This window comes from Georgenia muralis (genome assembly GCF_003814705.1).
GTDB lineage: Bacteria > Actinomycetota > Actinomycetes > Actinomycetales > Actinomycetaceae > Georgenia > Georgenia muralis.
In genome coordinates this window covers 2,561,470-2,618,340 of record NZ_RKRA01000001.1, presented here as the reverse complement: position 1 = coordinate 2,618,340, position 56,871 = coordinate 2,561,470, and the positions used below count along the sequence as shown (strand labels likewise).

General features: G+C 73.9%; 54 protein-coding genes (2 of these 54 cut by a window edge). 8 read left to right on the top strand and 46 right to left on the bottom strand.

From position 1 onward, the window contains the following. Positions 1-589: the 3' portion of a GNAT family N-acetyltransferase gene (locus EDD32_RS11800; protein ID WP_123917717.1), read on the top strand. 158 nt of this gene lie to the left of the window's left edge; only the last 589 of its 747 coding nucleotides appear in the window; its start codon lies beyond the left edge, outside the window; the stop codon is at positions 587-589. Positions 590-596: 7 nt separating this feature from the next. Here the strand turns inward: EDD32_RS11800 and EDD32_RS11795 are convergent, their stop codons facing one another. The 3 genes from EDD32_RS11795 to EDD32_RS11785 form a co-directional block, all read right to left on the bottom strand. Next, on the bottom strand, positions 597-2,303 hold the full coding sequence (locus tag EDD32_RS11795; RefSeq protein WP_246006105.1) for a BCCT family transporter: 1,707 nt from the start codon (positions 2,301-2,303) through the stop codon (positions 597-599). An 89-nt stretch (positions 2,304-2,392) separates the two neighbouring features. Beyond that, positions 2,393-3,154 carry a 4-hydroxy-tetrahydrodipicolinate reductase gene (gene dapB, locus EDD32_RS11790; protein ID WP_123917715.1) on the bottom strand — a complete coding sequence of 254 codons (762 nt, stop codon included), beginning with the start codon at positions 3,152-3,154 and terminating at the stop codon, positions 2,393-2,395. A 99-nt stretch (positions 3,155-3,253) separates the two neighbouring features. Next, positions 3,254-5,617, bottom strand: a complete 2,364-nt coding sequence (locus EDD32_RS11785; protein WP_123917713.1) for a glycoside hydrolase family 3 protein — start codon at positions 5,615-5,617, stop codon at positions 3,254-3,256. Positions 5,618-5,788: 171 nt separating this feature from the next. Here EDD32_RS11785 and EDD32_RS11780 point away from each other — a divergent pair, with 171 nt between their 5' ends. After that, entirely contained in the window at positions 5,789-6,418 is a 630-nt protein-coding gene (locus EDD32_RS11780; protein WP_123917711.1) for an alpha/beta hydrolase family protein, read from the top strand. A 12-nt stretch (positions 6,419-6,430) separates the two neighbouring features. Here EDD32_RS11780 and EDD32_RS11775 read toward each other — a convergent pair whose 3' ends face one another. The 11 genes from EDD32_RS11775 to rimP form a co-directional block, all read right to left on the bottom strand. Beyond that, entirely contained in the window at positions 6,431-7,849 is a 1,419-nt protein-coding gene (locus EDD32_RS11775) for a M16 family metallopeptidase (RefSeq protein WP_123917709.1), read from the bottom strand. Between the two features lie 3 nt (positions 7,850-7,852). Then, positions 7,853-10,195: a polyribonucleotide nucleotidyltransferase gene (locus EDD32_RS11770; RefSeq protein WP_123917707.1), complete on the bottom strand. Its 2,343-nt coding sequence runs from the start codon at positions 10,193-10,195 to the stop codon at positions 7,853-7,855. Between the two features lie 216 nt (positions 10,196-10,411). Continuing rightward, entirely contained in the window at positions 10,412-10,681 is a 270-nt protein-coding gene (gene rpsO, locus EDD32_RS11765; protein ID WP_123917705.1) for a 30S ribosomal protein S15, read from the bottom strand. A 201-nt stretch (positions 10,682-10,882) separates the two neighbouring features. Next, positions 10,883-11,881 carry a bifunctional riboflavin kinase/FAD synthetase gene (locus tag EDD32_RS11760; protein ID WP_123917703.1) on the bottom strand — a complete coding sequence of 333 codons (999 nt, stop codon included), beginning with the start codon at positions 11,879-11,881 and terminating at the stop codon, positions 10,883-10,885. Between the two features lie 67 nt (positions 11,882-11,948). Next, positions 11,949-12,137 carry a hypothetical protein gene (locus tag EDD32_RS11755; protein WP_123917701.1) on the bottom strand — a complete coding sequence of 63 codons (189 nt, stop codon included), beginning with the start codon at positions 12,135-12,137 and terminating at the stop codon, positions 11,949-11,951. 100 nt (positions 12,138-12,237) lie between these two features. Beyond that, entirely contained in the window at positions 12,238-13,224 is a 987-nt protein-coding gene (gene truB / locus EDD32_RS11750; protein WP_123917699.1) for a tRNA pseudouridine(55) synthase TruB, read from the bottom strand. After that, on the bottom strand, positions 13,221-13,769 hold the full coding sequence (gene rbfA / locus EDD32_RS11745) for a 30S ribosome-binding factor RbfA (protein ID WP_123917697.1): 549 nt from the start codon (positions 13,767-13,769) through the stop codon (positions 13,221-13,223). The genes truB and rbfA overlap by 4 nt, the downstream gene beginning before the upstream one ends. 82 nt (positions 13,770-13,851) lie before the next feature. Continuing rightward, positions 13,852-16,806, bottom strand: a complete 2,955-nt coding sequence (infB, locus tag EDD32_RS11740) for a translation initiation factor IF-2 (RefSeq protein WP_123917695.1) — start codon at positions 16,804-16,806, stop codon at positions 13,852-13,854. A 70-nt stretch (positions 16,807-16,876) separates the two neighbouring features. Beyond that, positions 16,877-17,248: a YlxR family protein gene (locus EDD32_RS11735; protein ID WP_123917693.1), complete on the bottom strand. Its 372-nt coding sequence runs from the start codon at positions 17,246-17,248 to the stop codon at positions 16,877-16,879. Between the two features lie 32 nt (positions 17,249-17,280). After that, positions 17,281-18,312: a transcription termination factor NusA gene (nusA, locus tag EDD32_RS11730; RefSeq protein ID WP_123917691.1), complete on the bottom strand. Its 1,032-nt coding sequence runs from the start codon at positions 18,310-18,312 to the stop codon at positions 17,281-17,283. Positions 18,313-18,321: 9 nt separating this feature from the next. Continuing rightward, positions 18,322-18,807, bottom strand: coding sequence for a ribosome maturation factor RimP (gene rimP, locus EDD32_RS11725; protein WP_123917689.1), 486 nt, complete (start codon positions 18,805-18,807; stop codon positions 18,322-18,324). A 115-nt stretch (positions 18,808-18,922) separates the two neighbouring features. Here rimP and EDD32_RS11720 point away from each other — a divergent pair, with 115 nt between their 5' ends. Together EDD32_RS11720 and EDD32_RS11715 are read left to right on the top strand one after the other, a co-directional pair. Next, a complete protein-coding gene (locus EDD32_RS11720) occupies positions 18,923-19,909 on the top strand; it encodes a DUF4439 domain-containing protein (protein ID WP_123917687.1) in 987 nt (328 codons plus the stop codon). 488 nt (positions 19,910-20,397) lie between these two features. Then, positions 20,398-21,123: an endonuclease domain-containing protein gene (locus EDD32_RS11715; protein ID WP_123917685.1), complete on the top strand. Its 726-nt coding sequence runs from the start codon at positions 20,398-20,400 to the stop codon at positions 21,121-21,123. 291 nt (positions 21,124-21,414) lie between these two features. Here EDD32_RS11715 and EDD32_RS11710 read toward each other — a convergent pair whose 3' ends face one another. Further along, a complete protein-coding gene (locus EDD32_RS11710; RefSeq protein WP_447926014.1) occupies positions 21,415-23,217 on the bottom strand; it encodes a proline--tRNA ligase in 1,803 nt (600 codons plus the stop codon). Positions 23,218-23,316: 99 nt separating this feature from the next. On the opposite strand from EDD32_RS11710, the gene EDD32_RS11705 reads away from it, so the two are divergent. Further along, positions 23,317-24,183: a DNA-formamidopyrimidine glycosylase family protein gene (locus tag EDD32_RS11705; RefSeq protein WP_123917681.1), complete on the top strand. Its 867-nt coding sequence runs from the start codon at positions 23,317-23,319 to the stop codon at positions 24,181-24,183. Here EDD32_RS11705 and EDD32_RS11700 read toward each other — a convergent pair. The 11 genes from EDD32_RS11700 to rpsB form a co-directional block, all read right to left on the bottom strand. After that, a complete protein-coding gene (locus tag EDD32_RS11700) occupies positions 24,180-25,043 on the bottom strand; it encodes a GNAT family N-acetyltransferase (protein ID WP_123917679.1) in 864 nt (287 codons plus the stop codon). The two genes, EDD32_RS11705 and EDD32_RS11700, sit on opposite strands and share 4 nt — an antisense overlap. 5 nt (positions 25,044-25,048) lie before the next feature. Next, entirely contained in the window at positions 25,049-26,215 is a 1,167-nt protein-coding gene (ispG, locus tag EDD32_RS11695) for a flavodoxin-dependent (E)-4-hydroxy-3-methylbut-2-enyl-diphosphate synthase (RefSeq protein WP_123917677.1), read from the bottom strand. Between the two features lie 243 nt (positions 26,216-26,458). Beyond that, positions 26,459-27,766, bottom strand: coding sequence for a M50 family metallopeptidase (locus EDD32_RS11685; protein WP_123917673.1), 1,308 nt, complete (start codon positions 27,764-27,766; stop codon positions 26,459-26,461). Between the two features lie 139 nt (positions 27,767-27,905). Continuing rightward, entirely contained in the window at positions 27,906-29,150 is a 1,245-nt protein-coding gene (gene dxr / locus EDD32_RS11680) for a 1-deoxy-D-xylulose-5-phosphate reductoisomerase (RefSeq protein ID WP_123917671.1), read from the bottom strand. Positions 29,151-29,155: 5 nt separating this feature from the next. Continuing rightward, positions 29,156-29,743, bottom strand: coding sequence for a DivIVA domain-containing protein (locus EDD32_RS11675; protein WP_123917669.1), 588 nt, complete (start codon positions 29,741-29,743; stop codon positions 29,156-29,158). After that, entirely contained in the window at positions 29,740-30,915 is a 1,176-nt protein-coding gene (gene rlmN, locus EDD32_RS11670) for a dual-specificity RNA methyltransferase RlmN (RefSeq protein ID WP_123917667.1), read from the bottom strand. The genes EDD32_RS11675 and rlmN overlap by 4 nt, the downstream gene beginning before the upstream one ends. A 15-nt stretch (positions 30,916-30,930) precedes the next feature. Continuing rightward, positions 30,931-31,896, bottom strand: a complete 966-nt coding sequence (locus EDD32_RS11665) for a phosphatidate cytidylyltransferase (protein WP_123917665.1) — start codon at positions 31,894-31,896, stop codon at positions 30,931-30,933. Then, complete coding sequence (gene frr / locus EDD32_RS11660) at positions 31,896-32,453, bottom strand: ribosome recycling factor (protein ID WP_123917663.1); 558 nt, start codon at positions 32,451-32,453, stop codon at positions 31,896-31,898. The genes EDD32_RS11665 and frr overlap by 1 nt, the downstream gene beginning before the upstream one ends. Then, complete coding sequence (gene pyrH, locus EDD32_RS11655) at positions 32,450-33,214, bottom strand: UMP kinase (protein WP_211338807.1); 765 nt, start codon at positions 33,212-33,214, stop codon at positions 32,450-32,452. Before pyrH ends, frr begins: the two co-directional genes overlap by 4 nt. Positions 33,215-33,317: 103 nt before the next feature. Beyond that, on the bottom strand, positions 33,318-34,157 hold the full coding sequence (gene tsf, locus EDD32_RS11650) for a translation elongation factor Ts (protein WP_123917661.1): 840 nt from the start codon (positions 34,155-34,157) through the stop codon (positions 33,318-33,320). Positions 34,158-34,188: 31 nt separating this feature from the next. Beyond that, complete coding sequence (rpsB, locus tag EDD32_RS11645; protein WP_123917659.1) at positions 34,189-35,202, bottom strand: 30S ribosomal protein S2; 1,014 nt, start codon at positions 35,200-35,202, stop codon at positions 34,189-34,191. A gap of 399 nt (positions 35,203-35,601) precedes the next feature. Between rpsB and EDD32_RS11640 the strand changes: the two genes are divergently transcribed. Then, positions 35,602-36,312, top strand: coding sequence for a M23 family metallopeptidase (locus EDD32_RS11640; RefSeq protein WP_211338806.1), 711 nt, complete (start codon positions 35,602-35,604; stop codon positions 36,310-36,312). A gap of 2 nt (positions 36,313-36,314) precedes the next feature. Here the strand turns inward: EDD32_RS11640 and EDD32_RS11635 are convergent, their stop codons facing one another. The 12 genes from EDD32_RS11635 to rpsP all read right to left on the bottom strand — a co-directional run bounded on the left by EDD32_RS11635 (position 36,315) and on the right by rpsP (position 46,023). Next, positions 36,315-37,232 carry a tyrosine recombinase XerC gene (locus tag EDD32_RS11635; RefSeq protein ID WP_123917657.1) on the bottom strand — a complete coding sequence of 306 codons (918 nt, stop codon included), beginning with the start codon at positions 37,230-37,232 and terminating at the stop codon, positions 36,315-36,317. Positions 37,233-37,259: 27 nt separating this feature from the next. Further along, positions 37,260-38,402 (bottom strand): DNA-processing protein DprA, encoded by a 1,143-nt coding sequence (gene dprA / locus EDD32_RS11630; protein ID WP_123917655.1) that lies wholly within the window; start codon positions 38,400-38,402, stop codon positions 37,260-37,262. Next, a complete protein-coding gene (locus EDD32_RS11625; RefSeq protein WP_123917653.1) occupies positions 38,395-39,939 on the bottom strand; it encodes a YifB family Mg chelatase-like AAA ATPase in 1,545 nt (514 codons plus the stop codon). The genes dprA and EDD32_RS11625 overlap by 8 nt, the downstream gene beginning before the upstream one ends. Then, the gene (locus EDD32_RS11620; protein ID WP_123917651.1) at positions 39,940-40,302 is read right to left on the bottom strand and encodes a YraN family protein; all 363 of its coding nucleotides are present in this window, start codon (positions 40,300-40,302) and stop codon (positions 39,940-39,942) included. It abuts the gene before it with no gap. 202 nt (positions 40,303-40,504) lie between these two features. After that, the gene (locus tag EDD32_RS11615; protein WP_123917649.1) at positions 40,505-40,807 is read right to left on the bottom strand and encodes a DUF2469 domain-containing protein; all 303 of its coding nucleotides are present in this window, start codon (positions 40,805-40,807) and stop codon (positions 40,505-40,507) included. Further along, positions 40,804-41,751 (bottom strand): ribonuclease HII, encoded by a 948-nt coding sequence (locus EDD32_RS11610; protein ID WP_342771403.1) that lies wholly within the window; start codon positions 41,749-41,751, stop codon positions 40,804-40,806. Before EDD32_RS11610 ends, EDD32_RS11615 begins: the two co-directional genes overlap by 4 nt. 38 nt (positions 41,752-41,789) lie before the next feature. Then, a complete protein-coding gene (gene lepB / locus EDD32_RS11605) occupies positions 41,790-42,584 on the bottom strand; it encodes a signal peptidase I (protein ID WP_246006104.1) in 795 nt (264 codons plus the stop codon). Between the two features lie 128 nt (positions 42,585-42,712). Further along, entirely contained in the window at positions 42,713-43,069 is a 357-nt protein-coding gene (gene rplS / locus EDD32_RS11600; RefSeq protein ID WP_123917647.1) for a 50S ribosomal protein L19, read from the bottom strand. A 173-nt stretch (positions 43,070-43,242) separates the two neighbouring features. Next, the gene (gene trmD, locus EDD32_RS20125; RefSeq protein ID WP_123917645.1) at positions 43,243-44,664 is read right to left on the bottom strand and encodes a tRNA (guanosine(37)-N1)-methyltransferase TrmD; all 1,422 of its coding nucleotides are present in this window, start codon (positions 44,662-44,664) and stop codon (positions 43,243-43,245) included. Between the two features lies 1 nt (position 44,665). Further along, positions 44,666-45,256 carry a ribosome maturation factor RimM gene (gene rimM / locus EDD32_RS11590; RefSeq protein WP_123917643.1) on the bottom strand — a complete coding sequence of 197 codons (591 nt, stop codon included), beginning with the start codon at positions 45,254-45,256 and terminating at the stop codon, positions 44,666-44,668. Between the two features lie 72 nt (positions 45,257-45,328). Further along, entirely contained in the window at positions 45,329-45,568 is a 240-nt protein-coding gene (locus EDD32_RS11585; RefSeq protein ID WP_123917641.1) for an RNA-binding protein, read from the bottom strand. 5 nt (positions 45,569-45,573) lie between these two features. After that, positions 45,574-46,023 (bottom strand): 30S ribosomal protein S16, encoded by a 450-nt coding sequence (rpsP, locus tag EDD32_RS11580; RefSeq protein ID WP_123917639.1) that lies wholly within the window; start codon positions 46,021-46,023, stop codon positions 45,574-45,576. A 379-nt stretch (positions 46,024-46,402) separates the two neighbouring features. On the opposite strand from rpsP, the gene EDD32_RS11575 reads away from it, so the two are divergent. Next, positions 46,403-47,725 (top strand): S8 family serine peptidase, encoded by a 1,323-nt coding sequence (locus tag EDD32_RS11575; RefSeq protein ID WP_123917637.1) that lies wholly within the window; start codon positions 46,403-46,405, stop codon positions 47,723-47,725. A 195-nt stretch (positions 47,726-47,920) separates the two neighbouring features. On the opposite strand, the gene EDD32_RS11570 is transcribed toward EDD32_RS11575, so the two are convergent. Both EDD32_RS11570 and EDD32_RS11565 read right to left on the bottom strand, forming a co-directional pair. Further along, positions 47,921-49,015, bottom strand: a complete 1,095-nt coding sequence (locus EDD32_RS11570; RefSeq protein ID WP_123917635.1) for an amidohydrolase family protein — start codon at positions 49,013-49,015, stop codon at positions 47,921-47,923. A 175-nt stretch (positions 49,016-49,190) separates the two neighbouring features. Further along, positions 49,191-49,601: an endonuclease domain-containing protein gene (locus tag EDD32_RS11565; protein WP_123917633.1), complete on the bottom strand. Its 411-nt coding sequence runs from the start codon at positions 49,599-49,601 to the stop codon at positions 49,191-49,193. Between the two features lie 478 nt (positions 49,602-50,079). Between EDD32_RS11565 and EDD32_RS11560 the strand changes: the two genes are divergently transcribed. Beyond that, a complete protein-coding gene (locus tag EDD32_RS11560; RefSeq protein WP_123916160.1) occupies positions 50,080-51,327 on the top strand; it encodes an IS256 family transposase in 1,248 nt (415 codons plus the stop codon). A 419-nt stretch (positions 51,328-51,746) separates the two neighbouring features. On the opposite strand, the gene EDD32_RS11555 is transcribed toward EDD32_RS11560, so the two are convergent. The 6 genes from EDD32_RS11555 to EDD32_RS11530 form a co-directional block, all read right to left on the bottom strand. Further along, positions 51,747-52,592, bottom strand: coding sequence for a DDE-type integrase/transposase/recombinase (locus EDD32_RS11555; RefSeq protein WP_123917631.1), 846 nt, complete (start codon positions 52,590-52,592; stop codon positions 51,747-51,749). Further along, positions 52,540-52,941 carry a helix-turn-helix domain-containing protein gene (locus EDD32_RS11550; protein WP_123917629.1) on the bottom strand — a complete coding sequence of 134 codons (402 nt, stop codon included), beginning with the start codon at positions 52,939-52,941 and terminating at the stop codon, positions 52,540-52,542. The genes EDD32_RS11555 and EDD32_RS11550 overlap by 53 nt, the downstream gene beginning before the upstream one ends. Positions 52,942-53,139: 198 nt before the next feature. Beyond that, positions 53,140-54,702, bottom strand: a complete 1,563-nt coding sequence (ffh, locus tag EDD32_RS11545) for a signal recognition particle protein (protein WP_123917627.1) — start codon at positions 54,700-54,702, stop codon at positions 53,140-53,142. 42 nt (positions 54,703-54,744) lie between these two features. Beyond that, positions 54,745-56,478 carry a [protein-PII] uridylyltransferase family protein gene (locus EDD32_RS11540; protein WP_246006103.1) on the bottom strand — a complete coding sequence of 578 codons (1,734 nt, stop codon included), beginning with the start codon at positions 56,476-56,478 and terminating at the stop codon, positions 54,745-54,747. Positions 56,479-56,504: 26 nt separating this feature from the next. Continuing rightward, positions 56,505-56,843, bottom strand: coding sequence for a P-II family nitrogen regulator (locus tag EDD32_RS11535; protein WP_123917623.1), 339 nt, complete (start codon positions 56,841-56,843; stop codon positions 56,505-56,507). Beyond that, positions 56,840-56,871 carry the 3' end of an ammonium transporter gene (locus tag EDD32_RS11530; protein WP_123917621.1) on the bottom strand. 1,285 nt of this gene lie beyond the right edge of the window, so only the last 32 of its 1,317 coding nucleotides appear in the window; its start codon lies off the right edge, out of view — the gene reads right to left on this strand; it ends in the stop codon at positions 56,840-56,842. The genes EDD32_RS11535 and EDD32_RS11530 overlap by 4 nt, the downstream gene beginning before the upstream one ends.

Genomic DNA, 56,871 nt, shown 5'->3' with positions numbered 1-56,871 from the left:
CGCCAGGACCCTGCGCGCCACCCTGGCCGCCGGGACCGGGGCCGACCTGCCCGCCGACGTCGCCGGGGCGGTCGACCCGGAGGCCCTCGCCGCGGCGTGGTCGGCGGCGATCGTCTCACCGCCCACCCGCGCGCACCGCGTGCTCACCGCCCTGGCCGGCGGGCAGGTGGTGGGCTTCGCCGCGTTCGCGCCCGCGACCGACCCGGTCGAGGTCACGCCCGCGCGGGACGCCGAGGCCGTCGCCGACGACGCAACGGCCGGCACCGACGCCCCGGCCGGCACCGACGCCCCGGCCGACACCGACGCCCCGACCGACACCGACGCCCCGACCGGGGCGGTCGCGGAGATCCTCGCGCTCGAGGTCCCGGCCGCCCACGCCCGTCGCGGTCACGGCTCGCGTCTCCTCGCCGCCTGCGCCGACCTCCTGCGCGACCAGGGGACGGCGCGGGTGCAGGTGTGGGCGGTCGAGGGTGACGAGTCGCGGGCGCGGTTCCTCGCCGAGGCCGGGTTCGCCCCGGCGGGCCTGCGCCGCCGCCTGCAGGTCGGCGCCGCCGAGCTCGTCGAGACCTGCTGGTACGCCGACCTGTGACGCTCCCTCAGCGCGACGGTGACTGGTGGAGCGGGTCCGCCTCGCCGGTGGCCGGGTGGACGGGCGCGGCCAGGGAGGTCCCGGTGTCCGGACGGCGCAGGGCGGCGCCCTCCTCGGCCCGTCGGGCGGCCTCCTCCGGCGGGAGCACCCGTCGCCACCGCTTGGTCCGCAGCAGCGGCGCCTCGCCGGCGTCCTCGCGCAACGCCGCCAGCAGCGTGTAGATCATGAGGTAGCCCATGACGAAGAACGGCAGCCCGACGACGATGATGACCTGCTGCAGGGCCGTGAGGCCCCCCGCGCCCGTGGCGCCGAGCAGGGTGGCGGCGACCGCGCCGACGGCGAGCGCCCAGAAGACCCGCTGACGCGTCGGCGCCGGGTCCTCGTGCCCGTTGGCGATGGTGTCCATGACCAGGGCGGCCGAGTCGACCGACGTCGTGAAGAAGACGACGACGAGGAGGATCGCGACGACGGAGAGGACCGTCGCGAAGGGGAACTGCTCGAGGAAGACGAACATCGCCGTGGCGACGTCGCCGTCCTCGACCACCGGCCCGACCAGGGTGCCGGGGGCGTTGCGCTCGATGTCGAAGGAGGCCCAGCCGAAGATGCCGAACCAGGCGACCGAGAACAGCACGGGAGCGGCGAGCACGCCTCCGACGAACTCCCGGATCGTGCGGCCGCGGGAGATCCGCGCGACGAAGATGCCCACGAACGGCGACCAGGAGATGGTCCACGCCCAGTAGAAGACGGTCCAGCCGCTCTGCCAGCCGCTGTCGTTGATCGTGTCGTTCCACAGCGAGAGCTCGGGCAGCGCGCCGAGGTAGCTGCCGAAGGACTCCAGCGTCCCCTTGAGGAGCAGGAGCGTGGGGCCGGTGACGAGGACGAAGAACAGCAGCCCGACGGCCACGACGATGTTGAGGTTGGACAGCCGCTTGATGCCCTTGTCCAGGCCCAGCGCCACCGAGACGATCGCGATCGACGTCACCGCGACGATGATGAGGATCTGCACGAGCCGGGACTCGTCGAGCCCGACGAGGGTCGCCAGGCCGGAGTTGATCTGCATGGTGCCCAGGCCGACCGAGACGGCCACGCCGAACATCGTGCCGACGATGGCGACGACGTCGATCGCCCGGCCGACCGGCCCGTGGATCCGCTCCCCCAGGATCGGGTGGAAGATCGAGCTCACCCGCGGCGGGAGGTTCCGCTTGTACATGAAGTACGCGAACGCCAGTCCGGGCAGGGCGAAGATCACCCAGGTGTGCAGCCCGAAGTGGTAGAGGGTGAAGTTCATCGCCTCGACGAACGCCGCCGCCGAGCCGGGTTCGACGTCCTGACGCGGCGGGTTCGCGAAGTGGTTCATGGGCTCGGCCACCGCCCAGAACATGAGGATGGTGCCGATGCCGGCGGCGAAGAGCATGCCGAACCACGTGGGTCCGGAGTGGTCGGGCGTCTCGTTCTCCGGGCCCAGCTTCACGCGCCCGTACCGGCTGGCGGCCATGTAGAGCAGGAACACGAGGAACGTGGTCACGCCGAGGATGTAGAACCAGCCGAGGTTGGCCAGGAGCCACCCGGACGCCGCCGCGAAGGCGGCGTCGACCTGGTCCGTGAAGGCGATGGTCGCGACGACGAAGGTGAGGACCACCGCCGCCGCGCCGAAGAAGATCCGGGGGCTCGTCCGGAGCCCGAGGCGGTCGTGGAGACGGGTCGCGGCGTTCACAGGGATACCTCGCGGGGTCTGGGCGGGACCACCACACGGTAGTTCGCTCCCCCGCCGCCCGCGACCGCAGGCGGCGGGGGGCGACGTGGCTACAGGTCGAGGACCTGCTCCAGCCCCACGGTCAGACCGGGCCGGTGGACGACCTCGCGGACCGCCAGCAGGACGCCCGGCATGAAGCTGGACCGGTCGAAGGAGTCGGTGCGGATCGTCAGCTGTTCGCCCGGGTTGCCGAGGAGGACCTCCTCGTGCGCCACGAGGCCGCGCAGCCGCACCGCGTGGACGTGGACGCCGTCGACGACGGCGCCGCGCGCCCCGTCGAGCTGCTTCTCGGTCGCGTCCGGGACGGGCCCCAGACCGGCCCGGGTCCTCGCCTCGGCGATGTGCCGGGCCGTGGTCAGGGCGGTCCCCGACGGGGCGTCGACCTTGTCGGGGTGGTGCAGCTCGACGACCTCCGCCGACTCGAAGAACCGGGCGGCCTGCCGGGCGAAGCTCATGGCGAGCACCGCGGAGAGGGCGAAGTTGGGGGCGATCAGGACCCCGAGCCCGTCCGGGCGCCCGGCGTTGACCTTCTCGAGGTGGTCCCGGACCCGGCCGAGCGACTCCTCCGTCCAGCCGGTCGTGCCGACGACGACGTGCAGGCCCGCGTCGAGGAGTGCGTGGACGTTGGCCTCGGTGACGGCCGGGACGGTGAAGTCGACGGCCACCCGCGCCCGCCCGGACAGCGCGGCGAGGTCGTCACCGACGTCGGCGCGCACCGTGAGGTCGAGGTCCGGGGCCGCGTCGACGGCCGAGCAGACCGTCCGGCCCATGCGCCCGGCGGCGCCCACCACTGCCACAGCGAGAGAGGTCATGGCGTCGAAGCGTAGTCGCACGGCGAGCCCCCACCCGGCTCGGGTGGGGGCTCGCCGTCGATCACCTACCGCCGGCCCGGACGGCCGGCGTCGTGCGGGTCAGCTGTCGTACGTGAGGCCGAAGCCGTACGGGAACAGGGCCCCGTCCGCCGTCTCCTCGTACCCGGGCAGGTCGCTGTACTGCTCCTCCACGGCCAGCCGGGAGGCCGGCAGCGCGAAGGGCAGCCGACCCTGCGGCGCGAACTCGCCGGACAGGACGTCCAGGAGTGCACGGTCGGTGGACCCGAAGTTCGCGAGGATGGCGCCGGCGTCCCGCAGGCCGGAGGCCTCGTCCAGCACGTACGGCTGACGGAAGTAGACGTCCAGCACGACGTTCTCGGCACCGACCTCGTCCATGACCGCCTGGATGGTGTCCAGCGAGGGCGTGATCGTCCAGGACTGCGCCTCGGCCATGCCGGTGAAGTCGAGAATGCTCGACTCCCACGGGTAGGAGCCACCGAAGCGCAGGCCGTTGTCCGTGCATGAGGAGGCGCCGTAGGCGACGCACGCGTCCGCGGCACCGTAGGGGCTCTGCCCGTCCAGCCCCAGGGCGCCGTCCCAGACGATCGGGCTGAGGTCGTCCTCGTTCAGGCCCGTGGCGGGGTCGTTGCTGCGGTAGGCGCCGGTGCCCGTGTTGTTCACGGTGACGGAGATGACGGCGGCGTCGCTGCCCTCGGCGCTCGGCCGGTCCGCGGGGTCGGCCGTGTTGCCGTCGGTGACGTCGTACCCGTACTCCTGGGCCGTCGCGGCGCTGACGTTGCCGAGGACGTAGAGGCTCGAACCCGTCTCGAGCGGGAGGAGCGTGTCGCCGTCGACCTCGGTGTTCTGCAGGAGCACGGCGGACCGGCGCTGCAGGTCGAGGGCGGTCGCGCGGTTCTCGTCGTTGCCGACCGTGGCCGTGGCCACCTCGGGGTCGACGTACGGGTTCTCGAAGAGGCCCATCTCGAACATCGGCGCCAGGAGCCGCTCGGCGGCGAGGGTCACGCGCTCCTCGCTGACGAGACCGTCCGCGACGAGATCGGTGATGGTCGCGACGTCGTGGAAGCCCGACAGGGTGTCGGTACCACCGTTGATCGCGGCAGCCACCCGCTCGGGGATGGTGGCCTCCTCGAAGCCCCAGGCCCGGTCGTTGATGATGCCGGTGTCGGAGTTGACGTAGCCGGCGAAGCCCATCTGCTCGCGCAGGAGGCCGTTGACGATCTGGTCGGAGAACGCCATGCCGACCTCGTCGTAGTCGATGCCCTCGTAGCTGACGTCCATCGGCACGCCGTAGTACGGCATGATCGACGAGACGCCGGCCTCGATGGCCGCCTCGAAGGGCTTGAGGTGGTAGCCGAAGGCGTCACCGGGGTACACCTGGGTCTTGCCGAACGCGTAGTGCGGGTCCAGGCCGAGCTCCTGCGGGCCGCCACCCGGGAAGTGCTTCATGGTCAGGGCGACCGCGGTCTCCGGGCTCAGGGAGTTCCCGTCGGCACCGACGGGCCCCTGGAGCGTCTCGACCAGCTCGCCCATGATGTTGGCCCCGAGGTCGGCGTCCTCGGTGAACGTCTCGTGGGTGCGGTACCAGCGCGGCTCGGTCGACAGGTCGGCCATGTAGCCGTACATGCCTCGCAGACCGATGGAGGCCCACTCGTCGGCCATGACGCCGGCGAAGTCGTCGACGACGCTCATGTCGCCGTCGGTGGCCTCACCGGTGGCCAGCGCCTGCTCGCCCAGGGCGGCGGCGGCGATGCCGGCCTCTTTCGGGAAGGCGCTGAACGCGCCGGCGGACTCGTTGATGCCGGCTCGCGCCTGCGGGTCGATGTGGTTGCGGGCGTTGGACTTGTACAGGACCGGGATCCCCAGGCGGGTTCCCTCCGAGACCTCCTGCACCCGGTTCATGAAGGTGGCGGCATCCGCAGGGGTCAGGCGCGTGGAGGCCTGGAACCCGCCGCCGGGCGCCCCGCAGACAGCCTCGTCGCTGACGACGTTGCGGAAGATGAGCCGGTGCATGTTCTGGTTGTCGATGTAGTCGAGGCCGGTGGCGGAGACGCTCGCGACGTCGCCGTCGATGCACTCGGCGTTGAGCGTGTCGATGAGCATGAGGCCGGCCTTCTCCTCGAGCGTCATCTGCCCGACGAGGTCGGCGACACGCACGTCGACGTGCTCGCGCCAGTCCTCGTACGGGTCGAGCTTGTTGTTCCCGTTGAGGTCCTTGAACTTCTCCCCCTCCTTGAGGAGGATCCGCTTGACCCGCGCCTCGACCGGTGCGGTGTCCCACGCGACACCTCCGGCCTGTGAGTGGGTCGGGGGTTTGCCCTGGTTGTCGGGCGCGTCTCCTGAAGGGGCGGCGACGGCGCCGACCCCGACGGAAAGGGTGAGGGGGATGGCGACGGCGAGGCCGACGAGGCCTCTCCTGCGCGTCGCGCGGGCAGAGCTGGTCATCAACCGGTCTCCTTTGAACTCGGTGGCGGGCGGGCGCAGCGTGCCTCCGGCCCGACCGGCGCCGACAGCGCGGCACCGGGTCCCGGGAAACGCCCGGGACGAGGCGACCCTCGCCCACGTCCGAACGGTGCGGCAAACGGTTGCCATCAGTTGCCCCGCCTACCATGACGGATGTCCTCAGCGCTTCCGACCGACGTCCTGGACGTCGGGACACTCCATGGACCCGCCCGTGTCCACCTCACGGTCCCGGCCCGCGCCGTCGCGGCCCTGCTCCTCGGGCACGGGGCCGGCGGCGGGGTCGACGCCCCGGACCTGCGGGCGGCGAGCGAGGCCGCAGCCCGTCTCGGGCTGGCGGTCGGGCTCGTGGAGCAGCCCTACCGGGTGGCCGGGCGCCGGGCGCCCGCGCCCGCGCGCCACCTCGACGCCGCGTGGACCGCGGTGGCCGACCACCTCCGGTCGGGCCCCCTCGCCGGGCTGGCGCTGGTGGTCGGCGGGCGGTCCTCGGGTGCCCGGGTGGCCTGCCGGACGGCGGCGGCCACGGGGGCCGTGGCCGTGCTGTGTCTGGCCTTCCCGGTGCGGCCACCGGGCCGTCCGGACGCGCCCGACCGGCTCGGCGAGCTCGACGCCGTCGGCGTGCCCACCCTGGTGGTCCAGGGTGAGCGCGACGCGTTCGGCGTGCCCCCCGGTGCGCCCGGACGCGACGTCGTCGTGGTCGCCGGCGACCACGGCCTCAAGAAGGACCTCGCCGCCGTGGCGGCGGCCGTGGCGCAGTGGCTCCCCCGCGTCGTGGGCCCGCGGTGAGGAGCCGAACCGTCAGCCGGCAGTGAGGAGCCGGGCCGCGAGGTCGTCGTCGAACGGACCCACGACGACGAGGGAGCGTGGCGCGGCGGCCAGCTCGGCGGCGAGGTCGCGCACCTGCCGGGCCGTCACCGCGGAGATCTGCTCGATCATCTCGTCCAGGCTGGTGAGCTCGCCGTGGACGATCTCCGCACGGCCCAGGCGGGCCATCCGCGAGCCGTTGTCCTCCAGGCCGAGGACGAGGTTCCCCCGCAGCTGCCCCACCCCACGGGCGAGCTCCTCGGGGGTGATGCCGTCGGCGGCCAGCCGCTCCCACTCGGCGACGAGCAGCTGGACGACCTGCTCGACGTTGCCCGGTGCGCAGCCGGCGTAGAGGCCGAAGGTGCCGGCCTCGGCGTAGGACGAGGCGAAGGCGTAGGTGGAGTAGGCCAGGCCCCGCTTCTCACGGATCTCCTGGAACAGCCGCGAGCTCATCCCGCCGCCCAGGACGGTGGTGAGCACGGACAGGGTGTACCGGCGCTCGTCGCCCGCCTGGATGCCGCGCCCACCGAGGAGGACGTTGGCCTGCTCCGTGGGGCGCCGCACCGTGGCGGCCGTGCCCGTGGTGGGCAGCAGGGCCGACTCGGGGCCGGGCACGACGACGGCGCCGGAGCCCGGCACGTCGATGCCGCGGGCGTGGGCCGCCGCCGCGCCGTGACGGCGCGCCGCCGGGACGGCCGCGGGGTCGAGGGTCCAGCCGCCCGCGCGGACGGCGGCGACGACCTGGGTGCACAGCGCGTCGTGGTCGACGCTGCCGGCGGCGGTGACGACGAGCTCACGCGGGACGTAGGTGCGCCGGTAGTGCTCGAGGACGGCCTCGCGCGGGACGGCCCGGATGGTCTCGGGGGTCCCGCCGATGGGACGGCCGAGGGGGTGGTCCCCCAGCACGGCGGTGGTGAAGCGCTCGTGGGCGACGTCGACGGGGTCGTCGTCGTTCATCGCGAGCTCTTCGAGGATGACGCCCCGCTCGGTCTCGAGCTCGCCCGGGTCGATGAGGGAGGAGGTCACCATGTCGGCGATGACGTCCACCGCCATGGGCAGGTCGACGTCGAGGACGCGGGCGTAGTAGGAGGTGTGCTCCTTGCCGGTGGCGGCGTTGGCCTCGCCGCCGACGGCGTCGAAGGCCTCGGCGATGTCCAGGGCGGTGCGGGTCGGCGTGCCCTTGAACAGCAGGTGCTCGAGGAAGTGGGTGGAGCCGTGGTGGCCGTCGGTCTCGTCACGCGAGCCGACGGCCACCCACGCCCCCACCGCGGTGGAGCGCTGACCGGGCATCTCCTCGGTGAGGACCCTGATCCCCCCGGGCAGGACGGAGCGCCGGATGACGCTGCCGTCCTGCTCGGTGCGGACCTCGGTGCCGGGCGACCCGGCAGGACCCAGGTTCAGCGGGTGGGGCATGACTCAGGCGTCGTCCCCGGAGTCCGCGCCGCCCTCGTCGTGGCGGGTGCGGGTCCGGCGCCGGCTGCGACCGCCCTCGCGGCGCTCGGTGCGGGGAGCCTCCTCGGTGGTGGCCTCCGCGGTCTCCTCGTTCTGGTCCTCGTCGTCGGCGGGGGTGTTCTCCTCGCCCTCGACGACGGCGTGCAGCGAGAGCTTGCCGCGGGGGTCGATCTCGGCGAGCTCGACCTGGACCTTCTGCCCGACGGAGAGGACGTCCTCGACGTTCTCCACGCGCTTGCCGCCCACGAGCCGGCGGATCTGCGAGATGTGCAGCAGGCCGTCCTTGCCGGGGCTGAGCGAGACGAACGCGCCGAAGGAGGTGGTCTTGACGACCGTGCCGACGAACCGCTCGCCGATCTCGGGCATCTGCGGGTTCGCGATGGCGTTGACCGCCTGGCGGGCCGCCTCGGCCGAGGGACCGTCGGTCGCGCCGATGTAGACGGTGCCGTCGTCCTCGATCGAGATGTCCGCGCCGGTGTCCTCCTGGATCTGGTTGATCATCTTGCCCTTCGGCCCGATGACCTCGCCGATCTTGTCCACGGGGACCTTGACGGTGATGACGCGCGGGGCGGTCGCGGCCATCTCGTCGGGGGTGTCGATGGCCTCGTTCATGACGTCGAGGATGTACAGGCGCGCGTCGCGGGCCTGGGTCAGGGCCGAGGCCAGGACCGAGGCGGGGATGCCGTCGAGCTTGGTGTCGAGCTGGATGGCGGTGATGAACTCGCGCGTGCCGGCGACCTTGAAGTCCATGTCACCGAAGGCGTCCTCGGCCCCGAGGATGTCGGTCAGGGCGGCGTAGCGGGTCTCCCCGTCGACGGTGTCCGACATCAGGCCCATCGCGATGCCCGCGACGGCGGCGCGCAGCGGCACACCGGCGTTGAGCATCGACAGGGTCGAGGCGCAGACGGAGCCCATCGAGGTCGAGCCGTTGGAGCCGAGCGCCTCGGAGACCTGACGGATCGCGTAGGGGAACTCCTCGCGCGGGGGCAGGACGGGCATCAGGGCCCGCTCCGCCAGGGCGCCGTGGCCGATCTCGCGGCGCTTGGGCGAGCCCACGCGGCCGGTCTCACCGGTCGAGTAGGGCGGGAAGTTGTAGTTGTGCATGTACCGCTTGCGCGTGACCGGCGAGAGGGTGTCGAGCTGCTGCTCCATGCGGAGCATGTTCAGCGTGGTGACACCGAGGATCTGGGTCTCGCCACGCTCGAAGATCGCCGAGCCGTGCACCCGCGGCAGCACCTCGACCTCGGCGGAGAGGGTGCGGATGTCCTTGAGCCCGCGCCCGTCCATGCGCACGCCGTCCTTGAGGACGCGCTGACGCACGGCCTTCTTGGTGATGGCGCGGAACGCGGCGGAGAGCTCCTTGTCGCGTCCCTCGAAACGCTCGCCGAGCGCCTCGAGCATCCCCGCCCGGATCTCCTCCTGGCGGGACTCGCGGTCCTGCTTGCCCGGGATGGTGATCGCCTGGGCGAGGTCCGCGCTGACGTGGGCCTCGACGGCCTCGACGACGTCGTCCTGGTAGTCCAGGAACAGGGGGAACTCCGCCGTCGGCTTGGCCGAGACGGCGGCGACCTCGGACTGGGCGTCGCACAGCGCCTTGATGAAGGGCTTGGCGGCCTCGAGGCCGGCGGCGACGATCTCCTCGGTGGGGGCGGTGGCGCCGTGGTCCTTGATGAGCGTCCAGGCGTTGTCGGTCGCCTCGGCCTCGACCATCATGATCGCGACGTCGTCGCCGGCGATGCGGCCGGCCACGACCATGGAGAAGACGGCCTTCTCCAGCTCGGAGTAGCGCGGGAAGGCGACCCACTGGTCGTCGATGTAGGCGATGCGCGTGCCACCGATCGGCCCCGAGAACGGCAGGCCGGAGATCTGGGTGGACAGCGAGGCGGCGTTGATCGCCAGGACGTCGTAGGTGTCGTCCGGGTGGATGGCGAGGACGGTCTCGACGACCTGGACCTCGTTGCGCAGGCCCTTGACGAAGGTCGGGCGCAGCGGGCGGTCGATGAGCCGGCAGGCGAGGATCGCCTCGGTCGAGGGCCGGCCCTCGCGGCGGAAGAACGAGCCGGGGATCTTGCCGGCGGCGTACTGGCGCTCCTCGACGTCCACCGTGAGGGGGAAGAAGTCGAAGTGGTCCTTGGGGTGCTTGCCGACGGTCGTGGCCGACAGGACCATGGTCTCGTCGTCGAGGTAGGCCACGGCGGAGCCGGCGGCCTGACGGGCCAGGCGGCCGGTCTCGAAGCGAACGGTTCTGGTGCCGAACTTGCCGTTGTCGATGACGGCTTCTGCGGACGTGATCTCGGGACCCTCCACGGGTGCCCTCCTTACGTGTCGTCCACCTGTGGTCGGCCGACGGCCTTCGATCGAGGCCCACGGAGGCCGGAGGGTTCCGGTTCCGGAGGCCACTACCGAGGACCGGACGCGCCGTCCCGTGGTGGGTGGTGGTGGGAGTTCAGTTGTGCCGTGCACGCACGAGCACCGTGCACGCGCGACCGGCCCGGACCCGTGGGGTCCGGGCCGGCCGGTGGTTCAGCGGCGCAGACCGAGCCGCGCGATGAGGCTGCGGTAGCGCTCGATGTCCTCCGCCTGCAGGTACCCGAGAAGGCGCTTGCGCTGGCCGATGAGGAGCATCAGACCACGACGGGAGTGGTGGTCGTGCTTGTGGGTCTTGAAGTGCTCGGTGAGGTCCTTGATGCGCTGCGTGAGCATCGCGACCTGGACCTCCGGCGAACCGGTGTCGCCCTCGTGGGTGGCGTACTCCTTGATGATGGACTGCTTGACGTCTGCAGCGAGGGGCATGGGTTCTCCTTCGGGTCGTTGCACGGAGCACCGGGGCATGTCCTCCCGGGCATGACGCATCCGTGGCCGGCTTGACGGCACGGGCCAGACTATCAGGCGCCCCGGATCCGGTGCGAACGAGGCACCGCTGCGCCGTCCGGCGCTGCCCGGACGGCCCGGGCGCGCCGGGGTCGCGGCTCAGGCGCGCGCCGGGGCCGCGGCTCAGGCGCGCGGCGGTGCGTAGACGTCGGGCCGGGCCGGCGCGGGCACCTCGAGGATGTCGGCGGTGCGGCGCACGTCGTCGGCCATCTGCTCCAGCAGGGCCGGGACGCCGTCGAAGGCCACCATCGGCCGCAGCCGCTCGACGAGCTCGACGACGACCTCCTCGCCGTACAGGTCGAGGTCCGTGCGCCCCAGGACGTAGGCCTCCACGGTGCGCTCCACGCCGTCGAACGTGGGGTTCGTGCCCACCGAGATCGCCGCGGGGAGGCGCTTGGACGCGCCCGGCTCGGGGGCGTGCTCGGGCCGGATCAGCCAGCCGGCGTAGACGCCGTCCGCGGGCACGACACCGAGGTCGTCCGCGTGCAGGTTCGCCGTGGGGTAGCCCAGCGCCCGTCCGCGCTTGGCGCCGTGGACGACGACGCCGCGCACGCGGTGGCTGCGACCGAGGACGTGCGCCGCACCGGCGACGTCCCCGGCGGCGAGGAGCTCGCGCACCCAGGTCGAGGACCAGCGGCGCCCGCTCTCGTCGCAGATGTCGGTGACGATCCGCACGGCGAAGCCGAGCTCGTGGCCCAGCGCGACCATCGTGTGCTGGTCGCCGGCGTTGCCCCAGCCGAAGCGCACGTCCTCCCCCACCACCACGACGCGGCTGTGCAGGGCGTCGACGAGGTACCCGCGGGCGAAGTCCTCGGGGCTGTTGCGGGCGAGGTCGAGGGTGTACTCCAGGACGAGGACGGCGTCGATCCCGGTCGCGGCCAGCCGCTCGACACGGTCGGTGAGGGACGAGATCAGCGGCAGCTCGTCGGCCGGGCGGTGCACGTGGACCGGGTGGGGGTCGAACGTCACGGCCACCGAGGTCAGCCCGGCGCCCTCCGCCTCCTCGGCGGTGGCGGCGAGGACGACCTGGTGGCCGCGGTGCACCCCGTCGAAGATGCCGAGGGTCGTGACCGTGCCGCCGAGGTCCGCGGGGATCTCGGCGACGCTCCTCCACACCTGCACCGCTGACCTCCTCCGCGTCGGCGCGGCCGACGCGCGCGTGGACGACCCTACCGGGCGCCCCGGCCGGTCAGTGCCGGCCGCAGGCGCAGCCGCCCCCGGCGTGCGCGCCGTGGCCGGCGAGCTCGGCGGGGCTGGTGCCCTCACCCGGGCGGGCGGCCTTGAGGCCGAGGTCGCGACGGACCTCCGTAGTGGTCTGGGCCTTCTCGGCGTGGCCGCCGCAGCCGCAGCCGCAGCCGCCGGTGGTGTTCTCGCTCATGGGGTCTCCTCACGTCTCGGGCCCGGTACCGGGCCGGTCATGTCCGTCACTCTAGACGGCGGTCCTGGCGTGGCGCCCGGCGAGGACACCTGCCGGTCGCTCACGCCGGGTCGAGCACGAGGACCGGACGCGCGGCGCCGTCGCGGTCGGCGAGCAGCGCCAGGACGTGCCCATCGGGTGCGAGGGCTGCGGTGGGGCCCGCCTCGCCCGTGGGGGTGAGCGAGCGACCCACCCGTACGGCCGCGGCCTCCTCCGCCCCGAGCGCGCGGGTGGGGAAGCAGGCGGTGGCCGCGGTGGTGAGGTCCGTCACGGGCAGGCCCGCCGGCTCGGCGGCCGCGGCCCCGGCACGGACCTGCTCCGCCAGCTCGTCGACGGCGCGGGCGTCCGCCTCGTGGAAGGGACCGACCCGGGTGCGGCGCAGTGCGGTCAGGTGCCCGCCGGTGCCCAGAGCGGCACCGAGGTCACGAGCGAGCGCCCGGACGTACGTGCCCGAGGAGCACCCCACCACGACGTCGACGTCGACCACCGGGGTGGACCCGGCGGTCCCCGGCCGGGGCGGCGCGGTGACCTCGAACCGGTGGACGGTGACGGGCCGCGCGGGCAGCTCGACGTCCTCGCCCTGGCGGACCCGGGCGTAGGAGCGCCTGCCGCCGACCTTGATGGCCGAGACCTGGCTGGGCACCTGCTGGATGGGCCCGCGCAGGCCGGCCAGGGCGGCCTCGAGGGCCGGCGTGTCGACGGTGCCGTCGGTTCGCAGCAGATCGGCGGCGCCCGGCGCCGCGGTGACCTCGCCCTCGGCGTCGTCGGTCACCGTGTCCTGCCCGAGACGCACCGTGGCGGTGTACTCCTTGTCCACGCCCACGAGGTAGGTCAGCAGCCGCGTCGCACGACCGACACCGAGCACGAGGACGCCGGTCGCCATGGGGTCCAGCGTCCCCGCGTGCCCGACCTTCTTCGTCGCGGCGAGGCGCCGGGTGCGCGCGACGACGTCGTGGCTGGTCCAGCCCGCGGGCTTGTCGACGATCACGAGCCCGTCGGCCGCGGTGGCCGCCCCGCGAGGGACGTCGGGCCGGGCGGGCGCGGTCACCGGGTGCTGGTCCCGTCGGCCCGCTCGTCGTCGGCCAGGTCGCCGGTCGCGGGCTCGTCGTCGGCCAGGTCGCCGGTCGCGGGCTCGTCCACCAGGTCGCCGTGCACGTCGTCGTCCAGGTCGTCGTCCTCGGGACGGCGGTAGGGGTCGGACTCACCGGCGTAGGCGGCCTGGGCGGCCAGCCGGGCCACCTCGGCGTCGTGCGCGGCGGCGGAGCGCAGCGCCTCCTCGAGGTGCGCGGCCGTCTCCGGCACCGCGTCGAGGATGAACTCGATGGTGGGCGTCAGCCGCAGGCCGGTCTGCTTGCCGACCTCCGAGCGGATGAGCCCCTTGGCCGACGCCAGGGCAGCCGCGGAGGAGGTGCGCTCCTCCTCGGTGCCCAGGACGGTGTAGAAGATCGTGGCGTTCTGCAGGTCCCCGGTCACGCGCACGTCGGTGACGGTGACGAAGCCGAGCCGCGGGTCCTTGATCCGGGTGTCGATCATCCGGGCGACGATCTGCTGGATGCGCTCGGCGAGCTTGCGGGCGCGGGGGGCGTCGGCCATGGGTGTCTCCTTCGTCGTGGTGGGACACGGGCGGCCCCGCGGGCACGATATCCGTGCGCCGCGGGGCCGTCGTGGTGGGGCGTCAGGCGCGCGGCTTCTCGCGCATCTCGAAGGTCTCGATGATGTCGCCCTCCTGGACGTCCTTGAAGCCGATGCCGATACCGCACTCGAAGCCCTCGCGGACCTCGGTGACGTCGTCCTTCTCGCGGCGCAGCGACTCGATGGTCAGCTTCTCCGTGATCACGACGCCGTCGCGGGTCAGGCGTGCGCTCGTGTTCCGTCGGATCGTGCCCGAGCGGACGATCGAACCGGCGATGTTGCCGAACTTGGAGGAGCGGAACACCTGGCGCACCTCGGCGGTACCGAGCTGCACCTCCTCGAACTCCGGCTTGAGCATGCCCTTGAGCGCCGCCTCGACGTCGTCGATCGCGTCGTAGATGACCGAGTAGAACTTCAGGTCCACGCCCTCGCGGTCGGCCAGCTCGGCGACCCGCTCGGCGGGGCGCACGTTGAAGCCGATGATGACGGCGGAGTCCACCGTCGCGAGGTTGACGTCGTTCTGCGTGATGGCGCCCACACCGCGGTGGATGATCCGCAGCGCGACCTCGTCGCCCACGTCGATCTTGAGCAGCGCGTCCTCCAGGGCCTCGACGGCACCGGAGACGTCACCCTTGATGATGAGGTTGAGGGTGTCGACCTTGCCCTCCTCGAGGGCCTTGGTGAAGTCCTCCAGGCTGACGCGCTTGCGGCGCTTGGCCAGCGTCGCGGCACGCTCGGCGGCCGCACGCTTGTCGGCGATCTGCCGGGCCGTCCGGTCGTCGGGCGCCACCAGGAAGGAGTCGCCGGCGCGGGGGACGGACTGCAGGCCGAGGACCTGCACGGGGCGAGCGGGGCCCGCCTCGGTCACGTGCTCGCCGTGCTCGTCGAACATCGCCCGGACGCGGCCGTGGGCCGTGCCGGCGACGATCGAGTCCCCGACGTGCAGGGTGCCGGAGTCGACCAGGACGGTCGCGACGGCGCCGCGACCCTTGTCCAGGTTGGCCTCGATCGCCACACCACGGGCGTCCTTGTTGGGGTTGGCCCGCAGGTCCAGCGCCGCGTCGGCGGTGAGCAGGACGGCCTCGAGGAGGTCGTCGATGCCCGTGCGCTTCAGCGCGGAGACGTCGACGAACATCGTGTCGCCGCCGTACTCCTCCGCCACCAGGTTGTACTCGGTGAGCTGCTGGCGGATCTTCGCCGGGTTGGCGCCCTCGCGGTCGACCTTGTTCACGGCCACGACGATCGGCACGCCGGCCGCCTGGGCGTGGTTGAGCGCCTCCACGGTCTGGGGCATGACGCCGTCGTCCGCGGCGACCACGAGGATCGCGATGTCGGTCGCCTCGGCACCACGGGCACGCATGGCGGTGAACGCCTCGTGACCGGGGGTGTCGAGGAACGTGATCCGGCGCTGCTGGTCCTCGTGCTCGGTGACGACCTGGTAGGCACCGATGTGCTGGGTGATGCCGCCGGCCTCGCCCGCGACGACGTCCGTGGAGCGGATGGCGTCGAGGAGCTTGGTCTTTCCGTGGTCGACGTGACCCATGACGGTGACCACGGGCGGGCGCGGGAGCAGGTCCTCGTCGGTCTCGCCGGCCTCCTCGGCCTCGAGGTCGATGTCGAACCCGCTGAGGAGCTCGCGCTCCTCCTCCTCCGGGGAGACGATCTCGACGATGTAGCCGAGCTCGGCGCCGAGCGCCGAGAAGGTGTCCTCGTCCAGGGACTGCGTGGCCGTGGCCATCTCACCGAGGTGGAACAGCACGGTGACGAGCGACGCCGGGTTGGCGTCGATGCGGTCGGCGAAGTCCGCCAGCGAGGCGCCGGCGCGGATGCGCACGACCGTGCTGCCATCGCCGCGGGGGACCTGCACGCCGCCGATCGACGGTGCCGACTGCTGCTCGAACTCCTGGCGCTTGGCCCGCTTGGACTTCCGTCCCCGGACCGGGCGACCGCCGGCGCGACCGAACGCACCCTGCGTGCCGCCACGTCCGCCGCGGCCACCGCCGCCGGGACGGCCGGCGAAACCACCGGGAGCGCCACCAGCACCGGGTCCGCCACCGCCACCGGGACGGCCGCCGAAGCCGCCGCCTCCGCCGCCGGGACGGCCGCGACCGCCGCCACCACCACCCGGACGGGCAGCCGGGGCGCCGGGACGGGCGACCGAGCTCTGCCCGGGCATCATGTTCGGGTTCGGGCGGGGGCCGCCCGGACGCGGGCCCGCGGGACGGGCGCCGGGCGCCTGCCCCGGGCGCGGCGCGCCGGGACGCGGCCCGCCGGAGCCGCCCGGACGGGGCATCCCCTGGGACGGCGCGAAGGGGTTGTTCCCCGGACGCGGGGCACCGGGGCGCGCGCCGCCGGAGCCGCCCGGACGGGGCATCCCCTGGGACGGCGCGAACGGGTTGTTCCCCGGACGCGAGGACGCGCCGGGTCGGGGGGCGCCGGGACGCTCGGCGGCCGGACGCTCCGCCGCGGGACGCTCGGCAGCCGGACGCTCCGGGGCGGGACGCTCGGGGGCCGGACGCTCGGGCGTGGGTCGCGCCGCCGGGCGAGGTGCTCCGGGACGCGCCGCCGGGGCGGGTGCCTCGGGAGCCGCCGCCTCGGCGGGCGCCGCAGCGGGGGCCGAGGCGGCCGGGGCGGAGGCGGCCGGGGCGGAGGCGGCCGGGGCGGAGGCGGCCGGGGCGCTCGCCTCGGCGGGCGCGGGGGCCTGCGCGGCAGGACGCTCCGGGACGCCGTCGGCCGCGGCGGGCGGCCGGGTGGTGGCCGGCTCGGGTGCGGCCTCCGGCGCGGACGGCCGGGCGGACGCGCCGGGCCGCGGCCCGGCGGGCTTCTTGGGACTCTCCGCCTCGGCGGGGAATGCTTCACGCAGCCGACGGATGACGGGAGCCTCGATCGTCGACGACGCCGACTTCACGAACTCTCCCTGCTCGCGAAGCTTCGCGAGGACCGTCTTGCTGTCGACGCCGAGCTCCTTGGCGAGCTCGTGCACGCGGACCTTTGCCACAACTCTCCTGTCTCGGCCCGCCCGGGACAGGGTGGACCGCTTTTAGTGCTGGCAGCTCATCGCTGGGTACTCATCGGGTGCCCATCGGCTTCCAACCCGCTTTCTTCGTCGATGACGTGGTGACCACCTCTGGCGCATCGGGCGCCGGCGGCGGTTGTCGCTGGTCGAACCACTCGCCCACCGCGGAGAGCTCCACCGGTCCTGCTGCTCGCAGGGCCCGGCCGATGCTCCGACGTCGGAGGGCGAGGTCCAGGCACTCCCGGCTCGGGTGGAGCCAGGCGCCTCGTCCCGGTGCCGTCCGGTCCTGGTCGACCACCACGCGCTGCGCGGCGGTGTCCAGGACGAGGCGGACCAGGTCGGACCTCGGGGCCCGTCCCCGGCATCCCGTGCAGGTCCGCACCGGCCCGGCGGGGGGCGTGGGTGTCTCGCTGCGATGTGTCATGTGGGATTCCGGGCGCGTGCCCAACGAGCATCCTACCCCGCCGAGCCCTCGGGCTGCTCGGCGGCTGTCGCGGGCGCTGCCTCCGCAGCGGGCTCGGCGCCCTCGGTGTCGGAGTGGATGTCGATGCGCCACCCGGTCAGGCGGGCGGCGAGCCGGGCGTTCTGGCCCTCCTTGCCGATCGCGAGCGAGAGCTGGAAGTCGGGCACCACGACCCGGGCGGCCCGGGCCTCAGCGTCGACGACCTCCACGCTGGAGACCCGGGAGGGCGAGAGCGCGTTGGCGACGAACGTCGCGGGGTCGTCGGAGTAGTCGATGATGTCGATCTTCTCGCCGGCGAGCTCGGCCATGACCGCGCGCACACGCTGCCCCATGGGGCCGATGCAGGCGCCCTTGGCGTTGAGGCCCGGCACGGTCGAGCGCACGGCCATCTTCGACCGGTGCCCCGCCTCGCGGGCGAGGGCGACGATCTCCACGCTGCCGTCGGCCACCTCGGGGACCTCGAGCGCGAAGAGCTTGCGCACGAGATTGGGGTGGGTGCGCGAGAGGGTGACCGAGGGGCCCTTCGACCCGCGCGAGACGTCCAGCACGTACGCGCGGATCCGGTCGCCGTGCGTGTACGTCTCGGTGGGCACCTGCTCATGGGCGGGCAGCACCGCCTCCATGTCGCCGATGTCGACGAGCACCGTGCGGGGGTCGCGGCCCTGCTGGACGACGCCGGAGAGGATCTCCCCGGCCTTGTCACGGTAGTTGCCCATGACCTGGTCGTCCTCCGCGTCGCGCAGCCGCTGGACGATGACCGAGCGCGCCGTCGCGGTGGCGATGCGGCCGAACCCGGAGGGGGTGTCGTCGAACTCTCCGACCTCGTTGCCCTCCTCGTCGGTCTCGGTCGCCATGACGGTGACCCGGCCGGTTCGCCGGTCCAGCTCGACCCGGGCCTTCTCCACCGCCCCGGGGGTGCGGTGGTAGGCCAGGAGGAGCGCCTCCTCGATGGCGCCGACCAGGACGTCCAGCCCGATGCCGCGCTCGCTCTCGATGAGGCGGAGCGCCGTCATGTCGATGTCCATCGGTCCTCCTCAGTCCTGCTCGGTGCGGTTGAGCTCGACCTCGACCCGCGCCGAGGCGAGGTCGGCGTAGGCGAGCTCCTGGCGACGGCCGTCGACGTCGAGCACGACGGCGTCGTCGCCGGCCTCCGCGACGCGCCCGGCGACCGTGCCGCCCGAGCGCGTGGTGACGGTCAGCAGCCGACCGACCGCGCGGCGGTAGTGACGCGGCGTCGTCAGCGGACGGTCGGTGCCGGGGGTGGTGACCTCGAGGGTGTAGGCGCCCTCGAGGAGGTCGACGTCGTCGAGCACGCGCGAGATCTCCCGCGACACCTCGGAGAGCTGGTCGGACCCCACGCCCCCGGGACCGTCGGGGAGGTCGACGACGACGCGCACGACCTTGCGGCGGCCCGCGGCGGCGACCGTCGCGTCCTCGAGGTACAGGCCCGCGGCGGCCACCACCGGCTCGAGCGCTCCGCGGAGCCGGTCGAGCAGTTCGGCGGGTCGGGCGGGGCTCATCGGGGTGTCTCCTTGCGTCACGGGGCGGCGCCCGGGGGCGCCGCGGTCAGTCCTCAAGCCTACCCACCCGTGGCGTGGCCGGGCACGGGCGGGCCGGCATGGCAGGATCGGCCCGATGCCCCTGCCACCGCCCCGCACCACGGTCACCGGCGCCCCGGTGCGCCGTCGTCCGCGCCCCCGGGTCGTGACCGGGACGCTCGCTCTCGTGGCTGCGGCGGCCCTGCTCGGCGGTTGCGGTGTCCGGCTCGAGTCGCCGCCACCGACCCCGCCCGTCCCGGACGCCGTCGAGGAGGTCCGTCAGGACGGCGCGGTGGACGCCGCCACCATCGCGCGGACCGTGGCGGAGGTCACGGGTGCCGAGGGTGAGGTCGCCGATGTCCTCGAGCGGGTCGCCGTGCAGGCCCGCACCCACGCCGACGCGCTGGGCGGGGTGTGGCAGGCCTGGCCCGACGGCGCGCCCGAGGGCGTCACCACGGCCCCGGTGCGCACGGACCCGCCGGTGGCCGACCCCGCTCCCCAGGACGTCCTCGATCTGCTCACCGCTGGTGCGGCCGACGCGCGCGCGGCGTCGCTGGCCTCCCCCGACGACGCCGTCGCCGCGGTGCTCGCGTCGGTCTCGATCTCCCGCAGCCACGCCGCGGCGGACCTCGCCGGCGCGCTGGGCGAGGACCTCGCCCCGGCCGCGGGGGCCGAGCTCTCCCCCGACGCGCTGCTGGCTCGAGGCACCGACGGTCCGACCCTGCTCGTCCTGGACCAGGCGCGGCACGCCTTCGAGACCGTGGCGGCCCGGTCGACCGGGACCTCCCGGGAGGCGGCGGCGCGGCGCGCCGCCCACCTCCAGCTCCTCGTGGACACCGCCCTGGCCGACGGCGCGCCGGACCGCCGGCCCGGCGTGTACGACCTGCCGGACGCGACCGACGACCTCAGCGCCGAGCAGTCCGCCGCGGTCGACGCCGAGTCCCGGCTCCTGACGCACTGGGTGTTCAGCATCACCCTCACCGGGCCGGAGGAGCGTGAGTCGCTCCTGGCGGCCGCGGAGTTCGCTGCGGGACAGGTCCGCGCCTGGGGCGGGACGCTGGAGGACCTTCCCGGGCTGGGCTGAGCCCGCGCTGCGCCGTGCCGGCTCGCCGCGCCGCGCCGAGATCGCCACCTGTCGTTCGCCGCGCTCGCCCACCCCCGGCCTCGAACGCGGTCGCGGGACCCGTCACGGGGACCACCTGCGCCTGAGGCAGCGGCGTGCGCTGGACTCGTCGTCGAGCTGAGGGTTGTTGCTGTTCCCGAAGCCGCCTCGACAGCAACAACGTCCAGCTCGACGCGCGGGGCATCGGAGCGCGCACGCACACGGCGTCGTCATGTCGTGTCTCGTCCCCAGGTGGTCGGAATCCACAGATCAACCCGGGCTCGTCCGACCGCTCGGCCGCGGTGCGCGACGATGCCTCGGTGCCCGCTGCCTCAGCTGGACTGCCATCGGGGCCGTTCACACGGTCGACGGCCCTGCGACACGTCACCGCGGGGCAGCTGCGCGGCACCGCCTATGTGCGCCTCATGCGTGGTGTCTACTACCAGGCTGGACCCGTCACTCACGGCGACATGATCGCTGCAGCCCGCCTGGTCCTTCCCGCTGATGCGGTCCTGGCCGGCCGGAGCGCGGCATGGGCGCTCGGTGCGCGTCTGGCGACCGGGTCCGACAGGGTGGTGCTCCTGGTCCCACGCCCCACGACCGCACGCAGGCCGCAGCTCGTCCTCCGCACCGACGCGCTCGACACGGACGAGACGACCGTGACCGCGCTCGGTCTCACGACGACAGCGGCTCGGACGGCCTTCGACCTGGCGCGTTGGCACGCCCCTCTCGTGGCGGTGCCGTTGCTGGACGCGCTCGTGCGGTCGACAGGGTTGGTGCGCCGCGAGGTGGAGCGAGTAGCTGCCCGGCACCCGGGAACCCGGGGCTGCCGCCGTGTCGCGGAAACCTTGGACCTCGTTGACGCCGGCGCCGAGTCCCCGCGCGAGTCTGTGCTGCGTGTGACCCTCGCTCTCGCCGGCCTGCCCCGGCCCGTCACACAGCTCAACGTCTACAACGACGAGGGGATGTTCGTCGCGCGGCCGGACCTCGCCTGGCCGGAGGCGCGGCTCGCAGTGGAGTACGACGGCGCCCACCACGACGATCCCGCGTGGATCGCCCGCGACCGCGCTCGCCTCAACGCGCTGCGGATGGCGGGGTGGACGGTGCTCGTGGTCGACCGTGCGCAGATGCGCCGCCCGGCACAGGTCGTGGAGATGATCCGAAGGGCTCTGCACCAAGCATCGACAAGCAAGTGATCAGGCCCCACGGGGGCCATCCACCCGCCGGTGGGCGAGCGCTTCTCGTCGAGTTGGATGTTGTTGCCGTCCCGAGGCCCGGCAGACAGCAACAACACCCAACTCGGCGGGGACCGCGCCCGGATCGGCGCCGGGCGAGGGGCAGCCCCGAGCGGCCTCAGCCCGCGGACGGCCTCAGCCCGCGGACGGCCTCAGCCCCGTGCGGCCTCAGCCCCGAGCGCGCCTCGGCCGCGAGCGGCCTCAACCCGCGGACGGTCTCAGCCCCTAACGCGCCTCAACTCCGAGCGCGCCTCAGCCCTCCAGCGCCGCGTCGACCAGCTCGCGCACGCGCGCCACCACGAGCTCGGGGGCCAGCTCCTCACGGTCGCCGCTCGCCCGGCGCCGCACCTCCACCACGCCCTCGGCCAGGCCCCGCCCGACGACGACGCTCAGCGGCACCCCGAGCAGCTCGGCGTCGGCGAACTTCACCCCGGCGGAGACCTTCGGTCGGTCGTCGTAGAGGACCTCGACACCGGCGGCCTCGAGCTCACGGGCGATCCGCTCGGCGGTGGCGAAGATCTCCTCGCCCTTGCCGGTGGCCAGGACGTGGACGTGGGCGGGTGCGACCTGCATCGGCCACACCAGTCCCTTGTCGTCGTTGTTGGCCTCGGCGAGGGCGGCCAGGGCGCGGGTGATACCGATGCCGTAGGAGCCCATCGTCACGACCACGGCCTTGCCGTTGGCGTCGAGGATCTTGAGGTCAAGGGCCTCGGCGTACTTGCGGCCGAGGGCGAAGATGTGGCCGATCTCGATCCCACGGGCGAGCTCGAGCGGCCCGGACCCGTCCGGGGAGGGGTCCCCGGCGCGGACCTCGGCGGCCTCGACCGTGCCGTCGGCGGTGAAGTCGCGGCCGGCCACGAGGCCGAAGACGTGCATCCCGTCGGCGTCGGCGCCGGTGACCCAGGAGGTCCCTGGGACCACCCGCGGGTCGAGGAGGTAGCGCATCGCCCCGGCGGTGACCCGGCCGGCGTCGTCGTGGGTGCGCGCGGCGCCGTTGGGGCCGAGCACGGCGGGGCCGATGTAGCCCTTGACCAGCTCGGGCCGGCCGCGCAGGTCCTCGTCCGTCGCCTGCTCCACCTGGGCGGGCTCGACCGCTGCCTGGAGCCGCTTGAGGTCGACCTCCCGGTCGCCGGGCAGGCCGATCGCGACCAGCTCGCGCGCGCCGTCGGGGTGGACGAGCGCGACCACGACGTTCTTGAGGGTGTCCGCCGGACCCCACGGGCGGTCGGCACGCGGGTGCAGCTCGTTGGCGCGCGCGACGAGGGTGTCGATCGTCGTCGAGTCGGGCGTCGGGAGGACCTCCGCCGCGGGCAGCCCGGTGGCGTCCACCGGCTCGGGCACCGGGGTGGTGACCGCCTCGACGTTCGCCGCGTAGCCGCCCGGGGAGCGGACGAACGTGTCCTCGCCGATGGGCGTGGGGTGGAGGAACTCCTCGCTGCGGGAGCCGCCCATCGCCCCGCTCATGGCGCGCACGATCACGTGCTCGAGGCCCAGCCGGTCGAAGATGCGCTGGTAGGCGCCGCGCTGGAGCTCGTAGGAGCGCTCCAGCCCCGCGTCGTCGGCGTCGAAGGAGTACGCGTCCTTCATGATGAACTCGCGGCCGCGGATCAGGCCGGCCCGCGGCCGGGCCTCGTCGCGGTACTTCGTCTGGATCTGGTACAGCGTGAGCGGCAGGTCCTTGTACGAGGAGTACAGGTCCTTGACCAGCAGCGTGAACATCTCCTCGTGGGTCGGGGCGAGGAGGTAGTCCGCGCCCTTGCGGTCCTGGAGGCGGAAGATGTTCGGGCCGTACTCGACCCAGCGGCCGGTGGCCTCGTAGGGCTCCTTGGGCAGCAGCGCCGGGAAGTGCACCTCCTGACCGCCGACGGCGTCCATCTCCTCGCGGACGATCTGCTCGACCTTCGCCAGGACCCGCAGGCCGAGGGGCAGCCAGGAGTAGATCCCCGGGGCGGCCCGTCGGATGTACCCGGCGCGCACGAGGAGGCGGTGGCTCGCGACCTCGGCGTCGGCCGGGTCCTCGCGCAGGGTCCGCAGGAACAGGGACGACATCTTCATCAGCACGCGGGCCAGCCTACCGACGCCCGCACGCCGTCCCGGACGACGGCGACGGCGCACCGGCTCGTGCGCGCGGTGCGCCTGCGGCACGATGGGCTCATGCCGGAGATGCCGGAGGTCGAGGGGCTGGTCACCTTCCTGGATACGCGCACGTCCGGCCACGTCGTCGCCGCCGTGGAGGTGGGCGCGATCTCGGCCCTGAAGACGTTCGCCCCCGACCCCGCCCAGCTCGCCGGGTCGACCGTGCGCGGCGCCACGCGCCACGGCAAGTGGATCGACCTCGCCGTCACCGACGACGACACCGAGCTCCATCTCCTCGTCCACCTCGCCCGGGCGGGCTGGCTGCGGTGGTACGAGGAGGTGCCCCCCGCGCGCCTGCGTCCCGGCCGCTCCCCCATCGCCCTGCGCCTGCGCCTGGACGACGGCTCGGGCTTCGACCTCACCGAGGCCGGCACGCGCAAGCGACTCGCGGTGCACGTGGTGGCCGCGCCGGAGGAGGTGCACGCCGTCGCGACCCTGGGGCCCGAGCCGCTCGGCCTCGACGCCGCCGGGCTGGGGGCGGTGCTGAGGTCACGCAACCAGCAGGTCAAGGGGGCGCTACGGGACCAGTCGCTGATCGCGGGTATCGGCAACGCCTACTCCGACGAGATCCTCCACGCCGCCCGGACGAGCCCGTTCGCCCTGACCGGCTCGCTCGACGACGAGGCGGTCGCCCGCATCCACGCCGCCATGGAGGAGGTGCTCGGCGGCGCGGTCGCCGCCGCGGCGGGCCGGCCGGCGGTCGAGCTCAAGGACGCGAAGCGGTCGGGCATGCGGGTCCACGGCCGGACGGGGCAGCCGTGCCCGGTGTGCGGGGACACCGTCCGCGAGGTCTCCTTCGCCGACTCGGCGCTGCAGTACTGCCCCACGTGTCAGACCGGTGGGAAGGTCCTGGCCGACCGCCGGATGTCGAAGCTCCTTCGCTAGAAGAGCACCGTGGCGTAGGTCCCCACCTGGCGGAAACCGACCCGGCGGTAGGCGCCCAGCGCCGGGGCGTTGTAGTCGTTGACGTAGAGGGAGACGGTGGGGGCGAGACGGGCGCGCACGTCCGCGACGACCGCCGCCATCCCGGCGCTCGCCATCCCCCGGCCACGCAGCTGCGGGTGGACCCAGACGCCCTGGACCTGCGCGACCCCGATCGCGAGGGCCCCGACGTCGGCCTTGAAGACCACCTGCGGACCGTCCCCGAGGTCCTCCAGCCGGAGGTAGGTGCGCCCGGTCGCGACGAGCTCGGCCACCCGGGCACCGTAGGACCCGCCCATCACGGTGGGGTCGTAGCCGACCTCCTCGGTGAACATCGCGACGCTGGCCGGCAGCACCAGGGTGGTCTCGTCCCGTCGGGCGGGGCGCACCGCCGGGTCGGGGGCGACCGCGGGCTCGTGGTCGATGACGAGGGAGGGCTGGTCGGCCCGCACCTCCCGGGGCAGCGACCAGCTCGTCGACAGCTCGTCCCACAGCGGCAGGACCATGTCGGCCGGGCCGACGATCGACGAGCAGCGCCGGCTGCGCCGGTGCAGGTTCTCGGCGAGCTCGACGAGGAGGTCGCCGTACAGGGCGACGGGCACGAGGTTCGCGCCCGCCCAGCACAGCGCGGCGGGCTGGGGGTCGTCGTCACCGAAGACGCCGAGCAGCTGGGTGCCCGACGGTGGAGGCTGACCGAGCCGCTCGACCTGGACGGCCGCGAGCACGGAGCCCACGGGGTCGCGCAGGCACAGCTCCAGGGCCGCGTCGCGGTCGGCCGGCCCCACCGGGCGGACGGACTGCGCCGACCGGCGCCACAGCGCCACGGCGGCTAGCCGACCGTGACGACCGGCGAGGCGGCTCCGCCGGACGGGAAACCCATCTCCTCCGCGATCCGGTTCGCCTCCGCGATGAGGGTCTCGACGATCTGGTCCTCCGGGACCGTGCGCACGACCTCGCCCTTGACGAAGATCTGGCCCTTGCCGTTGCCGGACGCGACACCGAGGTCTGCCTCGCGCGCCTCGCCGGGGCCGTTGACGACGCAGCCCATGACGGCCACCCGCAGGGGCACGGTCATGCCCTCGAGGCCGGCGGTGACCTCGTCGGCCAGGGTGTAGACGTCCACCTGGGCCCGTCCGCAGGAGGGGCAGGAGACGATCTCGAGCTTGCGCGGGCGCAGGTTGAGCGACTCGAGGATCTGGTTGCCGACCTTGACCTCCTCCACCGGCGGGGCCGAGAGGGAGACCCGGATGGTGTCGCCGATGCCCTGGGAGAGCAGAGCACCGAAGGCGGTCGCGGACTTGATCGTGCCCTGGAAGGCGGGGCCGGCCTCGGTCACGCCCAGGTGCAGCGGCCAGTCGCCGCGCTCGGAGAGCAGCTGGTAGGCGCGCACCATGACGACCGGGTCGTTGTGCTTGACGGAGATCTTGAAGTCGTGGAAGTCGTGCTCCTCGAACAGCGACGCCTCCCAGACGGCGGACTCGACCAGCGCCTCGGGCGTGGCCTTGCCGTACTTCTGCAGCAGGCGGGGGTCGAGGGAGCCGGCGTTGACGCCGATCCGCAGCGATACGCCGGCGTCCTTGGCCGCCTGCGCGATCTCCTTGACCTGGTCGTCGAACTTGCGGATGTTGCCCGGGTTGACGCGCACCGCGCCGCACCCGGCCTCGATGGCGGCGAAGACGTACTTGGGCTGGAAGTGGATGTCGGCGATGACCGGGATCTTGGACTTCTTGGCGATGATCGGCAGCGCCTCGGCGTCCTTGTCCGTCGGGCACGCCACCCGGACGATGTCGCAGCCCGAGGCCGTCAGCTCGGCGATCTGCTGCAGCGTGGCGTTGATGTCGTGGGTCTTCGTGGTCGTCATCGACTGGACCGACACCGGGGCGTCGCCACCGACCTCGACGGAGCCCACCCGGATCTTGCGGGTCTTGCGCCGGGGAGCCAGGACGGGCGGCTGCTCCTTGACCGTGGGGATGCCGAGGCTGATGGGTACGCTCACCGGTCCAGTATCGCACCCGACACGCAGGGCAACGAGTCCGGCCGTGCGTCCGCCGGGCCACCCCGGCCACCTTGTCCGGCCGGGCCACCCGGGCCACCTTGTCCGGCCGGGCCACCCGGGCCACCTTGTCCGGCCGGGCCACCCGGGCCACCTTGTCCGGCCGGGCCACCCGGGCCACCTTGTCCGGCCGGGCCACCCGGGCCGCGGCGGAGCACGCGGCCCGGTGGCCGGCAGCGACACGGCTCAGCCGGTGAGGCTGACCGGCCGGACGATGTCGGCGTAGGCGAGCAGGACGCTCATCCCGAGCATGGCCGCGACGACGACGTACGTCAGCGGCAGCAGCCGCGCGGTGTCGACGGGGCCGGGGTCGGGCTGCTCGCGCCAGCGGGCGACCTTGCGCCGTGCCCCCTCCCACAGGGCCCCGGCGACGTGGCCGCCGTCGAGCGGGAGCAGGGGCAGCAGGTTGAAGACGAACAGGGCCATGTTCAGCGAGACCAGCAGCGACAGCATGTCGGCGCTGCGCTCGGTCACGCCGTAGCCCGCGCCGTCGATGGACGCGATCTCCCCCGCGAAGCGGCCCACCCCGACCAGGCCCACCACCGACGGGTCCCGCTCGGCGGTGCCGAACGCGGCCTCCGCGACCGACACGAGCCGCTGCGGGAGCGTGAGCACCACCTCGACGGTGCCCGTGAACGTCTGCCACACGAGCCCCGGGACGACCGCCGGGCTCTGCCGGACCAGCGCGAAGTCCGGGCCGATGCCCACGTAGGGACGCATCTCGGTGACGGGCGCGCCGTCCTCGGTCAACGGCGCCCCGTCGTCGCCGAGGACCGGTCGCTCGGTGAGCTCGGGGACCACGGTGAGGGTGAGCGGGGCACCGTCGCGCAGGACCTCGACCTGGACGGGCCCGGTGTCACCGCCGGCGATCGCTCCCGACACGTCCTCCCAGGTGCGCGCCTCGACGCCGTCCCACGTGAGGACCTCGTCGCCGGGCAGCAGGCCGGCGGCGGCGCCGGGCGCCGCGGGGTCGGCGGGGGTGCAGCCCTCCTGGGCCGGGTCCTCGACCAGGCACTGCTGGACCGTGCCGAGCGTCGTCGTGTACTGGCCGAGACCGAGGGTGACGACCGTGACACCCAGCAGGACCGCGGAGATGACCAGGTTCATCGTGGGCCCGCCGAGCATGACCACGAGCTTGCGCGGGACCGTGAGGTTGTAGAAGGCGCGAGGCTCCTCCCCCGGCCCGATCTCCTCCAGGGCGGCGGCGCGCGCCTCCTGGACGAGCGTGGGACGGCCGTCCCGGCGCGGCCGCTCGGCACGCCGGGTGGGCGGGTACATCCCGACCATGCGGACGTACCCGCCGAGCGGGAGTGCCTTGACGCCGTACTCGGTGTCACCGACCGTGCGCGACCACAGGGTCTTGCCGAAGCCGACCATGTACTGCGGGACCTTGACGCCGAACCTCTTGGCGGGCACGAGGTGGCCCACCTCGTGCAGGGCGATGGAGGCGAGCAGCCCCACGAAGAGGATGAGGACCCCGACGACGAACTCCACGGTGGGGCTCCTTCCTGTGGGACGTGGCCATTGTCCACCTCAACGACGGCGCGGGCGAGGTGGTTCCGGGACCGGTGCGCGACCCGGCCGGGCGGGCTCCGGATGTGGCGGACGGTGCGCGGGCGAGGTGGTCCGTGCCTCAGCCGCGGGCGGCGATGAGCTCCTCGGCGCGGGCCCTGGCCCGCTCCTCGGCGCCGAGGACGTCGGCGAGGGAGAGGTCGGTCGAGGCGGCCGGGCCCTCGTGCTCCTCGAGCACCTCGGCGACGACCTCGACGATGCCGAGGTAGTCGAGGCGACGGTCGAGGAAGGCCGCGACGCACTGCTCGTTCGCGGCGTTCAGCACGGCGGGGTGGGTCGCGGAGGCGGCCGCCGCCGCCCGGGCCAGCGCCACGGCCGGGAAGGTGCTCTCGTCCAGCGGCTCGAACGTCCAGGCCGTGGGCTCGTCCCACCGGCACGGCGCGGTGACCCCGGCAGGCCGGTCCGGCCACGTCAGGCCCAGCGCGATGGGCAGGCGCATGTCCGGCGGTGAGGCCTGGGCGAGGGTGGACCCGTCGTGGAACTCCACCATCGAGTGGACCACCGACTGCGGGTGGACGACGACGACGACGTCCTCGGCCGGGACGTCGAAGAGCAGGTGCGCCTCGATGAGCTCGAGGCCCTTGTTGACCATGGTCGAGGAGTTCACGGTCACGACCGGACCCATGGCCCAGGTGGGGTGCGCGAGGGCCTGGGCGGGCGTCACGGCGGCGAGCTCGTCGCGGGTGCGCCCGCGGAAGGGGCCGCCCGAGGCGGTCAGGACGAGCCGCCGGACCTCGGAGCGCCCGGTGACGACGGGGCTGGTCATCCCCTTCTCGTGGCGGCCCGAGCGCAGCGCCTGGGCGATCGCCGAGTGCTCGGAGTCCACGGGCACGACCTGACCTGGCCGGGTCTGGACCGCGCGCACGAGGGACCCGCCGACGACGAGGGACTCCTTGTTGGCCAGCGCGAGGGTCGCCCCCGACCGCAGGGCGGCCAGGGTGGGCGCGAGGCCCACCGAGCCGGTGATGCCGTTGAGGACGACGGCGCCCGGCGAGCCGGCGACCGTGGTGGCGGCGTCGGGCCCGGTGAGGATCTCGGGCTCGGCGAGGTCGTCCCGGCCGGTGCGGGCCCGCTCGTCCGCGAGCAGCTCGCGCAGCCGGGTGACGGCGCCGTGACCGCCGTGGGCGAGCGCCACGACCGGGACGTCGTGCAGCACCGCCTGCTCGGCGAGCAGCTCGAGGTGGCCGCCGCCGGCGCTGAGGGCGGTCACGCGGAACGTCCCCGGGGCTGACGCGGCGACGACCTCGAGGGCCTGGGTGCCGATGGAGCCGGTGGAGCCGAGCAGGACGACGTCGGTGGGGGTCAAGCCGCTCACTCCACCGCGACGAGCACCTCGACCGCGCGGTCGAGGTAGGCGTCGACGGTGCCCTCGTGGTACGCCCTCGGCGCGCGCGCCCGCGGGAAGGTCGCCGTGCGCAGCTCCGCGGAGGTCAGCTCGCCGCCGTCGTCGAAGTACGCGACGAGCCGCTCGAGGAGGGCGTCGACGGCGTCGCGGTCGTAGCCGTGCCCGCTCTCCGGGCTGCGGAACCGCTCACCGGCGGGGCGCAGGAGGCGCGGGTAGAGCGTGGTCGCGCGGTCGGCGATGTGGTCCATCCAGGCGCTCTCGCCCTGCGCGGCGATGAACGCGGTGCGCCGGCGCTGGACGAACGCGCTCTCGAGCCGGTCGAGCGCGGCGTCGACCGCGGCGGCGGAGTACCCGTCGCGCACCAGCGTGAACGCGGCGGCGCGCACGTCCTTCTCGTCGAACCCGGTCGAGCTCAGCGACGCCGTGGCGGCGGCGTCCGGACCGCCCGGCTCGCCGCTCTCGTACGCCGCCCGGGCCCGGGTGAAGAACTCCTCCACCTCGGCCCGGTCGTAGCCGGTGCGCATCCGCCCCGCCGGCGGGAACATCGCCGTCATCCCTGCCCCTTCGTCTGGACGAGCACCTCGGCGGCCAGCTGGCCGCAGGCGCCGTCGATGTCGCTGCCCCGAGTGTCCCGCACCGTCGTCGGTATCCCGGCACGTCGGAGCGTGTCGACGAACTCCTGCTCGACCCCGCGCTCGCTCGCCGTCCAGATCGACCCCGGGGTGGGGTTGAGCGGGATGGGGTTGACGTGCACCCAGCCGCGGCCGCGGGCGTTGAGCTCGTCGGCGAGGAGCTGGGCGCGCCAGGCGTGGTCGTTCATGTCCTTGATGAGGGCGTACTCGATGCTCACCCGTCGGCCGGTCGCGTCGAAGTAGCGCCGGGCGGCGTCGAGGAGCTCGCCGACCTTCCAGCGCGAGTTGATCGGGATGAGCTCGTCGCGCAGGCCGTCGTCGGGGGCGTGCAGGGACACCGCCAGGGTGACCGGGATGCCCTCCTTCGCCAGCTTGTCGATGGCCGGGACCAGCCCGACGGTGGAGACGGTGACGTTCCGGGCGGACAGGCCCAGGCCCGCCGGGGCGGGGTCGACCATGCGGCGCACGGCGCCGATGACGGCCTTGTAGTTGGCCATCGGCTCGCCCATGCCCATGAAGACGACGTTGCTCAGCCGGGTGGGACCGCCGGGGAGCTCGCCGTCGCGGCACGAGCGGGCCGCCAGGCGGACCTGCTCGACGATCTCGGCGGTGGAGAGGTTGCGCGTGAGGCCCTGCTGCCCGGTGGCGCAGAAGGGGCAGGCCATCCCGCAGCCGGCCTGGGAGGAGACGCACAAAGTGGTGCGCTCGGAGTAGCGCATGAGGACCGACTCGACCATCGCGCCGTCGAAGAGGTTCCACAGCGACTTCACCGTCATGCCCTTGTCGGCGGCGAGGTCGCGGACCTTGCTCACCAGCTCGGGGACGAGGGTGGTGGTGAGCTCGTCGCGGTCCGCGGCGGGCAGGTCGGACATGTCCGCCGGGTCGCGGGTGAGGTGGGCGAAGTAGTGCCGGGCGAGCTGGTCCAGCCGGAAGGCGGGGACACCGAGCTCGGCCGCGACCGACCGGCGCTCCTCGGCGGAGAGGTCCGCGAGGTGCCGCGGGGGCTTGCCCCGACGTTTGGCGGCGAAGGTCAGGACCGGGCGGTCACCGGGGCTGACCTCGTGGGAGGGACGGATCTGGGGCTGCTGCGTCATGACCGGCCCATTCTCTCAGAGTGCCGCCTGGCCGGTGGCGGCCGCGAGGATGAGGTAGGACACCGGGGCCGCCACGAGGAGGGAGTCGAGCCGGTCCATGATCCCGCCGTGGCCGGGCAGCAGTGAGCTCATGTCCTTCAGGCCCAGGTCGCGCTTGAGGAGGGACTCGGCGAGGTCGCCGGTCGTCGCGGCGCCGACCGCGGCGACGCCCAGCACGGCCCCGGCCCACCAGGGGCCGTCGAGGACGGGGCCGAGCATGACGACGCCGACGGCGACGGCGAGCACGACCGAGCCGGCCAGGCCCTCCCAGGACTTCTTCGGGCTGATCGACGGCGCCATGGGGTGCTTGCCGAACAGCACCCCGGCCACGTAGCCGCCCGTGTCGTTGGCGATGGTGACCAGCAGGAACGTCAGGACCAGCAGCGGACCGTCCTCCAGGCGCAGCAGGAGGACGGCGAACCCGGCCAGGTACGGCACGTACGCGGCGGTGAAGATGCCGGCGGCGGCGTCGCGCACCGCGTCCCGCCCGCCCCCGTCGATGACGCGCCAGACGAACACCCCGCCGGCGGTGAGGGTGAAGGCCATGAGCATGGCCTCGGCACCGGCCACCCACGCCGAGACGAGCACCCCGACCGCCCCGACCACCAGCGGCAGGAGCGGCACCCGGATCCCGCGCTGGGCGACGGCGCGCGCGAGCTCCCACATCGCCCCCACCGACGCCACGACGGCCAGGGCGACGAAGAGCTCCGGACGGGTGAGCAGGCTGATGCCCACGAGCACCAGGAGCGAGACGCCGACGGCGATCGCGGCGGGCAGGTTCCGTCCCGCCCGCCCGGCGGGCGGGACGGGGTCCTTCGGGCGCGGCGGGGCCGGGGTGACCAGGGCCGTGCGGGCTCGCTCCCGCGCCTCGCGGAGCCGGCGCAGTGCGGCGGCGAGGCTGTCCTGGCTGTCGCGGGGGTCGGCCGCGGGTGCGGGGGCCATCAGACCTCGAGCAGCTCGCGCTCCTTGGCCTCGAGCACGTGGTCGACGAGCTCGACGTGCTTCTTCGTCAGCGCCTCGAGCTCCTTCTCGGCCCGGTCGACCTCGTCCTGCCCGGCCTCGCCGTCCTTGGCGATGCGGTCCAGGGTCTCCTTCGCCTTGCGCCGCACGGAGCGGATGGCGATGCGCGCGTCCTCGCCCTTGTGCTTGGCGAGCTTGACGTAGTCGCGCCGACGCTCCTCCGTCAGGGCGGGCAGCACCACGCGGATGACGTTGCCGTCGTCCGTGGGGTTCACGCCGAGGTCGGACTCGCGCAGGGCCTTGGCGATCGCGCTGGAGGCGGAGCGGTCGTAGGGCGTGATGAGGACGGTGCGGGCCTCGGGGATCGTGAGCGAGCCGAGCTGCTGCAGGGGGGTCGGCGCGCCGTAGTAGTCCACGAGGACCGGGTTGAACATGCCGGCGTTGGCGCGGCCGGTGCGGATGTGGCTCATCTCCTCGCGGGCCACCTCCACGGCCTTGTCCATCTTCTCCTCGGCCTCGAGCAGGGCGTCGTCGATCACGGCGTCACTCCTTGGTTGTCAGCTTCACGGGTGGTCACGAGCGTTCCGATCCTCTCACCCCGCAGGGCGCGGGTGACGTTACCGGGCTCACCCATGCCGAAGACCCGCATCGTGAGGTCGTTGTCCATGCACAGGCTGAAGGCGGCGGCGTCGACGACGCGCAGACCCTGCTGGATCGCCTCGGCGTAGGTGAGGTGGTCCAGCCGCACGGCACCGGGGTCCACGCGCGGGTCGGCGGTGTAGACCCCGTCCACACCGTTCTTGCCCACGAGGACCTCGTCGCAGTGCGTCTCCAGCGCCCGCTGGGCGGCGACGGTGTCGGTGGAGAAGAAGGGCATGCCGGCGCCGGCGCCGAAGACCACGACGCGGCCCTTCTCGAGGTGGCGGATCGCCCGCAGGGGGATGTACGGCTCGGCGACCTGCCCCATGGTGATGGCGGTCTGCACGCGGGTGCGCACACCGGCCTTCTCGAGGAAGTCCTGGAGGGCCAGGGCGTTCATCACGGTGCCGAGCATGCCCATGTAGTCGGCGCGGGAGCGGTCCAGGCCGCGCTGGGAGAGTTCCGCGCCACGGAAGAAGTTGCCGCCGCCGACCACCACGGCCACCTGGACGCCCTCGGCGACAGCCGCGGCGATCTCCCGCGCGACGGCCGAGACGACGTCGGGGTCCAGGCCGACCCTGCCGCCGCCGAAGACCTCCCCGGAGAGCTTGAGCAGGACGCGGCGGGCGGGCCCGCCGGCGGGCGCGGTGTCGGGCTGCACGGTGATCGGTCCTCCAGGGGTGGGTGGGCGGGGCAGCGGCCCCGGCGCGCGGTGGTGCGCCGGTGGCCCCGACCCGTACGGGCCGGGGCCACCGGTGGGTGCGTCAGGCGCCGACGCGGAAGCGGGCGAAGCCGGTGACGGTGCCGCCGGCCTCCTCCACGACCTTGCCGACCGTCTTCTTGGGGTCCTTGGCGAACGCCTGGTCGAGCAGGACGTTCTCCTTGAAGAACCCGTTGAGGCGGCCCTCGGTGATCTTCGGCAGCGCGGCCTCGGGCTTGCCCTCGTTGCGGGCGGTCTCCTCGGCGATGCGGCGCTCGTTCTCCACCAGGTCGGCGGGGACCTCGTCACGGCCCAGGTAGCTGGGCGAGTACGCCGCGACGTGCATCGCGACGTCGCGCCCGACCTCGGCGCCGGCGGCGTCGGTGGCCACGAGCACGCCCACCGACGGCGGGAGGTCCTTGGCGGTGCGGTGCAGGTAGCTGGCGACCTTCTCGCCGCTGACCCGCACGAGACGGCGCACGACGATCTTCTCGCCGATGGTGGCGGCGATGTTGTCGACCTTGGCCTGCACGGTCTCGCCGTCGACCTCGGCTCCCAGGAGGGTCTCGACGTCGGTGGCGCCGGTGGCGACCGCCGCGGCGAGCACGCTGTCGGCGAAGTCGATGAAGCTCTGGTTCTTCGCGACGAAGTCGGTCTCGGAGTTGACCTCGACCATGACGCCGGTCTCGCCGTCGCCCTCGGCGACGATCTGAGCCGCGACGAGCCCCTCGGCGACGGTGCGCCCCTCGCGCTTGGCGACGCCCTTGAGGCCCTTGACGCGGATGATCTCCAGCGCCTTGTCGGCGTCGCCGTTCGCCTCGTCCAGGGCCTTCTTGACGTCGAGCATGCCCGCGCCGGTCTTCTCGCGCAGAGCCTTGATGTCAGCGGCGGTGTAGTTCGCCATAAGTGATCCTCTCCAGATCAGCGGTGGTGGGTCAGGCCTGCTCGGTCTCGGCGGACGGCGCGGCCTCGGCGGCCTTGGCGTCCTCCGCGGCGACGGAGTTGTCGGCCACCTGGGTGGTGTCCGGGCCCGCGACGTCGACGCCGGGGGTCTCCTCGGCGGCCTCGGCGGCCTCGGCAACCTCCTGGGCGTCGTGGGTGACGCCGGCGGTCTGCTCGGCGGCAGCGACGTCGGCCGCGGGGGCATCGGCCGCGACCACGGAGGCGGTCGCGGACTGGTCGGCCTCGTGGGCGGCGAGGAGCTCGCGCTCCCACTCGGCCAGGGGCTCCTCCGCGGTGGGCGCGGCGCCGCCGCCACCGTGGCGGGCGACGAGCCCCTCGGCCGCGGCGTCCGCGATGACGCGGGTCAGCAGCGAGACGGCGCGGATGGCGTCGTCGTTGCCCGGGATGCGGTAGTCGACCTCGTCGGGGTCGCAGTTGGTGTCCAGGATCGCCACGACCGGGATGTGGAGCTTGCGGGCCTCGGCGACGGCGAGGTGCTCCTTCTTCGTGTCGACGATCCACACGGCCGAGGGGATCTTCGCCATGTCGCGGATGCCGCCGAGGGTGCGCGCGAGCTTGTCCCGCTCACGGCGCTGCATGAGCAGCTCCTTCTTGGTGAAGCCGCTGCCGGCGACGTCGTCGAAGTCGACCTGCTCGAGCTCCTTGAGGCGCTGGAGGCGCTTGTGCACGGTGCCGAAGTTGGTGAGCATGCCGCCGAGCCAGCGCTCGTTGACGTAGGGCATGCCCACGCGCTGGGCCTGCTCGGCGATGGACTCCTGCGCCTGCTTCTTGGTGCCGACGAAGAGGATGTTCCCGCCGTGGGCGACGGTCTCCTTGACGAACTCGAACGCACGGTCGATGTCCGTCAGCGACTGCTGCAGGTCGATGATGTAGATGCCGTTGCGCTCGGTGAAGATGAAGCGCTTCATCTTCGGGTTCCAGCGCCGGGTCTGGTGCCCGAAGTGCACGCCGCTCTCGAGGAGCTGGCGCATGGTGACGACGGCCATGGCTCGTCCTTCCTGGTGCGGGGATCCCGCACACCACGGGGCCACGCTCGCCGTGAAGGCGTCGCGCGGCCCGTCTCTCGGTTGTCGTCCGCGGCCGGGTGGCCTGGGACCCTGGTGCCCGCGACGAGAAAGCACCTCTCGCGCGGAGAGGACCGGAGGTCGCCTCGCCGACCTGGCCGTCCCGGTTGGGGACCGGGGCGGTGGTGCGACGACATGCGGGCACGCGATGTCAACCGACTGCTGCCGGTTGCGGGAGCCATGCTATCCGATCCCTGTCCGGGCCCGCACCGCCCGCCCGCCCGGGGGCACCTCTCCTCCACACGGGCAGCCCCGCAAGGACATCCCCAGGCCGGTGCCGGCGACGGCCCAGCCTCGGCTCGCACGGCGGACCCTCGCCGCATGAGCCTCTCCGGTACGCACGCCGCGGTCGTCGCCCTCCTCGTGGGGGTCTCCGGCGCCGCCCTCTCCCTGGTGGCGGTGACCGGCGGGCCGGTGGTACCCGCCGCTCCCGCCCTTGCCGCGCCGGTCGACGCCGCTCCGGTCGTCACCGCGCCGGTCGTCACCGCGCGCGTCGACCCCGCCCCGCCGGACTCGAGTCTCGACCCGGCCGGCGCCCGGAGCGGGGCCACCCCCGCGGTGCCCACGTCGAGCGCGCAGGGGCGGTCGGTCGGGGAGGTCGTGTACGACTGGCCCACCGGTGGCCCGGCCGACCTCGTGCGGGACTTCACCGCCCCGGCGCAGCCCTGGGGATCGGGCCACCGCGGCGTGGACCTGGCGCACAGCTCGGGCTCGGCGGTCCGCACGGCGGCCGACGGCGTCGTGGTCTTCGCCGGCCAGGTGGTGGACCGTCCGGTGGTCTCGGTCCAGCACGCCGACGGGGTGCGCACGACGTACGAGCCGGTCTCCCCCGTGGTGGCGACCGGCGACCGGGTGCGCCGCGGCGAGGTCCTCGGCCTGCTGGAGTCCGGTCACTGCCCCGTGTGGGAGCTGACGACCTGCCTGCACTGGGGCGCCCGCACGGGTCCGCAGTCCTACGTCGACCCCATGGACCTGCTGGGCCTGGAGGTGGTGGTGCGCCTGCTCCCGGCAGACCTCGCCGGACTGCCGTGAGCTCAGGCCCTCGGGTGCGCCTGGCCGTAGGCGGCGCGCAGCCGCTCGGGGGTGACGTGGGTGTACCGCTGGGTGGTCGCGAGGGAGGCGTGCCCCAGGACCTCCTGGACCGTGCGCAGGTCCGACCCGCCCGCGAGGAGGTGCGTGGCGGCGGTGTGGCGCAGACCGTGCGGCGCGAGGTCGTGCACGCCCGCCGCCGCGGTGAGCCGGTGCAGGACCTCGCGCACCGTGCGGGGGTCCAGCCGCGCTCCGCGCGCCCCCAGGAGCAGCGCGCCGGCGGAGGTGGGACCCGCGAGCGCCGGTCGGCCGCGCTCGAGCCACGCCGCCGTGGCCCGGGCCGCCGGGACGCCGAAGGGCACCACCCGCTCCTTCCCGCCCTTGCCGAGCACCCGGACGGTCCGCTCGGCGAGATCCACGTCGTCGACGTCGGCACCCACGAGCTCGCTGATGCGCACCCCGCAGGCGTACAGCAGCTCCAGGGCCGCCCAGTCGCGCAGGTGCAGGGGTTCGTCGTCGGCCGCACGCTCCTGCGCCGCGGCCAGCAGGCGGGCGGTGTCGTCGACGCCGAGGACCGTGGGCAGGTGGCGGTCGGCGCGGGGGCTGCGCAGACGTGCACCGACGTCCGCGGGCAGGTGCCCGCTGCGGTGCGCCCAGCGCGAGAAGGCACGGGCGGCAGCGGCCCGGCGGGCCAGTGTGGCTCGTGACATCCCACGCCGCTGCTGCGCCGCGAGCCACCCGCGCAGGTCGGTGAGGTCGAGCGAGGCGAGCGCCGTCGGCGCGGCGCCGGCCGCACCGAGGTAGGTGAGCAGGTCGAGGACGTCCCCGGCGTAGGCGCGCACGGTGTGCGGGGACATCCCGCGCTGGAGGGCGAGGTGACGCAGGAACGCGTCGAGCACCTCCCGGTCCGCCTCGACGCTCATCACGCCACGGTAGCCAGGCGGCCCCGCTCAGGTCCGGCGCCACGCGCTGCCGTGCCGGCGGACCCGGCCGGCGAGCTCGAGGAGGCCGAGCGCAGAACGGACCTCGGCGGCGCTGAGCCCGGCGGTCCGGGCCAGGTTCTCCGCCGGTGCCGCCGACCGGGCGGGCAGAGCGTCGAGGACCCGGGCGGCGACGTCGTCCAGACCGTCGAGGAGGCCTGCCTGGACCGCGGGCTCGGCGACCGTGGCGCTGCCCACCGGGCCCGCGAGCTCGAGGACCTCCGCGGCGTCGGTCACGCACACCGCCCCCTCGCGCAGCAGCCGGTGGCAACCGACCGACGCCATCGAGGTGATCGGGCCCGGGACCGCGCCGACGGGCCGGGCGAGCTCGGCCGCACGGGTGGCGGTGCTCAGGGCCCCTGAGCGCCAGGCCGCCTCGACCACGACGGTCACGGCCCCGAGCGCCGCGATGAGCCGGTTCCGCGCGAGGAACCTCGACCGGCTCGGTGCGCAGCCCGGAGGTACCTCGGCGACGACCGCCCCGTCGGACTCGACCGCCTCCAGGAGGGCGGCGTTCCCGGCTGGGTAGAGCCGGTCCACGCCACCGGCGAGGACCGCCACGGTCGGACCGCCGGCCGCCAGCGCCCCGCGGTGGGCAGCGGCGTCGATGCCGTACGCCCCGCCGGAGACGACGACCGTCCCGGCCTCGGTCAGTGCGCCCGCCAGGTCGGCGGCCGCGCGCTGGCCGTAGGCGGTGGCCGCGCGGGCGCCCACGAGCGCGGCCGTCCGTGGAGCGGCGAGGACGGTGGGGTCCCCGCGCACCCACAGGGCGAAGGGTGCGCCCTCGCCCAGGTCGGCGAGGGCGGTGGGCCAGCCGGGCTCACCCGGCACGACCAGCGTCCCGCCGAGCCGGTGGAGCACCTCGAGCTCGCGGCGCACATCCAGGTTCTCCAGGCGCGGCACCCACCGCGCCACGGCCGCCTCCCAGGGCCGTTCTTCGCCCGGCACCGCCGCCGGCCGGCCGCGGGCGGCACCGACGAGCCAGTCCAGGGCTGCCACCGGGCCGAGCCGGGAGACGAGGATCCCGGCGGCCGTGTCTCCCGGCTCCACCAGGCGGCTCCAGGCGGCGGCCGCCAGGCGGGCGTCGCCGGCGTCGAAGGGCAGGTCAGGCATCGCTCTCTCCTCTCGTGCGCAGCCCGAGGGCCGCGCCGACGTCGGCCACGGTCGGGCGGCCGCGTCCGTCGAGGTCCGCCAAGGTCCACGCCAGACGCAGCACGCGGTCCATCCCCCGCATGCTCAGCACCCCGCGGTCCGCGGCGCGGCCGAGGGCGGTACGGACGTCGTCGGGGAGGTTGCCCTCCGGGCCACGCAGCCAGGAGCCGGGCACGGCGGCGTTGGTCGACCAGGGGGTGCCGGCCAGCCGCCGGCGCTGACGGTCCCGGGCCAGGGCGACGCGCGACGCCACGGCTGCGGTCGTGTCCGGGGCTCCGCCGAGCGAGAGCGCGGCGCGGCTCACCGGCTCGACGTCGACCTGGATGTCGACGCGGTCGAGCAGCGGGCCGCCCAGCCGGGCCAGGTAGCGCCGCCGCTCCATGGGCCGGCACGTGCAGTGCAGGCCCTTGCCCACCGCCCGTCCGCACGGGCAGGGGTTCGCGGCGAGCACCAGCTGGAAGCGGGCGGGGTAGCGTGCGGTCCCGGCCGCACGGTGGAGGACCAGCTCGCCGCGCTCGAGCGGCTGACGCAGCGTCTGCAGGACCCGTGGGGAGAACTCGGGAGCCTCGTCGAGCAGGAGCACCCCGTGGTGCGCCCGGCTGGCGGCACCGGGGCGCGGCAGGCCGGACCCCCCGCCGACCACCGCGGCCGGTGTGGCGGTGTGGTGCGGCTCCTCGAAGGGCGGTCGCCGGATGAGTCCCTGGGCGGGGTCGAACGTGCCGGCCACCGAGTGGACGGCGGTCACCTCCACCGCCTCGGCGTCGGTGAGGTCCGGCAGCAGCCCGGGCAGGCGGGCGGCGAGCATCGTCTTCCCGGCGCCGGGCGGTCCGACGAGGAAGAGGTGGTGGCCGCCCGCCGCGGCGACCTCCAGGGCGAACCGGGCCTCGTCCTGCCCCAGCACCTCCGCGAGGTCCGGCGGAGCCGGCACGACCGGGGGCACCACGACCGAGCGCGGGATCTCGGTGGGCAGGTCCGGGACCCGGGCGTCACCGCCGTAGGAGCGCAGGAGCTCGGCGAGGTGGTGGACCGGCCGGACGACCGCCCCGGGCACGAGCCTCGCCTCGACGGCGTTGGCGGCGGGGACCACGACGTCGGGCCGACCGGCGCTCACCGCCGCGGCCACGGCGGGCAGGATCCCGCGCACCGGGTGCAGCCGACCGTCGAGCCCGAGCTCACCCAGGTGGACCCGCCCCGCGGCCTCCGCCGCCCCGGGCAGGCCCACAGCGGCCAGCACGGCCACGGCGAGCGCCAGGTCGAGGCCGGAGCCGGTCTTGGGCAGGGTCGCCGGGGAGAGGTTCACCGTCGTCCGGCGCGCGGGCCACGCCAGTCCCGAGGACGTCACCGCGGCCCGCACCCGCTCCTTGGCCTCGTTGACCGAGGCGTCGGGCAGCCCGACGACCGTGAAGGCGGGCAGGCCGGGCGCCACGTGCGCCTCCACCTCGACGACGTGCCCCTGCAGCCCCAGGAGCGAGACGGTGCGGGTACGTCCGAGCCCCACTCACCCCACCGCCCTGAGGTGCTCGACCACCGCCGGTCCCGCCGGTCTGGCCAGGACCGCGACGACGTCGATGCGGATGCCGCGGGCGCGGCGGTCGTGCTCGCTCAGCCACAGCGCCGCCAGGACGCGCAGCCGGGCGAGCTTGACCCGGGTCACGGCCTCGGCGGGGTGACCGTGCGCCGTTCCCCGTCGGGTCTTGACCTCGACGAAGACGATCTCGTCGCGCTCGTGGTCGACGGCGACGAGGTCGATCTCCCCGCGCGCGCAGCGCCAGTTGCGCTCGACCACCTCCAGGCCCTCCTCGGCGAGGAGCCGCTCGGCCACGCGCTCGCCGTACGCACCGACCGCGTCCTTGGCTCTCATGGACGCGAGCCTGCCGGGGCGGCGGACCCTGACGTCGGCCCGCCCGCCCGGCTGGGGACGGACCGTCAGCGCGGTGAGCGGTGCGGGAGGAGTGGGCGGCGCCGCGGCCTCAGGGCCTCGGGCTCGCGTGGGGCAGGTGACGTCGCGCGGGTCCGGTCAGGGCATCGCCACGCGTCCGGTCAGGAGACGTCGAGCGCGCCGGTCAGGGGACCTCGAGCTCGCGCTTGGCGAGCTCCTCGACGTTGACGTCCTTGAACGTGACCACCCGCACCGACTTCACGAACCGGGCGGAGCGGTAGACGTCCCACACCCAGGCGTCGGTCAGGGTCAGCTCGAAGAAGACCTCCCCGCCGGTCGAGCGCACCTGCACGTCGACGTTGTTGGCCAGGTAGAACCGGCGCTCGGTCTCGACGACGTACGAGAACAGGCTCACCACGTCGCGGTACTCGCGGTACAGGTCGAGCTCGAGCTCGGTCTCGTAGTTCTCCAGGTCCTCGGCGCTCACGGGACCATCATGCCCTCCGGCCGACGCTCGGACGTACGCGCACCGTCGTGGGTGGCGAGCGCGTCGTCGTGGGAGGCGAACCCGTCGTCGTGGGAGGCGAACCCGTCGTCATGGGTGTCGCGCGCGTCGTCGTCGCCGAGGACGTCATCATCGAGGACGTCGTCGCTGACGGCGTCCTCGCAGGCCGCCACGTCCTCCCCGCTCGGGTCGATGCCGCCCGCGCGGTCGGGGCCGCCCAGGCCGGGCAGCCGCCAGGAGCGGCGGTGCAGCTCACAGGTGCCGTCCTCGCGCAGGGCCTCGATGTGCTCGGCGGAGCTGTACCCCTTGTTCGCCTCCCAGCCGTACCGCGGGTGGTGCGGTGCGAGGTCCACCATGATCCGGTCGCGGGCCACCTTCGCCAGGACGCTCGCGGCGGCGACGACGGCGCACGCGGCGTCGGCCTTGACCTGGGTGCGCACCGGCGGGCACGGGACGGGGGCGCCCGGCACGTCGAGATCGGGCACGAGCATCGCCGAGAAGAGGTCCGGCTCCGGGTCGCTGAGCCAGTCGTGGACGCCGTCGAGGATGACGACCGCCGGGACGCGTCCGCGGGCGGCCAGCTCGGCCAGCGCCCGACGGCCGGCGAGCCGCAGCGCCGCGATGATGCCGAGGCGGTCGATCTCCTCCGGACCGGCGTGGCCGACGGCCGAGTCCGCGCACCACGCGTGCACCGGGTCGACGAGGTCCTCACGGGCCCGTGCGGTCAGCAGCTTGGAGTCGGCGAGGCCACGGGGCATCCGGCGCGACGTCGCGGCACCGACGACGGCGACGCCGACGGTGACCGGGCCGGCCAGCGCGCCGCGCCCCACCTCGTCCATGCCCGCGACGAGGACGTCGCCGCCGAGCTCGGCGAGCAGCGCCGTCTCCAGGCTCCGCGACGGCCGGCGTCGGGCGGTGGACCGCACGGCGGCTCTCGTCGCCGGCACGCGGTCGGCGGGCGCGCTCACGGCGCTGGGGCCGGGACGTCCTCGAAGGTCCCGGGGTTGTTGAGCAGGGAGATCCGCTCCGCGGGCCACAGGATGACGAAGGCGCGGCCCACGACGTTGTCGACCGGCACGGTGCCGCCGCCGGGGTCACCGAGGTGCGCGCGGGAGTCCGCCGAGTTCGAGCGGTTGTCGCCCATGAGCCACAGCTGGCCCTCGGGGACCTCGACGGAGAAGTCGGTCTCGCTCGAGGACACGCCCTCCCGCAGGTACGGCTCCTCGACGGCCTCGCCGTTGACCGTGAGGACGCCGTCCTCGGCGGCCACCGTGTCGCCGCCGACTCCCACGATGCGCTTGATGAGGTGCTGGCCGGCGTCCTGGGGAAGCAGACCCACCCAGGTGAGAACCTCGGTCACCCGCTGCTGCCACACGGGCCGGGTGTCCGGGGGGAGATCGTCGAGCCACCCACCAGGGTCGACGAAGACGACGACGTCACCGCGCTCGAGGTCGAACGGCTCGGGCGCCAGCTTGTTGACCATGACCCGGTCACCGAGCTCGAGGGTGTGCTCCATGGAGCCCGACGGGATGTAGAACGCCTGCGCGAAGAAGGTCTTGATGAGGACGGACAGGACCAGGGCGCTGACCATCACGGTGAGGGTCTCGCGCAGCCACCCGCCACGGCGCCGGGCCGGGGGCGCGGCGGCCGAGGGAGCGGGAGCGGGCGGGTAGCTCGGCGGCATCGCCGGGCGGGGCGCCGGCGCCGTCGGGGCGAGGGGCTCGCCCTGCTCCGGCGCGTTGGTGCTCTCGGTGCTCACCTGGTCGTGACTTCCCCTCTTGCGGTGCGACCCTGCCGGTCGCGGCCCGACGGGGGCCGTGGCTAGACCCTACAAGGTCCGGACAGCACGCTGCCCGGCACACCGCGAGGGTGGCCGGGCAGCACGGGTCAGCGCGCGGTGGGCTGGCGCTTCTCCTTGATCTTGGCCTTCTTGCCGCGCAGGGAGCGCAGGTAGTAAAGCTTGGCGCGACGCACGTCACCGCGGGTGACGACCTCGATGCTGTCGAACGAGGGCGAGTGCACCGGGAAGGTCCGCTCGACGCCCACGCCGAAGCTGACCTTGCGGATCTTGAACGTCTCGCGCACGCCGTCGCCCGAGCGGGCGATGACGACGCCCTGGAAGACCTGGATGCGGGAGCGGGTGCCCTCGACGACCTTGACGTTGACCTTGAGGGTGTCGCCGGGCCGGAAGGACGGGATGTCCTCGCGGAGCGAGGAGGCGTCGACGGTGTCCAGGGTCTGCATGTGATCTCTTCCCGCTCGTGCCACAGGTCACGCGCGCTGCTCGGGCGGCGGTGTGCCGCTTGTCGTCTCGTGGGTGCTCGGCGTCGGCGTGCCCGGTCCCCCTGTGGCAGGTCCGGGAGGCACGATGTCGCGACGCAGGGCCGTCCTAGTCTGCCACAGCCGTGACGGGCTGGCTAACCTCCGACGTCGGGCCCGGGTGTGGCGTGCGGCACCGGACGGGCCATGACCAGGTCCTCCTCGAGCGCCTCGCCCACACGGAACGAGCGGGTGCCGACCGTGGTGTACCCGTGCCGGAGGTAGCTGCGCTGCGCGCGGCGGTTCCCCTTGTTGGTGCCGAGCCAGAGCGTGGCCACGGGCTCGCCCTCGACCCGACGCTCGGCGACGGCGTCCACGGCGGAGGCCATCAGCGCACCGCCGAGGCCGGTCCCGTGAAGCTCGGGCAGCACGTAGCACTTGCTCAGCTCGGCGGCCGGGCGGCCCGGGACGATCTCGGCGACCTCGGCCGCCGCCGGCCCCTCATCGGCCGAGAGCGGCAGGACGACGACGGTGTAGCCCACGAGCGGGCCCCCGCCGGCGACGTCGGAGCCGACGTCGGTGCCGGCGTCGGTGCCGACGTCGGTGCCGGCGTCGGCCACCTGCACGAGGTAGCGCTCGGGCTCGGCCAGGTAGGCGGCGAAGTGCGCGGCCGTCAGGTGTGACCCGACGAACGCCGCGATGTCCTCCGCCCCCAGGCCGGGCGGGCAGGCCAGCGGGAAGGTGGCCGCGGCCAGGTCCGCCAGTGCCGGGGCGTCGGCGGCGACGGCGTCGCGCACCCGCACCCGGACCGGCCCGGACCCGGCGGGGACGTACCAGCCGAGCCCGGCGAGCACGCGGCGGTCCTCGGCGTCGAGGTCCCCGGGCGGGAGGGCGGCGAGCATGTCGGGCCGTCGCTCGGCCGTGCGTGCCAGTGCCTGGTCCCGCCGCCAGCGCGCGACGCGCCCGTGGTGGCCGGAGGTGAGGACCTCGGGGACGGCCAGCCCCGCCCAGACGGGCGGCTTGGTGTAGACGGGGTACTCCAGGAGCCCGGCCTCCCCGTGGGACTCCTCGACGAGGGAGGCGGGGTTGCCGACGACGCCGGGCAGGAGCCGGGCCACGGCCTCGACGACGACCAGCGCGGCGACCTCGCCGCCGTTGAGGACGTAGTCGCCGATGGAGACCTCGCGCACCTGCACCCCCGGCACGGCGGAGTAGTGCTCGGCGACGCGCGCGTCGATCCCCTCGTAGCGGCCGCACGCGATGACGATCCGCTCGGCCCCGGCCAGCTCCTGGGCCATGGACTGGGTGAGGCGCTCGCCCGAGGGGGTCGGCACCAGCAGCACCGCGGGCCCCTCGCCGATCACGCCGTCCAACGCGGTCCCCCACACGTCCGGCCGCATGACCATGCCGGCGCCCCCGCCGAACGGCGTGTCGTCGACGGTGCGGTGGCGGTCCGTCGTGACGTCGCGCAGGTCGTGCACGCGCAGGTCGAGCAGCCCGTCCCGACGGGCCCTGCCCACCAGGGAGAGCTCGAGCGGGGCGAGGTAGTCGGGGAAGATCGTGACGACGTCGACGCGCACGTCAGGCCCCGCTCGCGGGCCGGTCCCCGCTCGGCGACGTGGCCGGGCCGTCGTCGCCGGCCTCGTCGTCCTCCTCGCCCGGGTCCGCGGCGAACAGCCCGCGCGGCGGGTCGACGGTGATGACACCGGCGTCGACGTCGACCTCGGGCACGAGCTCGGCGACGAAGGGTACCCGCGCCTGGGCGCCGTCGGGCTCGGTGACGAGCAGGACGTCCTGCGCCGGGAAGTGCTCGAGCTCGGCGACGGTGCCGAGCTCGCGGCCGTCGACGTGGCGCACGCGCATGCCGACGAGCTCGTGCGGGTACCAGCCCTCGTCGTCGCCCTCGTCCTCGTCCTCGTCGGACTCCACCACCAGGCGGACACCGCGCAGCGCCTCCGCGCCGCCCCGGTCGCGGGCCTCCTCGAAGTGGACGTAGGTGGACCCGCCCTGGGCGCGGAACCGTGAGACGGTCAGCGGTCCGGCGTCCGACGGCTCGGTCTCGAGCACCTGGCCGACGGCGAGGCGCCGGCCCGGGTCGTCGGTGCGGACGTCGAGGCGGACCTCCCCGCGAAGTCCGTGGGGGGCGCCGATCACGGCGACGGTGAGCAGCACGGCGGCTCCTTCTCTGGGTGGGAAACGCGCAGACCCGGCCCGCACGGCGGGCCGGGTCTGCGAGGTGGTGCGTCAGCGCCGGTCGGTGTCGACCACGTCGACCCGGACCGGGCCGGTGGTGGACAGTGCGCCGATGACCGTGCGCAGGGCGCGTGCGGTGCGCCCGGAGCGGCCGATGACACGGCCGAGGTCCTCGGGGTGCACGCGCACCTCCAGCAGCTCCCCCCGGCGCAGCGACCGGGTGGTGACGCGGACGTCGTCGGGGTGGTCGACGATGCCGCGCACGAGGTGCTCGAGAGCGTCCGCCAGCACGGGGATCAGGCGTCCTCGGCGGGGGCCTCGGCCGCGGTCTCCGCAGGCGCCTCGGCCTCCTTCTCGGCCTTGACCTCGGCGGCCCTCGCCTTGCGCTTCTCGGCCTCGTCGTCCGCGGCCTTGACCGCGTCCGCCTTGGCCTTCGCCGCGCCGTCGGCGGAGGTGTCCTTGGTGCGCAGGGTGCCCTCGGCGCCCGGCAGGCCCTTGAACTTCTGCCAGTCGCCGGTGACCTTGAGCAGCGCGGCGACCTGCTCGGTGGGCTGGGCGCCCACGGAGAGCCAGTACTGCGCCCGCTCGGAGTCGATGTCGATGAGCGAGGGCTCCTCGGTGGGGTGGTACTTGCCGATCTCCTCGATCGCACGGCCGTCGCGGCGGGTGCGCGAGTCCATGACGACGACGCGGTAGTACGGCGCTCGGATCTTGCCGAGACGCTTGAGACGGATCTTGACTGCCACTAGGTGGTCACTCCTGGTTTCGATGAGGGGCGGACCGCGTCGGGCCCCGGTGGGTTTCGGGGCCGTTCGAGATCACGGGACGCAGCACCGGACGGTGAGAGGGGCCGATCGGGCTGAGTACAGCGGTTCATTCTGCCAGACCTGAGCCCGTTGTCCCAACGTGGGGCTCACCACGGCGCCGGCCCCGGGTGCAGGCCGCTGGGGACGACGAACCAGCCCTCACCGGTGGCCGGGATTGTGAAGCCCGAGGTCACCGGCGCGTTCTGGACATTTCGCCGACCGCGGGCGCACGATCAGCCGAGGTCCGGGCACGGTACCGACCCGGTCCGGAACCTTGACCCGGGTGCGACGGTGCTCCCGGGCAGGACGAGGAGGACCCATGGCACGACGACTCACGGCACTTCTGTCGGGTCTGCTCCTGGCCGGGCTGGCCCTGCTGCCGGCCGCCCCCGCCGGTGCGGCCGCGCCCGCGGAGGAGCTCGCCGAGCTCTGCGCGGAGCTCTGGGGCGGCACCTCCCCCACCGACGAGCCCCTGGCCGCGTGCCAGTGGGACATGGAGCAGATCGGGGCGACCACCGACGGCGCCCACGCCCTCGCGACGGGCGAGGGGGTGCGGGTGGGGGTTCTGGACAGCGGCGTCGACCCCACCCACGACGACATCGCACCGAACCTCGACTGGGCAGCGTCGTGCTCGTTCATCGACGACGACACCCCCACCGCCGCCGCGGGTGAGGCGGGTAACGGGGACTGCACGAACAAGTCCGCGGTCGTCGACGTCAACGGCCACGGGACCCACGTGGCGTCCACGATCGCCGCACCGGTCAGCGGGATCGGTATCGCCGGTGTCGCGCCCGACGCGACCCTGGTGGCCATCAAGGTGTGCACCGAGGCCGGCTACTGCTTCGCCGACTCCGTCGCCGCCGGGCTCCGCTACGCCGGCGACCTCGGGCTCGACGTCGTCAACCTCAGCCTCTTCGCCGACCCCTACCTGTACTACTGCGGCAACGAGGCCGAGCAGCGCGCGATCCTGCGCGAGCTCCAGCGGGCGACGCGGTACGCCCAGCAGCGCGGCGTCCTCGTCGTGGCCTCGGCCGGCAACGAGCAGGCCGACCTGGCGCACCCGGAGCTCGACACCATCTCGCCGGACTGGCCGCCCGACACCGCCGTCGAGCGCGAGGTGGGCAACAACTGCCGGGTGGCGCCGGCGGAGCTGACGGGCGTCCTGACGGTCTCGGCGACAGGACCGGAGGAGCTGGCGAGCTACTCGTCCGTGGGCATGGGCGTCGTCGACGTGGCCGCCCCGGGCGGCGACTACTTCGCCGCGACGGACACCGTCCAGGACGCGATCCTCGGCGCGCTGCCCAACACCCCGAACGACATCTTCGCCTCCCTGGACCCGCTCGAGGCGTTCCTGCCGGGCCTCACGGTTGTGGACCAGGGCAACAACTACGGCTTCCTCAACGGCACGTCGATGGCCGCTCCGCACGCCGCGGGCGTCGCCGCGCTCATCGTGGAGCAGCACCCCGACTGGTCCTGGGGCGCCGTCGCCGCGGCGGTCCGGGCCACCGCCACGGAAATGGCCTGCCCCGCTGACTACGTGCAGGAGGAGGAGTCGCAGATCGCCCGCTGCTACGGCGGCGAGGGCCGGACGTCCTTCTTCGGGGCCGGCCTGGTCGACGCGGAGGCGGCCGCCCGCCGCTAGTCGACCACCTGCTCCGACGCGTTGCCGGTGCGGCCTCCCCCGCACCGGCAACGCGTCGGCCGCCCCACCCGACGGCGCGGCCGGGTCGACCGTAGTTCAGCCGTTTCGACCGCGATTCAGCCACAGCGCCGGCAGTTCAGCCACTGCGGTTCGACGACAGCGGTTCGGCCGTTGCGCGCGTCGCCGTCCCGCTGGTCAGACGATCTCGCCGCGCAGGACCACCGCTGCCGGCCTCGCGATGACGGAGACGTCGTCCCGCGGGTCCGCGTCGTAGACGACGACGTCGGCGCTCGCCCCCTCCTCGATGCCCGCGGCACCGAGGTATCGGCGCGCTCGCCACGAGGCCGCGGCGACGACGTCGGGCGCCGGCACACCCGCCCGGGCGACCTCGGCCAGCTCGGCGGGCAGCGAGCCGTGACTGATGGTGCCTCCGGCGTCGGAGCCCATGAGGAGCGGCACTCCCGCGTCGTGCATCGCGAGGACCTGGTCGTACCGGCGGGCGTGCATGCGCCGCATCCGGTCGGCGTAGACGGGGTACTTCGTTCCGGCCTGGTCGGCGATCGCGGCGAACCGGCCGACCTGCAGGAGGGTCGGTGTGACCGCGATCCCCCGCCGGGCCGCCTCGGCCAGGTGGTCGGCGTCCATGCCGGTGCCGTGCTCGATGCCGTCGATCCCGGCGTCGAGGAGCGGGTCGATGCTCTCGCGGGCGAACGCGTGAGCGGTGACGCGGGCTCCGGCGTCGTGCGCCGCGGCGACGGCGTCGCGCAGGACTTCGGCCGGCCACAGCGGCCGCAGGTCGGACACGGCTCCCTCGGCGCGGTCGATCCAGTCGGCCACGATCTTGACCCAGCCGTCGCCGTACGCGGCCTCCTCGGCCGCGGCTCGAGGAAGGTCGGCGACGTCGTCGAGCTCGCGGCCGTAGTGCCGCAGGTACCGCTTCGGGCGGGCGAGGTGATGGCCGGCCCGGATCAGACGGGGCATGTCGGGGCGCTGCTGCACCCAGCGGTTGTCCATGGGCGAGCCGGCGTCACGGACGAGCAGCGTGCCGGCGTCACGGTCGGCCTTGCCCTGCACCTCCGCCTCGGCCTGGTCGACCTCCCCGGCTGCGCCGAGCCCGATGTGGCAGTGGACGTCGACCAGCCCCGGAAGCACCCAGCCCGTGAGGATGCGGGCGCGACCGGCGTCGTCGGGGCGCCGGAAGGTCAGTCGGCCGTCGACGACCCACGCCTCGTCCAGCTCGGTGGCGTCGTCGACGACGATCGTGCCGGTCAGGTGGAGGACCTCGGTCATGGGCGACAGGCTCTCACGCCGTCACGATGCGCCTGAGGTCCCCGCCGGCTGTCACTCGCTCACCGTCCCGGCCACACACCCGGCCGCGGGCCGCCGCCGGCCGTGGACCCGCCGCTGTCCGCACCCCGTCGCAGGCCTCGCCGCTGTCCGCGCCGTCGCCGCGCTTCGCGTCCCGTCACACCGTCCGTGTCCGTGCTCGACGCAACGCCTCCCCGACCTGCGCGAGAACGTTCGAAGGCTGGTCGACCAGCTGGCGCCAGGTGAACCGAAGGACGGTGTAGCCGGCGACGGTGAGCGCATTGAGACGAGCCCGGTCGGCCTCGAAGTCCGGGTGCGCGCGCCGGCCGTCCACCTCCAGGATGAGCCGCTCGACCCGGAACAGGACGTCAGCGCGGGCGATCACCCGGCCACCCACCACGATCCGCTGGTCCGCCTCCCAGCCGTTCAGCCCGGCGACGTGCAGGAGCCGGTGCAGGCGGCGCTCGCCCTCGCTGAGGGCTCCATCGGTCGTCGCCGCCAGCAGGCGGCGGAGCTGAGCGACGCCAGGCTGCCCGCCGCGGTCGGCGACGGCGGGCAGCGAGGGCATCGACCGTCACGATCTCCCGCGTCCGGACCCACGCCATGAGGTCTTCGGCGTCGCGGTACGGGAAGCTCGCCAGGCAGTCGAGGGATGTTCGCAACGGCGTCGTCACCCGGAATGAGAAGACCCTCCCCGCGTCCCGCGGCCCCAGCTCGAAAAAGTGCGGGACGAGTCCGGCCCAGACCCGGCGACGGCCCTGCACGACCACGTGAACCATTCCGTCGTCGCGAACCGGCAGCCCGTGAACCACGGCGGCGGTACGCAGGCACACCACCGCGCTCGGCCAAGTCAGTGCCGCCCCAGCGGCGCGGCGGTGCGCGGCGCTGCCGGGCGGGACAGGTGCGGTGACGTCGACGTAGGCGGAGTTGCGTCCAGCAGAGTGGTGTACCGGTAGCTCGGTGAGCGTGTCGTCGTAGACGAGTGCGGTCACCGCGTGATCCTTCGAGTGAACCTTCCACAGCACTCTCGAAAAGGACCGACTGCGATGACCGCTCCTTCCAGTATCGACCCTGCCCGGATTCTCCAGGACCACCTTGCCCAGGCGTCCCCGGACCTGCTGCGCCAGCTGCTCACCACGTTCATCAACGCCCTGCTCTCCGCCGACGCCGACGCCGTGTGTGGTGCAGCGTGGGGGCAGGTCTCGGACGAGCGCACCAACCGGCGCAACGGCTACCGCCACCGCGACTTCGACACCCGCGCCGGGACCATCGACGTCGCGATCCCGAAGCTGCGCACCGGGTCCTACTTCCCCGACTGGCTCCTCGAGCGGCGCCGCCGCGCCGAGGCGGCCCTGACCAGCGTGGTGGCGACCTGCTACCTCCTGGGCGTCTCCACCCGGCGGATGGACAAGCTCGTCCAGACCCTGGGGATCACCGGGCTGAGCAGGTCCCAGGTCTCACAGATGGCCAAGGACCTCGACGCCCAGGTCGAGGACTTCCGCACCCGGCCGCTGGACGCCGGCCCGTACACGTTCCTCGCCGCGGACGCGCTCACGATGCGGGTCCGCGAGGGTGGCCGGGTGGTCAAGGTCGCCGTCCTGGTCGCCACCGGCGTCAACGCCGACGGCCACCGCGAGGTCCTCGGTGTCCAGGTCGCCACGGCCGAGTCCGGGGCGGGGTGGCTGGCGTTCTTCCGTGACCTCGTCGCCCGGGGCCTGACCGGGGTCAAGCTCGTGACGTCCGACGCCCACGCCGGCCTGGTCGAGGCCATCGGGGCGACCCTGCCCGGGGCGGCGTGGCAGCGGTGCCGCACGCACTACGCGGCGAACCTCATGGCCAAGTGCCCCAAGGCGTCCTGGCCGGCCGTGAAGGCCATGCTGCACTCGGTCTACGACCAGGTCGACGCCCCCGCCGTCCAGGCCCAGTTCGACAAGCTCCTCGACGCCGTCGAGACCCAGCTGCCCGACGTCCACGCCCACCTCGACGACGCCCGCGGCGACATCCTGGCCTTCACCGGCTTCCCCAAGGCCCTGTGGCGCCAGATCTGGTCCAACAACCCCAACGAGCGCCTCAACCGCGAGATCCGCCGCCGCACCGACGTCGTCGGCATCTTCCCCGACCGCACCAGCATCATCCGCCTCGTCGGGGCCGTGCTCGCCGAGCAGCACGACGAATGGGCCGAAGGCCGCCGCTACTTCGGCCTCGACGCCCTCGCCAAAGCCCGCCTGAGCCTCATCACCACCACCGAGACCGAACAGGAGGACCCCGCCATCGCCGGCGCCATCAGCGCCTAACACCCCACGAAGGAATCACGCCGAACCCGTACACCACCCCAGAGGACTTGACCGTAGGCGGCACCGACCAGCCGTTGCCATCGTCCTCGGGAGACGCGATGCCGGACAGCGCCTCTGGTGAAGCCAGCCTCGTTCGCCATCGCGAGGGTGAAGACACCGAGGACAGAGGTCCGGCGGAGTCGCTCTCTCGCGTGCGCGACGTCGGCGGCGTCCATGCCGTCAAGCCTGGCGCGAGCGGCTGGCGACGATCGACTCCGTCCCCACCTTGCACCCTGAGGAGCTGGTGCACGGTGCGGGGCGGGATGAGTCCAGCAGGAGTGCGACCGGGTGAAGCGCAGCCGAGCCCGGTCGGAACCAGGTTGCTCGTCTGGTCGCAATCGGTAGCTGTTATGTGTCAGGACATCGGTAACAGTGGTGTGTCAGGACATCGGTGACAGTTTGGGCCTCTTGAGCTGGTAGCTGCGGTTGGGGTTGAGGGTGAACTCGGCGGCGAGGATGTTGCCGACGTAGAAGGTGAACTCGGTGCCGACCTGGACCACGACGGTGGGTTTGAGGGCGTGGTGTTTACCGACGGAGAACCTGTGGCCGTCGATGGTGGTGAGGCCGTTGATCGAGACCTGGCGTCCCAGGATGCGTGTCGTGGCAGCTTCCGCGGCGGGTCCGGCGACCGGGCCGAGGGTGTAGCGCTGGGCCGGGGTGAGCCCGCCCAGGACGCGGTTGCGCCGGTGGTTGTAGCCCTGCCGGTAGTCCTCCACGAGCGCTTGGAGGTGGGACGGGCTCGAGGGGAGAGGTCGGGCGCGCAACCACTTGCGGAAGCGTTGGTGGGCACGTTCGTTCTTGCCCGCGGTCTGGGGATGGTTCTGCCGGGAGGCGATCTGGCGGACCCCGAGCGCGCGGGTGTTCTTCTCCATCTGGGAGATGAAGCCCATCCGGGAGCCGTTGAACGCCCGGGAGTTGTCGGTCAACAGCTCCATCGGCAGTCCGTGCTCGGCGCTGGCCTTGACGAACGCCTCCCAGGCCGCCGCTGCGCTCTCGGAGGGGGCGACGTGCAGGGCGAGGTCCTTGCGGGAGCAGTCGTCGCTGACGTGGATGACGACCACTTGCTGGCCGTCGGCGAGGGTGACGTCGAAGCCGTCCATCTGCCACAGGCTGTTGACCTTCTCGCGCTCGAAGCGCGTCCACGAGCTGCGCGGGCGCCGGGCCGGGACCAGCTCACGCAGCCCGCGCACGGCCAGGACCCGGTTGATCGTGGCCTCCGACGGCAACCGGCGGCCCTGCCCCCTCGCGGGTCGGTCCTCGATGCTCGGCCAGGTGGGTCCGGATCGCCCAGGCCCCGTAGTCGAACCCTGACGCCTTGAGCTCCACACGGGCCGTGACGATCGCCTCGGCGTCCGCCTGGGTGGTCCTGCTCGGGCTCGTCCGCGGGCGACGCGAGTCGTGCGTGAACCCGGCCAGGCCCTGCTCGGCGTACCGGGCGGCGTACTTGTAGAACGTCTTGCGTGAGACGCCGAGCCGCCGGCTCATCACGCTGACGTTGACCGGCTCGCCGGCCACATAGGCGAGCACCGCCGCCGCCAGTTCCGGATCGACCTCGCGGTCGTCATCTCTGCCCATCCAGGCAGCATTACGGCGGCGCCACTGTCACCGATGTCCTGACACATAAAGTGTCACCGATGTCCTGACGCTCAACAGTCGCAATCAGCAGCCAATCCGGCAACCTGGCTGCTCGGGCGGAAGCGACGCCGGGCCTACCCGCGCGGCCGGCCTACCCGCGCGGCCGGCCCACCCGCCGCGAACGACGGCTGCCCGGCGTCAGCGCAGGTACTTCTGCAGCTCCTCGAGGTCGGGCAAATCCTGGGCCTGGCCACCGCCGACGGCGCCGCCGAGACCGAAGGAGGCACCGGCCGCGGGCCGGGCACCGGTCTTCAGCGAGAGCTCGACCTCCTGCTGGGCACGCTTGGCCGGGTTCCCCGACTTGCCCTTCTTCCCCTTCTTCGGCGGCGGGGCCATGCGTCCCTTGGACTTCTTGCCACCGCCGGGCATCATCCCCATCCCGGGAACGCCCTTGCCGCCGGAGCGGGCCATCTGGCGCATCATCGTCTTGGCCTGCTCGAACCGCTCGACCAGGGAGTTGACCTCGGCCACGGTGGTGCCGGACCCCCGCGCGATGCGCTGGCGCCGCGAGCCGTTGAGGATCTTGGGGTCGTTGCGCTCGGCCGGGGTCATCGAGTGGACGATCGCCTCGACCCGGTCGACCTCGCGCTCGTCGAAGTTCTCCAGCTGCTCGCGCATCTGGCCCATGCCCGGGAGCATCCCGAGCATCTTCTTCATCGAGCCCATCTTCTTGAGCTGGTTCAGCTGGCCGAGGAAGTCCTGGAGGGTGAAGTCGCCCTGACCGGCGAGCTTGGCCGCCATCTCCTCGGCCTGGCCGGCGTCGAAGGTCCGCTCGGCCTGCTCGATGAGGGTGAGGATGTCGCCCATGTCGAGGATGCGCGAGGCCATCCGGTCGGCGTGGAAGCGCTCGAAGTCGCTGAGCTTCTCCCCCACCGAGGCGAAGAGCACCGGCTTGCCGGTGACGCCGCGCACCGACAGGGCGGCGCCGCCGCGGGCGTCGCCGTCGAGCTTGGTGAGCACGACGCCGGAGAAGCCGACACCCTCGGCGAAGGCGTTGGCCGTGGTGACGGCGTCCTGACCGATCATCGCGTCGAGGACGAAGAGGGTCTCGTCGGGCTGGACGGCGTCACGGATGTCCGCGGCCTGCTGCATCATCTCGGCGTCGATGCCCAGGCGGCCGGCGGTGTCGACGACGACCACGGAGTACAGCTTGTCGCGGGCGTGCTGGACGCCGGAGCGGGCCACCGCGACGGGGTCGCCGACACCGTTGCCCGGCTCGGGTGCCCACACCGCGACGCCGGCCTGCTCGCCCACCACCTGGAGCTGGGTGACGGCGTTGGGCCGCTGGAGGTCCGAGGCCACGAGGAGCGGGGTGTGCCCCTGCTCGCGCAGCCACAGGCCGAGCTTGCCCGCGAGGGTGGTCTTGCCCGCGCCCTGGAGGCCGGCGAGCATGACGACCGTCGGGGGCTGCTTGGCCATGTGCAGGTCGCGCGCCTGGCCGCCGAGGATCTCGACCAGCTCGGCGTTGACGATCTTGATGATCTGCTGGGCCGGGTTCAGCGCCCCGGAGACCTCCGCCGACTTCGCGCGCTCACGCACGTTGGCGGTGAAGGACCGGACCACCGGCAGGGCGACGTCGGCGTCGAGCAGGGCGCGCCGGATCTCGGACACGGTGGCGTCGATGTCCGCCTCGGACAGACGCCCCCGGCCGCGCAGCTGCTTGAAGGAGGCGGTGAGCCGGTCGGACAGGTTCGCGAACACGGATGGGTCCCTCGGGGTGTGCGGGTGAAGATGGCCTGGGGGTCAGGGTAACGCGACGGCGGCCCTCACCCGCTCCGTGAGGGCGTCCACGCGGCGCGCGCGCCAGGTGGTCCACGCCTGCGGACCGGCCGCGACGGCGTCGGCCTCGGTCAGGCGGCGCAGCATCGTCAGGACGTCGGCGTCGTGCGCGACGGCGGCGGCGACCCGGGCGACGACGGAGGGGTCGTCGAGGTCCTCCCGGCCCGCCACCCCCGGCAGGAGGAGGTGCTCGCGCACGAGGAGGACGACGACGTCCCGCTCGGCCGGGGCGAGTCCGAGCCGGTCCATCATCGGTCCGGCGAGCCGGGCGCCCGCGGCGGCGTGGTCGTGCACGCCCGGCGCCTTGCCGATGTCGTGGAGGAACGCCGCGAGGAGGAGGAGGTCCTCCCGTCGCACGGCGCCGGCGGTCGCGGGCACCAGCGCGACGGTCTGGACCATGTGCCGGTCGACCGTGTGACGGTGCACGGCGGTGCGCTGGGGCCGGTTGCGCACCCGGGACCACTCCGGGAACCACGTCGTCACCACCCCGGCGAGGTCCAGCCCCTCCCACACCGGCACCTGGGCCTCGCCGCTGCCGAGCAGCTCGACGAGGAGGTCCCGCGCCGCGGCCGGCCAGGGCTCGGGGAGCGGCGCGCCCACGCCCAGGCTCGTCAGGGTGACCGGCGAGAGGGGCAGGCCGGTGCGGGCCGAGGTGGCCGCCGCCCGCAGGGCGAGGAACGGGTCCGCCGCCGGGTCGGCGCCACCGGCGAGGACGAGCTCGCCGTCGTGCTCGGCGAGACCCTGCGCGGGTTCGTTCAGCCGCGGGGGCATGGCCCGGCCGCGGACGACGAACGGACGGAAGACCCGCGGGCGCGGCTTCTCGGCGGCCCGCCGCGCCCGCCGAACGGTGACGTCCAACGCGGCGCTGACCACCCGCGCGGACTGGGCGAGGGAGGCGAGGAGCTCGTCGGCCGGGTCGGTCACGTCATCGTCGTCGTCGAGCCCGAGGGCGGCGGCGACGTCGTCCTGCTCGGCCAGGCGCAGCACGTGCGAGCGCCGGCCGGTCGTGCGCGCCAGGGCGTCGCGCACGTCCAGGAGGTGGCGGTAGGACCGGTCGAGGTCGCCGTGCGGGCGGTCCGTCAGCCAGCTGGCCACGAGGGCGCGGACGACGACGGCGTCGCGCAGCCCTCCGCGGGCCTCCTTGAGGTCGGGCTCGATGAGGTAGGCCAGCTCTCCCGCCCGCCCCGCCCGCGCCACCACCGAGTCGAGGAGGTCCGGCAGGCGGCGCCGCGCGGCCGAGCGCCAGTCGGCCAGGACGGCTCGCCCGGCGGTCTCGGCGACGCCGGCGTCGCCGGCGACCACACGCAGGTCGAGCAGCCCGACCGCGGCGGGCAGGTCCGCGGAGGCGACCTGCCGGCACTGCTCGAGGCTGCGCACGGAGTGGTCGAGCTCGAGGTGGGCGTCCCACAGCGGGTACCACAGGGACTCCGCGAGCCGGGCGAGCCGGGCCCGGTCGACGCTGCCGTCGTGGACGAGCAGCAGGTCGAGGTCGGCCAGGGGCCCGCCGTCGCGCCGTCCGAGGCTGCCGACGGCGGTCAGGGCGACGCCCCGGGCGTCCAGGTCGGCGGTGGCCGCCGCCCACAGCTCGGCCAGGGCGGCGTCGGTGAGGTCGGCGAGGGCGCGGCGGTATCCCGGGCCCTGGCCGGGGTGCGCCAGACGGGCCCGGCGCAGGTCCCCCACGAGGGTGGGGGTCCGCACCGGGCCCGTCCGAGGTGGCGGCGTGGTCACAGGGCCTCGGGGCCGCGCTCCCCCGTCCGGACCCGGACGACGTCCTCGACCGGCAGCGTCCAGACCTTGCCGTCGCCGATCCGCCCGGAGTGGGCGGCGCCGACGATCGCGTCGACGACCGCGGGGGCCTCGAAGTCGTCGGTGAGGACCTCGACCCGGATCTTCGGCACGAGCTCGATGGTGTACTCGGCACCGCGGTAGACCTCGGTGTGGCCGTGCTGGCGGCCGTAGCCGTTCGCCTCGGAGACGGTCATGCCGTGGATCCCGGCCGCCTCGAGGGCGTTCTTGACGTCGTCGAGCCGGTGGGGCTGGACGATCGCGGTGACGAGCTTCATGCCTTTGCCTCCGTAGTAGTGCGGGTCG

Bases quoted from the DNA above. Each gene is read 5' to 3' on its own strand.
- dapB (WP_123917715.1), bottom strand. From the start codon at position 3,154: ATGACCTCTCTCGCTGTGGCAGTGGTGGGCGCCGCCGGGCGCATGGGC.
- EDD32_RS11785 (WP_123917713.1), bottom strand. From the start codon at position 5,617: ATGACCAGCTCTGCCCGCGCGACGCGCAGGAGAGGCCTCGTCGGCCTC.
- EDD32_RS11780 (WP_123917711.1), top strand. From the start codon at position 5,789: ATGTCCTCAGCGCTTCCGACCGACGTCCTGGACGTCGGGACACTCCAT.
- EDD32_RS11775 (WP_123917709.1), bottom strand. From the start codon at position 7,849: ATGCCCCACCCGCTGAACCTGGGTCCTGCCGGGTCGCCCGGCACCGAG.
- rpsO (WP_123917705.1), bottom strand. From the start codon at position 10,681: ATGCCCCTCGCTGCAGACGTCAAGCAGTCCATCATCAAGGAGTACGCC.
- EDD32_RS11755 (WP_123917701.1), bottom strand. From the start codon at position 12,137: ATGAGCGAGAACACCACCGGCGGCTGCGGCTGCGGCTGCGGCGGCCAC.
- rbfA (WP_123917697.1), bottom strand. From the start codon at position 13,769: ATGGCCGACGCCCCCCGCGCCCGCAAGCTCGCCGAGCGCATCCAGCAG.
- EDD32_RS11735 (WP_123917693.1), bottom strand. From the start codon at position 17,248: ATGACACATCGCAGCGAGACACCCACGCCCCCCGCCGGGCCGGTGCGG.
- nusA (WP_123917691.1), bottom strand. From the start codon at position 18,312: ATGGACATCGACATGACGGCGCTCCGCCTCATCGAGAGCGAGCGCGGC.
- rimP (WP_123917689.1), bottom strand. From the start codon at position 18,807: ATGAGCCCCGCCCGACCCGCCGAACTGCTCGACCGGCTCCGCGGAGCG.
- EDD32_RS11720 (WP_123917687.1), top strand. From the start codon at position 18,923: ATGCCCCTGCCACCGCCCCGCACCACGGTCACCGGCGCCCCGGTGCGC.
- EDD32_RS11715 (WP_123917685.1), top strand. From the start codon at position 20,398: ATGATCGCTGCAGCCCGCCTGGTCCTTCCCGCTGATGCGGTCCTGGCC.
- EDD32_RS11710 (WP_447926014.1), bottom strand. From the start codon at position 23,217: ATGAAGATGTCGTCCCTGTTCCTGCGGACCCTGCGCGAGGACCCGGCC.
- EDD32_RS11705 (WP_123917681.1), top strand. From the start codon at position 23,317: ATGCCGGAGATGCCGGAGGTCGAGGGGCTGGTCACCTTCCTGGATACG.
- EDD32_RS11675 (WP_123917669.1), bottom strand. From the start codon at position 29,743: ATGACGGCGATGTTCCCGCCGGCGGGGCGGATGCGCACCGGCTACGAC.
- rlmN (WP_123917667.1), bottom strand. From the start codon at position 30,915: ATGACGCAGCAGCCCCAGATCCGTCCCTCCCACGAGGTCAGCCCCGGT.
- EDD32_RS11665 (WP_123917665.1), bottom strand. From the start codon at position 31,896: ATGGCCCCCGCACCCGCGGCCGACCCCCGCGACAGCCAGGACAGCCTC.
- tsf (WP_123917661.1), bottom strand. From the start codon at position 34,157: ATGGCGAACTACACCGCCGCTGACATCAAGGCTCTGCGCGAGAAGACC.
- rpsB (WP_123917659.1), bottom strand. From the start codon at position 35,202: ATGGCCGTCGTCACCATGCGCCAGCTCCTCGAGAGCGGCGTGCACTTC.
- EDD32_RS11640 (WP_211338806.1), top strand. From the start codon at position 35,602: ATGAGCCTCTCCGGTACGCACGCCGCGGTCGTCGCCCTCCTCGTGGGG.
- EDD32_RS11635 (WP_123917657.1), bottom strand. From the start codon at position 37,232: ATGAGCGTCGAGGCGGACCGGGAGGTGCTCGACGCGTTCCTGCGTCAC.
- dprA (WP_123917655.1), bottom strand. From the start codon at position 38,402: ATGCCTGACCTGCCCTTCGACGCCGGCGACGCCCGCCTGGCGGCCGCC.
- EDD32_RS11620 (WP_123917651.1), bottom strand. From the start codon at position 40,302: ATGAGAGCCAAGGACGCGGTCGGTGCGTACGGCGAGCGCGTGGCCGAG.
- rplS (WP_123917647.1), bottom strand. From the start codon at position 43,069: ATGCAGACCCTGGACACCGTCGACGCCTCCTCGCTCCGCGAGGACATC.
- EDD32_RS11575 (WP_123917637.1), top strand. From the start codon at position 46,403: ATGGCACGACGACTCACGGCACTTCTGTCGGGTCTGCTCCTGGCCGGG.
- EDD32_RS11570 (WP_123917635.1), bottom strand. From the start codon at position 49,015: ATGACCGAGGTCCTCCACCTGACCGGCACGATCGTCGTCGACGACGCC.
- EDD32_RS11565 (WP_123917633.1), bottom strand. From the start codon at position 49,601: ATGCCCTCGCTGCCCGCCGTCGCCGACCGCGGCGGGCAGCCTGGCGTC.
- EDD32_RS11560 (WP_123916160.1), top strand. From the start codon at position 50,080: ATGACCGCTCCTTCCAGTATCGACCCTGCCCGGATTCTCCAGGACCAC.
- EDD32_RS11550 (WP_123917629.1), bottom strand. From the start codon at position 52,941: ATGGGCAGAGATGACGACCGCGAGGTCGATCCGGAACTGGCGGCGGCG.
- EDD32_RS11535 (WP_123917623.1), bottom strand. From the start codon at position 56,843: ATGAAGCTCGTCACCGCGATCGTCCAGCCCCACCGGCTCGACGACGTC.